Raw genomic sequence first — 51,612 nt, 5'->3', positions numbered from 1 at the left:
CGCGCGTCTGCTCGTCGACCGGCACCAGCTTGAACCGCATCCGCCGGATGTGCTCGACCAGCTCGGGCTCCGGCGCGATCTCGTGCTCGCGGAAGTAGTAGTTGACCGCGGCCGGCCAGATCCACGTGCCGTCCGTGTGGAACGCGACGGGCACCGACTGCTGGCCGTTCGGGTCCAGCCGGTCCACGTCGTAGCCGCGCGCCGGACCGACGAGCGGCGCGCCGTCCAGGTAGTCGAGCAGCTCCTGGTAGTCCATCTCGTCGACCGGCGGCCGGTTGACCGAGGGGCGCCCGTCCTCACCGGGACCGTCGAAGATCCGCGCCACGCGGAACCGCGGCGTCGGCGGCCCACCAGGACCACCAGCAGGACCACCGGGACCACCAGGCCCGCCGGCAAGACCGCCAGGCCCACCAGGACCACCAAGCCCACCCGGACCCCCGGGAGGACCAGCGGGACCGGCGCCGGGGCCACCCGCAGGACCAGCGCCAAGCCCAGGACCGGGCCCAGGGCCGCCCGGCGGCGGCCCGGCCGGCGCGGACGCGAGCCGGCGGCGCAGCCACTCCGGCACGTTGTCGTCCGAGCGCGGGAACATCCGCAGGTCGTCCGGGTACGCCTGCGGAGGCGGCTGCAGGTCCCAGCCGGGCTCCTCCCGGTCGTACTCCAGGTTGTAACTGGACGGGTGGTCGAGGCGGTAGCGGGCGTTGAACCAGGTCCCGCGCCCCTCCCGGTACATGCCGGCACGCAGGCGTGCGAACAGTCCCCTCAGGTCGGCCGGCATCTCCCACGGCTCGGACGAGCCGTCGGTGAAGGTGACCTTGCCGGTCGACTCGGCGTAGCGGCCGACAGCGCGGTAGTCGACGGTGAGCTGCTCCCAGTCCTCCGGAGCGATGCGCAGCATCGCCAGCCCGATCTGCTTGACCAGGGCGTCCTGCTCAGTCGGGGTTAGCTGGGTCGGTTGTGCCACGGTGACATCTTCCCTTGTCCTTCGGTCGGCGTCACAGCCTGCTTCTCTAGCCTGGCCCTCCTGTGCCAGTGGAGGCCACGTGAGCGAGGATGGCGAGGCGTGAGCACCGCCGTGTCAGCACATCATCCGCCGACCCGACTCCGTGTGGCGGGGTCAGCCCTCGCCGCACTCGGTGGGGTCGCGCTCGCCGTGCAGGGTCGCATCAACGGCCAGCTCGGCCACCAACTGCACGACGGCCTCCTCGCCGCGTTGATCTCCTTCTCGGTCGGGTCCGTCCTGCTCCTCGTCGCCGCACCGATCCTGCCAAACACGCGCGCCGGTTTCGGCCGTTTGCGCAAAGCCCTGCGTGATAGGGCATTGCGCCCCTGGCAGATGCTCGGCGGCGCGTGCGGTGCGTTCCTGGTTACTACCCAGGGAATCACCGTGTCGTTCCTCGGTGTGGCGGTGTTCACGGTCGCGACCGTGGCCGGTCAGGTCGTGTCCAGCCTGCCCGTCGACCGCGCCGGACTCGGGCCGGGCGGACCGCAACCCATCACACTGCCCAGAGCCATCGGTGCGTCACTCGCCGTGATCGCGGTGATTATTTCGGTCTCTGACCAGGGCGCCGTCGCCGCTTCGGGTGGACTTTGGTGGGCCGTGCTACCCGCGGTAGCGGGATGCGGCCTCGCCTGGCAGGGCGCCATGAACGGCCGGGTACGCGACGCGGCCGCCGACGTCGTGATGCCCACCGTGGTGAACTTCCTGGTCGGGACCTGTGCGCTGCTCCTCGCGGCGGTCGTGGACGTGATCATCCGCGGCTGGCCGGCAACACCACCCGGTCAGTGGTGGCTGTACGTCGGTGGACCACTGGGAATCGTCACGATCATGACGGCCGTGGCAGCCGTACGGGTGACGGGCGTGCTCCTGCTGGGCATGGCGTCCGTCGCGGGTCAGCTCGTCGGCGCGGTCCTGCTGGACGTGTTCGTGCCCGCGGCCGGCGGCCCGTCGGCCACGACCCTGGTCGGCATCGGCCTGACGATGGTCGCCGTCGGCATCGCCGCCATCCGCGTCCGCGGTCGCTGAGAGCGGTCGCTGAGAGCGGTCGCTGAGAGCGGTCGCTGAGAGCGGTCGGTGAGAGTGGCTGGCGAGACTGGTCGGAGTGCGGTCGGAGAGTGGTCGGTGGGCGCTGTCGGTGGCCGGTGAGAGGATGGGTCCGTGACCGCGACGATCCTGGACGGCAAGGCCACCCGAGCCGAGATTTTCGACGACCTGCGCCTGCGCGTGAAGGCGCTGGCCGAGCGCGGCATCGTGCCCGGGCTGGGCACGGTGCTGGTCGGCGACGACCCGGGCTCGCACTCGTACGTCCGCGGCAAGCACAACGCGTGCGCCAAGGTGGGCATCAACTCCATCCGCCGCGACCTCCCGGCCGACATCACCCAGGCCGACCTCCACGCGGTCATCGACGAGCTGAACGACGACCCGGCCTGCACGGGCTACCTCATCCAGCTCCCGCTGCCCGGCCACCTCGACGCGGGCCTGGCCCTGGAGCGCGTCGACCCCGGCAAGGACTCGGACGGCCTGCACCCCATGAACCTCGGCAGGCTCGTCCTCGGCGAGGCGGGCCCGCTGCCCTGCACGCCGCTGGGCATCGTCGAGCTGCTCCGGCGGTACGACGTGCCCATCGCCGGCGCGAGCGTGACGGTCGTCGGCCGTGGCGTGACGGTCGGCCGCCCGCTGGGCCTGCTGCTCACGCGCCGGTCGGAGAACGCCACGGTGACGCTCTGCCACACCGGCACGAAGGACCTGGCCGCGGAGGTCCGCCGCGCGGACATCGTCGTGGCGGCCGCCGGCAACCCCGCCCTGATCACCCCGGACATGGTCAAGCCGGGTGCCGCGGTCCTGGACGTCGGCATCACCCGCACCGACCAGGGCCTCGTCGGCGACGTCCACCCAGGGGTGCGTGAGGTCGCGGGCTGGCTGGCCCCGATCCCCGGCGGCGTGGGGCCGATGACGGTGGCGATGCTGCTCACCAACACGGTCACGGCGGCGGAACGGCAGGCGGCGTGACCACCCCGCACCGCCGCAGGCACCCGGTACTCGCGCACCTGCCGTTCGGCATGGTGCTGGCGGTGGTGGCGTTCGGGTTGCTGCGGATCGTGCTCTACCACTGGCGGCAGGGCACCGTGCTCATCGGCGTGGCCCTGTTCCTGGCCGCGGCGCTGAGGGCGTTGCTACGCGACGACCAGGCCGGGTTGATCATGATCCGCGGCCGGGGCGTGGACGTGTTGACCTACTCGGCGTTCGGCGCGTGCATGATCTTCGTCGCCATGACGATCGAAGGCGGCCCACTGGGCAACTGAGGGAAGGTGAGGACGGGGCCACTCGGATCCTTCGAGTCCCGCACAGCGATCGCACTACCAAGATGAGCCAACTCAACGCAGTTCTCCTGCGCGGTGAAGCTGCTCTTCTTCCAGATCAAGGTTCACTCCAAGGTTGCGGCCATCTCAGCCACGAACCTTACTGAGTCCTCCTCGCTGATCGCCATGGTGAGCAGCGTCTTCACGGCCCGATCGTAGGGAGCGACATCACTGTGGTCCTCGAGGTAAAGGCTTGAGGTCTGGTTCTCCAGGACCACCACGCTGGATCGGTCGGCGAAGCTCATCCTCATGAAGCTGCCGACGAGGCCGGGATGACCGCCGACCGAGGTCGGCACTATCTGCAGGCTCACGTTGGGCCGTTCCGATACCTCGACGAGGTAGCGAAGCTGGGCACGCAACACCTCTCTGCCGCCGATCGGGCAGCGCAAGGCTGGCTCGCCGAGGAGCGCCACCAGCCGCGGCGCATCGACTTTGCGCAGCACTCCCTGCCTCTGAATCCGCCCAATGACGCGCTGATCGAGTCCTTCTCGATCATCCAGCATGAGAGTCTTCTGCAAGCTCGCCCGCGCGTAGGGCATCGTCTGCAACAGCCCCGGAATCATCAATGGTTCGAAGCTGACGAGAGAAGTTGCCCGCGATTCGAGGATCTTCAGAGTGGCGAAGCGTGACTCGAAGGAGCCTTCCCGTTGCCAGAGGCCGGGTTGGCCCGCCCTCTTCGCCAAGGTGAGCAGGTCGAGGCGTCGCTCGCCCGTCACGCCGTAGACGACCAGCAGGGCCGCGACATCCTCGGGGTTGGGCACCCGCCTCCCGTTCTCTATCCGGGAAAGGTAGGACTCGCTGATCCCGATGCGGGCCACGACCTCCGTCAGCTTCAGGCCGCAGGCCTCCCGCAACCGGCGCAGCTCCTCGCCGAGCACTTCGATCCGAACAGTGGAATCCGGCCGCTGCAGCATCATGGTCATACTCGATCTCCCTCGCGTGTTCCGAACCTCATCATCGCGCGTTGACCAGCGAGAACCAGCCGTCCGACACCCGCGAGAACCAAGTCCACCCGAAGGGCTGCTCCCTTGACTCAATGGCAAAATCGTCGCGTGTGGACCGATGCGTTGCACAATGCGTGGAACGTTTCATACTGGGGGTTCCGAATGCGGGAGTGGACCGTCGTCCGACGCCTCGCGCCGTGGCGGCGGGTGTTCCGGCTGTTCGCCTGGGCTCTGGGCCGCTACCGGCACCGGCAGTGGCCCCGCGACCCGAGCCGCGACGGACAGTCGAGCCTCGATGCCGAGGGCGAGCTGGTCGCGTTCGTCTACAAGTCGTTGCTGGCCGTGTTGTTGCTGCCACTGACCGTCCTCGAACTGCTGGCGTGGGCGGCGGCCGGGGGTGTCCTGTCGCTGCTGCGGAAGTGGGGGCTGGTCCGCTACCGCCTGGACGTCCTCGGCTACAAGGAGGACAAGCTGTACTCGGAGACGGTCCTGCTCGTGCGGGGAAAGCGGCTCCCGTGGCTGCTCGACGCGCTCAAGGGCGACCGGCGGGTCAACGAGCACGCGTTCCGGCCGAACTGGCTGCCCGACGACATCGAGGTCCGCACGCACCGGAGCCTCTGGCAGTCGACGGGCGAGTGGGTGTAACCCAGGCCGCACTGACTCCCTGCTCACAGGCCAAGCCGCTGTCGGCGCAGCTTGATAGCCTCCGGACACCGAATTCTCTTCTCAGTCGGGAGGCTCTTCCCCGTGGCAAGCAAGGCTGCCGTCAAGGTCACCGTCACTGGTGCCGCCGGCCAGATCGGTTACGCACTGCTGTTCCGCATCGCTTCCGGGCAGCTGCTCGGGCCCGACACGCCCGTCCGGCTGTCGCTGCTGGAGATCCCGCCGGCGCTGAAGGCCGCCGAGGGCACGGCGATGGAGCTGGACGACTGCGCCTTCCCGCTGCTCAACGGCATCGACATCACCGACGACCCGAAGCGCGCCTTCGACGGCGTCAACGTGGCCCTGCTCGTCGGCGCCCGCCCGCGTACCAAGGGCATGGAGCGCGGCGACCTGCTCGAAGCGAACGGCGGCATCTTCAAGCCGCAGGGTGAGGCCATCAACGCCGGCGCGGCGGACGACGTCAAGGTCCTCGTGGTCGGCAACCCCGCCAACACCAACGCGCTGATCGCCAAGGCGCACGCGCCGGACGTGCCGGCCGACCGCTTCACCGCGATGACGCGCCTCGACCACAACCGGGCGCTCTCGCAGCTGGCGCAGAAGCTGGGCATCGCCGTGACCGACATCACGAAGTTGACCATCTGGGGCAACCACTCCGCCACGCAGTACCCCGACCTGTTCCACGCGGAGGTCGACGGGCAGTCCGCCGCCGCGGCCGTGAACGACGACGAGTGGCTGAAGGGCACGTTCATCCCGACCGTCGCCAAGCGGGGTGCCGCGATCATCGAGGCCCGCGGCGCGTCGTCGGCCGCCTCGGCCGCCAACGCCGCCATCGACCACGTCCACGACTGGGTGCACGGCACCGACTGGACGTCGATGGCGGTCGTCTCCGACGGTTCGTACGGCGTGCCGGAGGGCCTGATCTCGTCGTTCCCCGTGCGCACCGCGAACGGCACCTGGGAGATCATCCAGGGCCTGGAGATCGACGCCTTCTCCCGCGAGCGCATCGACGCGTCGGTCAAGGAGCTGGCCGAGGAGCGCGACGCCGTGCAGCAGCTCGGTCTTATCTAGATCCCCAGGTCAGCCGTTAGCCGTGTGGTAGCGGTCATACCTGATGGTATGAACCTGCCGCGCTGGTCGTCAGATCCGGCCCCCTCCCGCATCTCACCCTCGACCGACACAGTCGAGACCGAGGAGGGGGCCAGAGATGACCACCGAAGCTATTCATGCGGAGCTCGTCGCGTTGTACGACGGCACCACGCCTGTTCGTTCGCGCTGGTCCTACCGTGCTGACGAGCCGTTCACCGTGACGGCCGCGTTCCAGACGGACCGGGACCGCTGGGTTGAGTGGGTGTTCTCCCGCGAGCTGCTCGTGGCGGGGCTGAACGACCCCGCCGGCGTCGGCGACGTCCGCTTTCGTCCCATCGAGGAGCGTGGGCTGCGCATGCTGGCCTGCGAGATCGAGTCGCCGGAGGGCTACGCCCTGCTGGAGCTGGATCACGAGGCCGTCGCGGAGTTCCTGGACGCCACCGAGGAGATCATCCCGCTCGGCCGCGAGGACGAGCACTTCGACGTCGACGCACTCATCGCCGAACTCACCAGGGTCTGACCGGGCGCGGTCAGTACCGGTAGGCGGCGCGCGGTGGGGCGCCGCCTACCGTGCCGCGTCCGCTATGACGTTCCGTCCTTCACGACCACGCAGTCAGGTCCCGGGAACACGAGCCCTTCGTGACCGTCGGGGTAGCGCACCAGGTAGGGCGGCCCGCCGTCCGCACCACGCACCTCGATGATCTCGGCCAACCGGTCGGGGTTCCCCACGATGCGACCGTGGACCTGAAGGCGGTCGCCGACTGTCGCCTGCATAGTGCAACTCCCTCCCAAAGCACACCCCAGGGTAGGGCTGGATTGCCCCGCCGATTCTAGTCTGTTGGGGTGATCCCGCAGGTCCTTGCGCGTGTTGACGGTGTGTGCGGCGAACTCGTGCTGCGCCAGGCCGACGACCAGTACGAAATCATCGCCAACGGCGTCTTCCTGATGGACACCCGCAACGGCGAGTCCGAGCGGCTGATGGTCCGCGCCGCCGCCGACCGGATGCCCACCGGCCGGCTGCTCGTCGGTGGGCTCGGCGTCGGCTTCTCACTGCGGGAGGCGCTCACGCACCCGTCGGTCGACGAGGTCGTGGTGGTGGAACGCGAACCCGCGGTAGTCGAGTGGAACTCGGCGTACCTCGGCAACGCGGGCCTCCTGGCGGACCCCCGCGTCCACGTGGTGCGCGACGACCTGCTCACGTGGCTCCCCGGCGCCGGCCGGTTCTCCGCACTGTGCCTGGACATCGACAACGGTCCGGAGTGGACGGTCGACGACGGCAACGCGGCGCTGTACGGCCCGGCCGGCCTGGACATGCTCGGCCGCGCGCTCGTACCGGGCGGCGTGCTGGCGGTGTGGAGCGCGGGCACGGCCCCGGCGTTCGTGGCCGCGCTGACCGAACGCTTCGGCCCGGTGCAAACCCTGGCGATCCCCGTCCCACGCGGCGAGCCGGACCTGGTGTTCCTGGCTCAGTTGTGAGGCAAGGTGCGGTAGTGGACCGTGGAAGCGATGTTGAACTCGGTCACATGCTCTTGTCGTCGCCCAGAGTTGATCCTCAACTGGATGCCGAGCATGGTCAGGAGATCAGTGCCGCAGTTCAAAGCCTTCATCTCGTCTGAGGGGTGTTGAAACGCGCCGACCAGTTGGTCCGGGACCTGGGACGCCATGCCTGGAAGTTCCACCAGGTAGTCCGCCCGTGTTTCGAGGATCAACGACCTGGCCTGCTCAAGATGGTCTTCGGTCACGAAACCATCGCGAAAGTGTTGGGCGGCCTGTAGGCGAACGCTGAGAAGGTTTACGACATTGTCGGTCGTGAGGGGGGCGGCCACCGGCCCGACGGCGCGCTTGATCAACCTATGTTCGGGTTCGAAGACAGCCTCTGCTGCCTTGCTAAGTGCCTCCTCATCGATGCGACCGTGGTATGCGATGTCGGCGAGCACCTTCAACAGGGCGCGACGTGCCGTTGACGTGGCATCTGGATGGTCAACTCGCCCCAGGAGTTGCTGAGCTGCTTGCTTCGCCGCCTCCTTGCTGACGCGAAAGTCGCCGAGCCAGGTGTCGAAGGCACGTATCGCCTGGCGCGTTGGCACATAGTCATCGCCCCAGTAGAGCCACAGATACAGAGGAACGCGAGCAAGACTGCGCAAGTGGTTGGACGGTCGTTTCCCCAACAGAGTAATGAACAAGCGGCGCTGATTCTGCGAGTAGAGGCCCTTGTTCGAGCCGTGCCCACGGCCTTTGGGTTGTCTGGTCGGCTGATCCAGCAGGCCACGAGCCACCCAATCCGTGATCATCCGCACGGTGACTTCGTGGCCTGCTGCCCGCGCGTCGGCGATCAGATCGTCTCGGGTGCCGGAACCATCGATTGACATAGTTAGAAGTTACATCGTTTTCGTCGGCCTGTCTTGTGGAGATTTAGCTATCTACCTGCGACCCTGAGATATGGAACTGTCACAGTGTTGGAGGAGCCGATGGGTTGGATCGCAGTGGCCGTCGTGTCGATGTCGCTAGGTAGGCAGATGCTTGCGTACGCTTTTCTGTGGAAGATCTACGCCCGAGGTGGTCGTGACGACCTCAAGGTCGCTATGCAGGCTGTGCGAGTGGAAAGCAGCGCAAAGGCCCAGTCGCCGCAGAGAGGTCGAGCTGGTCCTTGGCCATGACACATTCGGGATGAATCGCGCCACGCCTGCGGCGAGCGGACCTGGTGTTCCTGGCTCAGTTGTAGAAGAGCACGCTCGACTCCCGCGCGTCCCGCAGGATTGCGGCTGGGCGGGTGGGGGCGTCCGCCGGTTTGCCCAGCAGATCCGCGCGCCGGTCGACCTCGGCCAGGTAGTCCTGGTCCAGGACGGAGCGCGAGACGGGATCGGCCAGCAGCACGTCCCGGCGGCCGACGTAGAGGTAGGCGTCGATGCCCGGCATGCCGTGCTGCCCGGGCGGGACCTCCTCCATGTCGGGGAAGTAGCTCGCGTCGAGGGCGCCCAGCCAGGTGCCCTGGAACGGCAGGAGCGACGGAACCGGCCAGGACGCCATCCGTGCCTCCAGGCGGTCGTTGTCCCGCTCGAACCGGCGGTGGTAGACCACGACGTAGGCCGCGCCCGGGTAGTCCCGCTCGATCCTCGACACGGCGTTGGAGCCCTGGCCGTGCGCGAGGTGGCGCCACCCGTACACCATCAACGCCCTGCGGTGCTTGGCGAGCACCTCGTGCTCCACCACCGCGGCGATGTGCCCGTCGCGGTCCTGTTCGAGGTCCTGCGGCCCGGTCACCGTGCGCCAGTCGAGGGGCGGTTCGCCCGCGAGCACCCGCAGCTTCTTCGCGGCCGGCAGCTTCTCGTTGATCCTGCGCACCAGGGGAAAGAGCGTCTCGTAGAAGGAGGAGAAGCCGCAGTACGGCTGGGCGGTGTCGCGCCAGACGTGGCGTACGTCGGCGATCGGCACGTCCTCGCCGGCGATGTAGCGGTCCAGAACCGGTTGGTAGAAGGCGTTGCCGCACTCCACGACGATGTCGTCGGCCTTGTCCGGGAACCGGGGACTCGCGATCAGGTCGAGGGCGAAGGTGCCGACGGAGGGGTTCCCCAACGCCACGATGCGGTGGTTGTCGAACGCGGACAGCAGGGCCCGTGTGCCGTCCCGCGGTTGGGCTCCCTGGGCGGACGCGGTGCCGGTGAACACGCCCGCGACGGCCAGTGCGACCGCGGTGACGTGGATGAATTTCCTCATGCCGCGAAGCTAGGGGCGCGGGCGGCCGAGGTCGTCACGCACGCGAGCGAACCTGGTCCCTCGCAGGAGGGATCAAGCGGACCGGCGGGCTTTCACCGCCGCGACAAGGGATTCGAGCTGGCCACGGACCGCGGCGCCGGTGACGTGGTCGAAGTAGTCGCGGGAGCTGACGATCTCCCCGTCGCGCACGCGGAGCACGAAGATGCCCGGCTGCGCGAAGGACTCGCCGGTCTCGACGACCGTTCCCCGGTACTCGAACTCGGCGACGATGACCTCGGGGTCGGTCGTCTCGTGGATGGTGATGTTGGCCGGGCGACGGTCCAGGCGCGGGCCGGTGCCGGTCGGCCTGAAGTGCTCCCGGAGCTCGGCACGGCTGCGCAGCGCGGGGCCGCGGAGCGGGTCGAACGGGTGCACGACGTCGGTCTCCGCCGCGTACAGGTCGGGCAGTTCCTCCCAGCGCCCGTCCGCGACACCGTTGACGAGCGCGAGGAAGACCTCCCGCGGGCTGAGGGGCATGGGGTTCTCCTGTCGGTGGAGTACGATCCGAAGTCCAGACTCCGAATATATGGAGTCCCGACTTCGGATGTCAAAGGGATGAGCGAGCGAGAGACCGGACGTGCCCAGCGCGTCGACGCGCGAACGAACCGTGGGCGCATCCTCGACGTCGCCGAGGAAGTCTTCGGCAGGGGCGGCAGATCCGCGTCGACCGAGGAGGTGGCGCGCCTGGCCGGGGTCGGCATCGCGACCGTCTTCCGCCACTTCCCGACCAAGGCGGCGCTGGTGGAGGCCGTCCTCGTCCGGCGGTTCGACCGCCTGCGCGAGCACGCCGAGGCGCTGCTCGACGTGGCGGACGCGGGGACGGCGTTCTTCGACTTCTTCAGCCACCTCGTCGCCGACGCGGCAACCAAGATCGCCATCGGCGAGGCACTGCAGGACCTGGCCGGGGACACCGACGGAGACGCCGCCACGGCATCCCTCGGTCTGCGCCGAGCGTTCGGCGCCCTGCTGCGGCGGGCCCAACAGACCGGCGCCGTCCGCGACGACGCCGAGCTGCCCGAGGTCTACGCCCTGCTGGTCGCCACCTCCCGTGCCGCCGCGCAGGCCCACCTCGACGAGGAGGTACGAGCGCGCATGCTCGCCATCGTCTTCGACGGCCTGACCCCGGCAGGCCGGCTGCCGATGCGCTGAAGGACGCCTTCATCGCATTCGGGTGTCCGCCGGTAATTCAGTCGGGTGTTGTTGCTAGTCCAACAGGGTGACGTTCTGCCTGGCCCACAAGGCAAAGCCCATGGTCAGTCAGGCTTCCCGACCTGCGCAGGTGCAGATGCACGCGCATTTTCAAAGATCATCGGCCGCGTTTTCCCGGCCCGTACGCCTCGCTACGCTTGACTGGTTTTCAACTCAGACTGCGTCTGTGAGGTCGTCATGACGAAGGCCGCGTCCCAGTACGAGGCGCCGAGCAGGGTCCCGGTTGGAGTGGACCCGACCCGAGCGAGTATCGCGCGGGTCTACGACGCGTTCCTCGGTGGCAAGGACAACTACGCGATCGACCGAGAGGTGTTCGAGCGCGTCAAGAAGGTCGCGCCCGAGGCGCAGGACCTGGCGTGGTCGAACCGGAACTTCCTGATCCGCGCCGTGCGGTTCCTGGTCGACCAGGGCGGCATCCGCCAGTTCCTCGACTGCGGCTCCGGCCTGCCGACGGCGGAGAACACCCACCAGGTCGCGCAACGCATCGCCCCGGAGGCGCGGGTCGTGTACGTCGACAACGACCCCGTGGTCATCGCGCACGGCAACGCGTTGCTGGAGGAGAACGACTACACGAACTTCGTCTCGGCGGATATTTTCCAGCCGCAGCAAGTGTTGCAGAACCCGGAGGTGTGCAGGCACCTCAACTTCGACGAGCCGATCGCGCTGCTGCAGGTGGGTACGTTGCACCACTACACGGCCGACAACGGCGGCGAGCTGATGCGGGAGTACATCGAGGCGCTGGCGCCCGGCAGCTTCGTCGCCATCTCGCACTTCTACAACCCGGAGACCCCGGAGCACCAGGCGCTCGCCACGCGGATGGAGGACGTGTTCATCCACAGCCCCATGGGTTCCGGCCGCTTCCGGACGAAGGCGGAGCTGATGAAGTTCATCCCCGGCCTGGAGATCATCCCGCCGGGGCCCGGCCTGGAACCGGACATCGTGCTGTCGGACCTCTGGTGGCCGGACGGCCCGCTTCTGCGCCCGTTGAGCCAGGTCGAGGAGTGCAGCGCCGCGGTGGTGGCCCGCAAGCCGATCGGATGACCGTGGCGACGGTGACTGTCGGGGCGGGAAGGTAGCGTCCCGCCCGTGCCAACCTTTCTCGACCTCCAGGACGACGCCGCGCTGCTGTCGTTCGAACACCAGCTCCACCTGTCCGAGACGATCGGCGAACACTCCTGGGAGACCGACCTGGCCGAGCCCAGGTTCTCGTTCACCGGTGAGCACCCGCTGACCTGCACCAAGGTGCACCTGCTCGGCAGCGCGGCCCCCGGCCCGAAGTCCTGGCTGTGGTCGTGGGCCAACCCGTTCGGCTACCGCGAGGACCTGCTGGAGCTGGCCAAGTTCGTCCGCGAGTTCGGCGAGCGCCACGACATCCCCGAACTGTCCAACCCGGAGGTCCCGTTCGACGCGCTGCCGGGCGCCCCGACCGACCCCGCCCACGTCACGTCGCTGATGATGGAGGCCGCGAAGGCCGTGTCCCAGCGATGGACCGGCTACCAGGGGCCCGTCGGCGGCGGGACGCGGGCCGGGTTCCTGATCGAGCACCCGGAGTTCGTCCTGCCCGCGCCGGAGGGCCCGCGGGTGACGCGCGTGCTGCAGCAGAGCCTGGTCGACCTGCGCCTGTACGACCACCGCCGCGCGTTCCACTCGTACGCCGTGAACCGGGGGCTCACCGCACAGCACCACGGACCGCAGCTGTACCTCAGCGGCCCGGGCTTCTCGGTGACGGTGCAGTTCAACGGACAGAACCTGGTCACCGCGATGACCGCCAACATGGGCGGCAGCCACCAGTGATGCTCGACTCCGTCTACACACTGGTCAGTGACACCATCAGCACGCTCGGCCCGGCCGAGCTGCAGCGGAACAGCCGCTGCGCCGGCTGGACGGTCGGGGACGTCCTCTACCACCTGCTGCTCGACGCGCGCCGGGCACTCGTGACCTTCGCGAGCCCCGCCGACGGCGAGCCGGACGTCGACGAAGTCACCTACTGGCAGGCGTTCCAGCCCGGCGGTGACGGTTACGCGCGGCACGCCCGGCACGTCCGGATCGTCGCGTCCGCCTACTCCGACGGCGCGCTCGGCCGGGAGTGGCGGGACACCGCCGGCGCGGCCGTGCGTGCCGCCCGCGCCTGCCCGTTCGACCTGGTCACGACCCAGGGCCACGTCCTGCGCACCCAGCACTTCGTGGCCACGCTGGAGTTCGAGGCGTTGGTCCACTACCTGGACATGACCGTCGACCTGCCGGGCAGCCCGGTGCCCGACCTGGCGCCGGTGCGCCACGTCCTCGACGGCCTCCTGGGCAGCACGGTCCCCTGGGACGACCTCACCTACGCGTTGAAGGGCACCGGCCGCGTTCCCCTCACCGACGACGACCGCGAGGAACTCGGCGAGCTGGCCGCCCGCTTCCCGCTGACCGGCTAGGCCTTCGCGGCCTTGGCGGCGGCCTTCATCTGCTTCTTGTAGGCGCGGACTTCCTGCAGGCTGGCCTCGTCGGTGATGTCCGCGACGGACAGGTGCGAGCCCTTCTTCGCGAACTCGCCGGCGGCCTGCCGCCAGCCCTTCGCCGTCAGGCCGCGCTGCTTGCCGAGCAGGGCGAGGAAGATCTTCGCCTTCACGTCGCCGAAGCCGGGCAGCGCCTTGAGCCGCTTGAGCACCTCGGCGCCCGACGGGTTGCCGGCCGTCCACACCGCGGCCGCGTCGGCGCCGTACTCCTCGACCAGGCCCTGGCACAGCGCCTGGACCCGCTTGGCCATCGAACCGGGGAAGCGGTGGATGGCCGGCGGCGTCGAACACAACGCGGCGAACTTCTCCGGGTCGTACTCGGCGATCGTGCGCGCGTCGAGCGAGCCGACCCGGTCGAGGATCTTGCGCGGCCCGGCGAACGCGGTCTCGATCGTGATCTGCTGGTCCAGCAGCATGCCGATGAGCAGGGCCAGCGGCTCGCGGTCGAGCAGCTCGTTGGCCTCGGAGTCCGTGGTCAGCCAGATCGCCATGGCGCCATCATGGCACGCGCTTCCCGCCGCGCGACCCACGCAGGTGGGCTAGCGTGGCGACGTGCTCCGACCTGACTATCCGATCAAGACCGACCGCCTGCTCCTCCGCCCGTTCACCGAGGCCGACCTCGACGCGGTGCACGCGTACCAGCAACTGCCCGAGGTGGCCCGCTACCTGATGTGGCCCCCGCGCGACCGCGAACAGACGAAGGCGTCGCTGAGGTACCGGATCGAGCACCCGACCCTCGAGAAGGAGGGGGACGTGCTGGTCCTGGCGGTGGAGCACCAGGAGACCGGTGCACTGCTCGGCGACGTGAACCTGGCGTGGCTGTCCCAGTGGGACAGAACGGGCGAGTTCGGCTTCGTGTTCGACCCGCGCCACCACGGCAAGGGCTACGCCCGCGAGTCCGCGACGGAGGTGCTGCGGCTGGGCTTCGAACAGCTGAACCTCCACAGGATCATCGGCCGCGCCGACGCCCGCAACGACGCCTCGACAGGCCTGATGACCCGCCTGGGCCTACGCAAGGAGGCCCACTTCGTGAAGAACGAGTTCGTGAAGGGCGAGTGGACCGACGAGGTCGTGTTCGCGATGCTGGCCGAGGAGTGGGCCGCGCGCTGAAGCCGGGCAGGCAGGCTCCGACGGTTTCGGCCCGTCCACAGGCGACCCGTCCACAACCCCGGATCTGTCGGTACCGCGTGGGACAATGGAATCGGGGGCCGGAGGCCAAACCCTGAGGCGGAACCGGGGTTCGCCCCGATGGCAGCGCACGCTCCGGCCAGCAGGCTGTGAACCATGCGAAAGACCATCACCCTGTTGACCGCCACCGTGCTCACGTTCGGCGCCGCCCCCGCCTTCGCGCCGGCCGTCGCGGAAACCCGGTCCGCGGAAACCCAGTCCGCCGCCCAGCCGCCGCCGCTCGACCCGGCCAAGCTCGCCGCCGCCATCGCCGGGTTGCCCAACGACGAGGCGAGCGGCGCGCTTCTCCAGGTCCGCGACGGAAGTAGCTGCTGGCAGGGCACTTCCGGCGTGGCGAACATCCACACGGGACAGAAGGTGCCGATCGACGGCAGGTTCCGCATCGGCAGCATGACCAAGTCGTTCACCGCCACCGCCGCACTCCAGCTCGTCGCCAAGGGCAAGCTCGACCTCCACCGGACCGTGCGGTCCTACGCGCCCGACCTCCTCCCCGCCGAGTACGCGCCGATCACCATCGACCAGCTCCTCACCTACACCTCCGGCCTCCCCTCCTCGGACATCCCCCACAAGGACCCCAGCTGGTTCCTCGTGCACCGCTTCGACACCTGGACCCCGCGCCAGCTGCTCGACGTCTCCTTCCACACCGACGACGGCACGCTCAAGCCCCTGCTGTTCCCGCCGGGCACGCGGCAGAACTACGCGAACATCGACTACCTGGTCCTCGGCGCGGTCATCGAGAAGGTCACCGGCCGGCCCTACGGCGACGTGATCCGCGACGGCATCATCCGGCCCCTGCACCTGACGGCCACCACCGTCCCGGGGACCGACACCAAGATCCACGGCCCGCACGCCCACGGGTACGAGCTGCGAGCCGACGGGTCCTATGTGGACGTCACCGACGCCAACCCGACCTACCAGTGGTCCGCCGCCGAGATGATCTCCAACGCCCCCGACCTCGACCGGTTCCTCACCGCGCTCATGTCCGGCCGCCTGCTGCCCGCGAAGGAGACGGCGCTGCTGTTCGACGTCCCGAAGGTGAACCTCTACGACCCAGACGCCAACGCCGAGCCCCAGCCCGCCTACCTCGGTCACGGCCTCGCGCGGTTCCAGGTCGCGGACCTCGAGTTCTGGGGCAAGACCGGCGACCGCCCCGGCTACAACGACGGCATGGCCGCCTCGCGCGACCTCACCCGGCGCGTCGTGTACTCGGTCAACACCCTGCACATGGGTGGCAGCGAGCAGCCGCTGGTGACCCAGAAGATCATCGCGGCGGTGTCGGGGCTCGCCTGAGCGGGACAACCCGTACGCGTGTACTGTTTGGGCGGGCTACCACAGACGCACGCGCGCAATGAAGACGCGAGAGGAGCATCCCGGCACATGGCCAAGATCAAGGTCCAGGGGACGGTCGTCGAGCTCGACGGCGACGAGATGACCCGCATCATCTGGCAGTTCATCAAGGACAAGCTGATCCACCCGTACCTGGACGTCAACCTTGAGTACTACGACCTGGGTATCGAGCACCGCGACGCGACCGACGACCAGGTGACCGTCGACGCCGCCAACGCCATCGCCAAGCACGGCGTCGGTGTGAAGTGCGCCACGATCACCCCGGACGAGGCCCGCGTGGAGGAGTTCGGCCTGAAGAAGATGTGGCGGAGCCCGAACGGCACGATCCGCAACATCCTCGGCGGCGTGATCTTCCGCGAGCCGATCGTCATCTCGAACATCCCGCGGCTCGTGCCCGGCTGGACCAAGCCGATCATCATCGGCCGTCACGCCCACGGCGACCAGTACAAGGCCACCGACTTCAAGGTGCCCGGCCCCGGCACGCTGACGATCACCTACACCCCCGCGGACGGCGGCGAGCCGATGGAGTTCGAGGTCGCCCAGTACCCGGAGGGCGGCGGCGTCGCGATGTCGATGTACAACTACCGCAAGTCCATCGAGGATTTCGCGCGCTCGTCGCTGCGGTACGGCCTGGAGCGCAAGTTCCCGGTCTACATGTCGACCAAGAACACGATTCTCAAGGCCTACGACGGCATGTTCAAGGACGTGTTCCAGGAGATCTTCGACGCGGAGTTCAAGGCCGACTTCGACGCCGCCGGCCTGACCTACGAGCACCGGCTCATCGACGACATGGTCGCCGCCGCGCTCAAGTGGGAGGGCGGCTACGTCTGGGCGTGCAAGAACTATGACGGCGACGTCCAGTCCGACACCGTCGCCCAGGGTTACGGTTCACTCGGTCTGATGACATCCGTCCTTATGACGCCGGATGGCAAGGTCGAGGCCGAGGCCGCCCACGGCACCGTGACCAGGCACTTCCGCCAGCACCAGCAGGGCAAGCCGACGTCGACCAACCCGATCGCGTCGATCTTCGCGTGGACCCGCGGCCTCGAGGCGCGGGGCAAGCAGGACGGCACACCGGAGGTCGTGGGCTTCGCGGAGACGCTCGAGCGGGTGATCATCGAAACCGTCGAGAGCGGCAAGATGACCAAGGACCTGGCCATGCTCATCGGCAAGGACCAGGAATGGCAGACCACCGAGGAGTTCCTCGCGACACTTGACGAGAACCTCCAGAACAGGATGGCATCTGCCTGATTCGAATTGACAAATGCCGCGTCCGCACGCTTATGTGGGGCGCGGCATTTTCTGTACGGAGCGTAATGTTCGCCCTCCCCTCGTTGCTACCCGAGAGTGTTTTAGGCCCAGACTCTTTCGATTCTCCATGCGCCTGAGCTATACCTGACAGGAGAAATCGTCGTGCGCTGCCTGAGGAGCGATACCGGTGAAGGTGAAGTTGACCGGCAAGCGAACGGTGGTCACGGTCGCGCTGCTCGCGGCCGTGGGGGTGCTGTACGTGCAGGGCAAGGACCAACAGGCACAGCAGAACCCGACCTCCAGTGAGACCACGACGCTGACCTGCCGCGTGGCCTCGACCGAGGACGGCGTCCGAGTCCGCTCCGCCCCGGTCGTGGACCCGGCGAACGTGGTCGACGAACTGGCGAAGGACGAGCAGTCCGACGCGAGCAAGGAGATCCAGAACGGCTTCCGCAAACTCAGCGAGGGCCACTGGGTGTCGGTGCAGTACATCCGCCCGCTGGACGCCACCAAGTGCTAGTCATCCACAGCTGACGGAGTTGTCCACAGCTGAGCGGCGGGGGCCGGAGGGGTTACGGGCGGTGCCGGGGGTGTGCGGCACGGACGCTGGCGGAGTGCCGCGACTGGTCGGCTAGTCCAGGTCGATGACCAGGCCTTCCTCCGCGGCCAGCAGTTCCCCGGCGAAGTGCTCGCCGGCCTGCCGCAGTGACACGCCACGGTCGCTGCCCGGCCAGAAGTGCGTCAACATCAACCGTCGGGCCTGGGCCTCGGTGGCCCACTGGCCGGCCTCCGCCGCCGTCAGCAGGTTCCGCGGGCCTTCCAGTGGGAGCTGCTGGAGCGTGGCGTCCATGATGTAGAGGTCCGCCCGCCGGCCCAGTGAGGCGAGTTCCGGTGACGGGCCGGTGTCACCCGTATAGGCAACGGTCCGGGACGTCGTGAGCCGGACGCCCACGTTCCGCACGTGATGCGGCAGCTCGACCCCGAGCACCTCGAACGGGCCAACCTTGTGCGTCCCCGGCAGGTCGACCACCTCGAAAAGCTCCGTCAGCCGAGGCGACGGCTCCATCGCATCGACAAGGGACACCACCTCCGGCGGGCACAGCAGCGGGATCGGTGGGAACGAACGCTCTCCGTAGTGGCGCACTCGGAGTAACCCGTTCAGGTCGACGCAGTGATCACTGTGCGCATGGGTGATCACCACGGCGTCCACGGCGCCGTTCGGGGAGTGGGTGAGCAGGCGGGGCAGAGTGGCGAAGCCCAGGTCCAGCACCAGGCGGAAGCCCGCGTGTTCCACCAGGAAACCGGCGCACGCCCGCCCCGGCTCCGGCCAGGCCGCGCAGCTGCCCAGGACGGTGATCTTCACGACCGGACAGCCTAACCGCCGCCGCCGTGTGACAGGGTCGCCCGCGTGGACGAACCTTTGCTTGTCGAGCGCCGGCCGCTGCCCATCGGGGGGCGGCTCGGGCAGCAGTTGGCGTTCCTGATCGAGGTGGATCGGCTCAAGACGGTGTTGCGGGCGTCGACGTTGGCGGCGGTCGAGCGGCGGGAGAACGACGCCGAGCACTCCTGGCACCTCGCGCTCATGGTGCCGGTCCTCGCCGAGTACGCCGACGAGCCCATCGACGTCGGGCACACGATCAAGCTCGTGGTCGTGCATGACCTGGTCGAGATCTATGCCGGGGACACGCCCCTGTACGACGACGCGCTGCGGGTCAGCCAGGCCCAGCGGGAGGCCGAGGCCGCCGAACGCCTCTTCGGGTTGCTGCCCGACGACCAGGCCCGCGAGTTCCGCTCGCTCTGGGACGAGTTCGAGGCCCGCGTCACCCCCGAGGCCCGTTTCGCCAAGGCCGTCGACCGGCTGGAGCCCAACCTGCTCAACTGGATGGCCGGCGGCGGCACGTGGCGCACGCCGGGTGTGACCGCCGACACGGTGCGTACCCGGACGGCGCACATCGGCGAGGCGTCCGCGGCGCTGGGTGGGGCGATGGCGACCCTGATCGACGACGCGACCCGGAACGGGTGGGTTGTTCCTGGTCAGCAGAGTGCCGCCGGCCCCGCGTGATCGCGGGCACAGCGGGAGGACTACTCTCCCGCCACGTACCGATTGGGCTAAGCCACCAGCACGGACGGTGGAGTTCCCCGACCGGTAGCCCTCTAAACGGGGGTCACCCGATGGTGTCGAGCGCAGGAGGCGCACCAGTGCGCAACCGAGTTGCCTTGGCGGTCGCCAGGTTATTTCGGCTGAGTGTGGTCCTGACCCTGGTGCCGGTCGCCCTGGTGGCCGGAGCAGTCGCGGCGAGTGCGAGCACGGCGGACGGTGTCGCCGCGTCGAACATGCAGTTCCCCATCGGCCCCGTTGGCGTGGCCGCGATCGTCGTCGGGCTCGGCGGGCTCGTGACCGGCCTGCTGCGGCACCACCGCCGCGGAGTCCTCGCCGCCCAGCAGGTCCAGCAGGTGCACCAGACTCAGAAGACCCAGCAGGACAAGGCCGCCGTCTGACCTCTGGCAGAATCGCCGCGTGACGGAAACGCAGGAACGTCGCCCCCGCGTCCTCTCCGGGATCCAGCCGACGGCCGACTCCTTCCACCTCGGCAACTACCTGGGCGCGGTGCGCCAGTGGGTCGCGCTGCAGGAGACGCACGAGACGTTCTACTGCGTGGTCGACCTGCACGCCATCACTGTCGAGCACGACCCCAAGCTGCTGCGCAAACGCACCAGGGTCTCCGCCGCGCAGCTGCTGGCGCTGGGCATCGACCCCGAGCGCGCCACCCTGTTCGTGCAGAGCCACGTCCCGGAGCACGCGCAGCTCGGCTGGGTGATGCAGTGCCTCACCGGCTTCGGCGAGGCCAGCCGGATGACGCAGTTCAAGGACAAGTCGGCCAAGCAGGCGCAGGACCGGATCACGCTCGGCCTGTTCGGCTACCCGTCGCTGCAGGCCGCGGACATCCTCTGCTACCAGGCCAACCACGTGCCCGTCGGCGAGGACCAGCGCCAGCACCTGGAGCTGACCCGCGACCTCGCGCAGCGCTTCAACTCCCGCTTCGGCCGCACCTTCGTGCTGCCCGAGCCGTACATCCTCAAGGACGCCGCCAAGATCTACGACCTGCAGGACCCGGGTTCGAAGATGAGCAAGTCGTCGTCCTCGCCGGCCGGCATCGTCGACCTGCTGGACGACCCGAAGGTGTCGGCCAAGAAGATCCGGTCCGCGGTCACCGACAACGAGCGGGACATCGTCTACGACCCCGAGCGCAAGCCCGGCGTGTCCAACCTGCTGGTGATCCTCTCGGCGTTCACCGACCGGACCACCACCCAGCTGCAGGAGGACTACGCGGGCAAGGGCTACGGCGACCTGAAGAAGGACGTCGCCGAGGCGCTCGTCGAGTTCCTGACGCCGGTGCAGCAGCGGGTCAGGTCCTATCTGGACGATGCGGCCGAGCTGGACAAGGTCCTGTCGCGGGGTGCGGAGCAGGCGCGCGAGGTCGCGTCGCGGACGCTGGCGCGGGCCTACGACAAGCTGGGGTTCCTCGCGCCGGCATAACGTGCGGTGCAGGTCCGGCGCGGCTAACGTTCAGCTGTGGCGGCGGACAAAAAAGAATCGTTCCTGGCGCGGCAGCGGCGGGAGCGGCCGTGGCTTGACCACCTCATGCGCGCGCAGGAGGCGTTCAGCGAGCGTTACGGCAACCATTACGCCGCCGCGATCACGTATTTCAGCGTGCTTTCCCTGTTCCCATTGTTGATGATCGCGTTCGCCGTCGCCGGGTTCGTGCTGGTCGGCAACGCCGCCCTCCTGGCGGAAATGAAAAACGGAATCACCGAGGCCGTCCCCGCCGGGCTCGCCAAGACCATCAACGACGTGGTCGACGAGGCGATCAAGTCACGCGGAACCGTGGGCATCATCGGTTTGTTGGCCGCGTTGTACTCCGGCCTCGGGTGGATGTCGAACCTGCGGGACGCGTTGACCGCGCAGTGGGGGTTGGAGCACAAACAACGCCCCTTCCTGTCCACCGCCGTCAAGGACCTGCTGGCGTTGTTCGGGCTGGGGCTCGCGCTGGCGGTCTCGTTCGGACTCTCCGCGGCCGGGAGCGGCCTCGGCGACCTGCTGCTCCGCTGGATGGGGCTCGACGACGACGCGTGGGCGCTGTTCCTGTTCCGCGTGGGCACCATCGTGCTGTCGCTGATCGCCAACTGGTTGGTCTTCCTGTGGGTGCTGTCGCGGTTGCCCCGGGAGAAGGTCAGCGCGAAGTCGGCGATCCGCGGCGCCGCCGCCGCGTCCGTCGGCTTCGAGTTGCTGAAGCAGGTCTTCGCGGTCTACCTGGCGACCGTGTCGGACTCGCCCTCCGGACAGCTCTTCGGCCCCATCATCGGTCTGCTGCTGTTCGCCAACTTCGTGTCGCGGTTCCTGCTGTTCATCACGGCCTGGACGGCCACCGCGCGGGAGAACGTCGTCGAGCTGCCCGAACCGCCGCCGCCCGCGGTGATCAGGCCGCGGATGATCGTCCGCAGGGGGCCGACCGCGAGCGGTGCGGCCGGGCTGGTCGGCGCGGGAGCCCTGCTGGGGCTGTTGTGGGGCAGGCGCAGGAAGCCCTGACGGGTCTGCCATCCCGCGGGACGGCAGACCTCAGGAGGCCGTGCGGTTGGCCCGCGCGATGCGGTCCCGGCGGCGGCGCAGCCACAGCCCGACGGCGACCGCGATCGCGATGAGCGCCAGGATGACCAGCGGCAGGCCGACGTTGCCGAAGGCCGACCGGTCCGAGGCCGCCGACGACGCCCGCGTGGACGTGCTGCCGCCCTTCACCGGCTCGCTCACCGCGTTGGTCTGCTGCTGCTTCGTGCCCTTGGGCTGGGCCTCGGGGGACTTGCTGACCAGCTCACCCACCGGCTTGGCCTTCGACTCGGCCAGGCTGAAGCCGTAGTCCAGCAGCAGCGCGCCCTGGCTGGCCAGGGGCTTGTTGTCGTTCCGCTCGCCGCGGAGCAGGACCACCGCGAGGCGCCGGCCGTTGCGCTCCGCCGCACCCACGTAGGTGTGACGGGCGTCGTCGGTGAAGCCCGTCTTGCCGCCCAGGAAGCCGTCGTACTGGCGGAGCAGCTGGTTGTCGTTGTTGACCTGGAAGCCCGGCCGGCCGGCGTAGCCGGGGAAGTCGACCTTCTGGGTCTTCGCCGCGGCCGCGAACTCCTCGTGCTTCATCGCGGCCCGGAAGATCAGGCTCTGGTCGTAGGCCGACGTCGTCATGCCCGGACCGTCCAGGCCGGACGGGGTCGCGGCGCGGGTGTCGAGGGCGCCCAGCTCCTTGGCCAGCGCGTTCATCTTGTCGACGGCCGCGTCCACGCCGCCGAGCGCGCGGGCCAGCGCGTGCGCCGCGTCGTTGCCGGAGCGCATGACCAGTACGTGCAGCAGCTGGTCCACCGTGTACTGGCCGCCCGGCCCGAGGCCGACCTTCGTGCCCTCCTGGTTCGCGTCCTCCTGCGTGCCCGTGATGACCTGGTCCGGACGCAGCTCGCGGATGACAACGATGGACAGCAGGACCTTGATCAGCGACGCCGGGCGCTCGCGGGTGTGCGGGTCCTTGGCGGCGAGCACGTCGCCGGAGTCCAGGTCGGACACGACCCATGTGGCGGCGGTCACAGCGGGCGGCGGCGCGCTGCCGTCGGGCTGGACGATGCCGCATTCACCCATCCGAGCCCCACCGACCGGGTCCTTGGGTACAGGGAGTGGTTCGGGGCTGGGACTGCCTGGTGGCGGCTCCTCCGACGTGTCGATCGGCGGCGGCGGAACCGGCTGGTGCTGGCACGCCGCCCGCGCGGAGTCCTTGTTCTCGGTGGTCGGCTGCCCGTGACGTGCGTTGCGCGCGGCAACGGCGCCCGGAGCGGCGACAATTGCGGAGATGACCAGGGCGCACAGCGTCAGGATGAAGGCCGGCACGAACCTGGTGGCTGCAAGGCGCACGATGTCAGCCTAGGACTTCTCAGTCATGTCTAAACCGTGACCCTCTCGAAACCGGGGGAAAAGGGCTTTGCTAGCGAGCGCTCGCAAACCTCCTTTCGGGTGAACTCGATCAGGCAGTCGAGACGTGGCGGCGCGCAGTCTAGGACGGGAGTACCCGTTCGAGGGTTAGATTGGACATGTGAACGCGCCGAGCACCGGCCAGCAGGTGAAGGTGTCCTCGCGGCAGCAGTCGCGGTTGCTCGCGCTGCTGCGTGACGAAGGACCGATGTCGCGCGTCGCGCTCGGGGAGCGGCTCGACCTGCCGCGCGCCAAGCTCACCGGTGAGCTGACGAGGCTCATCGACACCGGCCTGGTGGAGATCGGCGGGCCCGCCGCCAGCCGCGGTGGGCGGCGGTCGACGCTCGTGCACCTGGCCGACGACCTGCGGTTCATCGCCGCCGACGTGGGCGCGACCTCGATCAACGTGGCCGTCACCGACGGACGCTGCGAGGTGCTGGCCATCGAGAGCGTGGAATGCGAGGTCCGGCTGGGCCCCACGCCTGTCCTCGGCCGGGTCGTCGACCTGGCCGCGCGCGTGCTGGAGAAGGTGCCCGGCCGGCTGATGGGCGCCGGCATCGGCCTGCCCGGCCCGGTGAGCTTCCGCGACGGCATGCCCGTCGCGCCGCCGATCATGCCCGGCTGGGACCGGTACCCCGTGCGTGACGAGCTGGCCGGCAAGTGGGACTGCCCGGTCACCGTCGACAACGATGTCAACGTCATGGCGCTCGGCGAGCGGCACGCGGGTGTCGCGCGTTCGCTCGACGACCTCATCTTCGTGAAGGTCGGCACCGGCATCGGGTGCGGCATCGTCCTCGGCGGCAAGGTGTACCGGGGGGTCGCGGGCACGGCCGGCGACATCGGGCACATCCGCCTCGACGACTACGGCCCCGCGTGCGCGTGCGGGGAGGTCGGCTGCCTGGAGGCCTACTTCGGCGGCTCGGCGCTGGCCCGGGACGCGCTGACCCTGGCCCGTTCCGGTCGCTCCACCATGCTCGCCGAGAAACTGGCCGAGCGCGGCCGGCTGTCCGCCATGGACGTCGGCGAGGCCGCGACGGCCGGCGACTTCGCCGCGGCCAACCTCGTCCGCGAGGGCGGCCGCCGCCTCGGGCACGTGGTGGCGTCGCTGGTCAGCTTCCTGAACCCGGGCATAGTAGTCATCGGCGGCGGCGTCTCCCGCCTCGGCCACCCCTTGCTGGCCGAGGTCCGCAGCTCGGTCTACCGCCGCTCCCTGCCCCTGGCCACGGGCAACCTCCCGATAGTCCTCTCAGAACTGGGCGAGATCGCCGGCGTCACCGGCGCCGCATGGTCAGCAACCGACCGCGCCTTCACCCCCATGAACTAACCCAACCCCGCGTGTCCAACCCCCGCACCGCGCGTGTCCAACCCCCGCTCCCGCGAGTTCAACGCTCGTGCCGCGTGAGTTCAACGTGCGCACCTCGCGTGTCCAACGCTCGTGCCCCGCGTGTCCGACGCTCGTGCCGCGTGAGTTCAACGCTCGTGCCCCGCGTGTCCGACGCTCGTGCCGCGTGAGTTCAACGCTCGTGCCCCGCGTGTCCGACGCCCGCACCTCGCGAGTTCAACGTCCGTGCCGTGCGAGTTGAACAAACCCGGCCACACCGGATCAGCTGCGTGTTCGGTTTTGTTGAACTCGCGGGTCCGTTCGGTTGGACTCGCGGGTTCGGAGCGTTGGACACGCGGGTTCGGGGCGTTGGACACGCGGGGGGTGGGGGGTACTTCGTGTGGGAGTGGCAGCACTTTTGATGGTTTTCGGCGAAAGAAGTGGCTGGAGGTTGCCCCAATCGGACTATTGCGGACCTATGTACCGCTGAGACAGTCTTCTTTGTGAGTTAGAGCACCGGTCTTCGATCGGGCACTCAACGAAGTGGAGCACCGGTGGCCCAGAGTCGCCCCGCAGACCAGGCAGGTCTGCGCCGAGGGAACCTCGCGCTGCTCGTGCGCACCCTGCGGGAGCACGGGGCGCTCTCGAGGGCACAGCTCGCGGTCCGTTCCGGGCTCTCCAAGGCCACCGTCTCCAGCCTCGTCACCGACCTCGAGGCACGCGGGCTCGTGCACGACGCCGGGGTCTCCGCCGGCGGGCAGGGCCGGCCCGGTCAGCTGGTCGACCTGCGGCCGGACGCGGTGTGCGGGGTGGGTCTGGACGTGCACGTCGGGCACGCCGGCGCGCTCGTGACCGACCTCGGCGGCGAGGTCCTCTTCCGGCGGAAGGCCGTCATCGACGTGCCGAACGCCGGGCCGGAGCGGACGCTGGACGTGCTCGCCGACCTCGCGACCGACGCGATGACCGGCCTCAAGAACGCCATCGGCGTCACCGTCTCCGTCCCCGGCCTGGTCGACACGCGCGCCGGCACCGTCACGTTCTCGCCGCGGCTGCGCTGGCGGGACGTCGCGCTCGCCGACGGCCTCGCCGCCCGCACGGACCTGCCGCTGGACCAGATCGTGGTCGACAACGACGCGAACCTCGGCGCGATGGCCGAACTGGCCACCATGGACGTCGCCGACCTCGTCTACCTGACCGGCGACTTCGGCATCGGCGGCGGCGTAGTCGCCGGCGGCCGGCTGATCCGGGGCGTCGGCGGGTTCGCCGGCGAGATCGGCCACATGGCGATGGACCCGCTCGGACCGTACTGCTCGTGCGGCCGCCGCGGCTGCTGGGAGACCCAGGTCGGGCTGGGCGCGCTGCTGCACGCCTGTGCCGACCCGGAGGACCCGATCCGCGACCCCGCACTCGACCTCGACCAGCGCATGCGCATGATCCGCTCCCGGGCGGAAGCACACGACCGGCGCACGCTCGACGCGTTGCACCAGATCGCCATCGCGCTGGGTGTCGGCGTCTCGTACCTGGTGAACCTGCTCAACCCGTCCGTCGTGGTGCTCGGCGGCTACTTCGCCGCGCTGCCCGAGTGGCTGGTCGAGCCGATCCGCAACCAGGTCGTGGCCTACGTCCTCGCACCGGGCGCCGGCGGCGCCCGGGTGGTCGGCTCGCGGCTCGGCTTCACCGCGGCCACCACCGGCGGCGCGCTGGCGTCGCTGCGCCGGGTGCTGGAGGACCCCACCGTCGTCCCCGTCGTCCAGACCCAAGAAGAGGAGGCGCCCGCGTGAGTAACCCCACGGACGAAGTGCTCTTGATGATGTCGGGGATCGTCAAGACCTTTCCCGGCGTCCGGGCACTGGACGGCGTCGACCTGGAGGTCCGGGCCGGCGAGGTGCACTGCCTGCTCGGACAGAACGGCGCCGGCAAGTCCACGCTGATCAAGACCCTGTCCGGCGCGCACCAGCCGGACGAGGGCCAGATCATCTGGCGCGGCAGGCCCACCCGGCTGACCTCGCCGGACGCCGCGCTCCGGCTCGGCATCGCCACGATGTACCAGGAGCTGGACCTCGTCGAGGGCCTTTCCGTGGCGGAGAACATCTTCCTCGGCCACGAGCCGGCGACGTTCGGGTTCTCCAACCGCCGCGCGGCCCGCAACCAGACCCGCGAGCTGATGCGCCGCCTTGGCCATCCCGAGATCCCGCCGGGCCGCGAGGTCGGGCTGCTCTCGGCGGCCGGCCAGCAGCTCGTGTCCATGGCCCGCGCGCTCGCCCACGACGCCCGGCTCATCATCATGGACGAGCCGACCGCCGCGCTCGCCGCGGACGAGGTGGACAACCTGTTCCGCGTCGTCGAGGACCTGACCAACGACGGCGTCGCGGTCGTCTACATCTCCCACCGGCTGGACGAGATCCGCCGCATCGGCGACCGGGTCACGGTCCTCAAGGACGGCCGCACGGTCGCGTCGAGCCTGCCGGCGGACACCCCGACCGGCGACCTCGTCAACCTGATGTCCGGGCGCATGGTGGAGACGGTCTTCCCGCTCCGCGAAACGTCCACTGTGGACGAGAAGAACGAGGTCCTGCGCGTGGAGGGCCTGTCCCGCACGGGGGAGTTCGAGGACGTCAGCTTCTCGGTCCACGCCGGGGAGATCGTCGGCATCGCCGGGCTCGTCGGCGCGGGCCGCAGCGAGGTGCTCGAAACCGTGTACGGGGCGCGGAAGTCCGACGCGGGCAGCGTCCGGGTCAACGGGCGGCGCCTGCGGCCCGGCAGCGTCAGCGCCGCGGTCAACGCGGGGGTCGGGCTCGCGCCGGAGGAACGCAAGAGCCAGGGCCTGCTGCTCGACCAGTCCGTGGCGGACAACGTGACGCTGGCGAGCCTGCCCGAGTACAGCACGTTCGGCTTCAGCGACCGGGGCAGGGAACTGAAGGACGCGCGCGCCACGCTGGAACGGCTCGACATGCGCCCGGCCGACCCGCGGCGGCTCGTGCGCACGTTCTCCGGCGGCAACCAGCAGAAGGCCGTGGTCGCGCGCTGGCTCGTGCGGGACTGCAAGGTCCTGCTGCTCGACGAGCCGACCCGGGGTGTGGACGTCGGCGCGCGGGCCGAGCTGTACCGGCTGATCCACGAACTCGCCGCGGCCGGGGTGGCCGTGGTGCTCGTCTCCAGCGAGGTGCCCGAGGTACTTGGCCTGTCCGACCGCGTGCTCGTCATGCGGGAGGGTCGCGTGCTCACCGAGGCGCCGGCCAAGGATCTCACCGAAGCGTCGATTTTGGACATGGTGATGGAAGGTAGCGAGGTAGTGGTGTGAGCGGAACTTGCGGAGCGAACCATCAGTATCCAGGGCGGCGCGGAGCGGAGGAGGCGACGCCGTGAGTGATGTGACCGATACGTCCACTGTGGAGGAAAGGCCGCCGGCGGTGCAGACCGCGCCGGCCAAGACGACATCCGGCCTGCGCTTCGACATCCGGCTGACGATCCTCATCGGCGTGCTCGTCGCGCTGTGCGTCGTCGGCTACGCGCTCAACTCGACCTTCCTGGGCGAGAACAACATCTCCATCATGCTGCGCCTCGCCGCGGCGATCGGCGTGGTCTCCGTCGGCATGACGTTCGTGATCATCTCGGGCGGCATCGACCTGTCGGTCGGGTCGATGGTCGCGCTGTCGAGCGTGTGGATGACGACGCTGGCCACGCAGGAGTACGGCCCGTGGGTCATGGTCCTGTGCGCGCTGCTGGTGGGCCTCGGCGCGGGGCTCATCAACGGCGTGCTCATCGCCTACGGCAAGGTCGTGCCGTTCATCGCGACGCTCGCCATGTACGCGTCGGCGCGCGGGCTCGCCGAGCGCCTGTCCGAGCGGCAGACGCAGGTCGTGCGTGAGCAGGGCTTCCTCGACTTCTTCCGCGGCGACTTCCTCGGCATCCCGGCGCTGATCTGGATGCTCGCCGTCGTGTTCGCGGTCGGCTGGATCGTGTTGAACCGCACCACGTTCGGCCGCCGCACCTTCGCCATCGGCGGCAACACCGAGGCCGCGCGCCTCGCCGGCATCAACGTCAAGCTGCACACGGCGATGGTCTACGCGATCGCCGGCCTGTGCTGCGGCATCGCCGCGGTCATGGTGGTCGCCCGCACCACATCGGGCGCCTCGACCAACGGCATGTTCTACGAACTGGACGCCATCGCGGCCGTCGTGATCGGCGGCACGCTGCTGTCCGGCGGTCGCGGCACGCTGATCGGCACCCTCATCGGCGTGCTGATCTTCACCGTCGTGAACAGCATCTTCACCCAGAACAACCTCGAGACCGACATCCAGAACATCGCCAAGGGCGTGATCATCGTCGCCGCCGTGCTGCTGCAGACGCTGACCTCGCGCCGCGCCAAGACCTAGTTCTCCGCCACCACAGAAACCATCAGTTCTCAGTACAAGGGAGTACCCATGGACCCGTCCCTGGCCCGTCGTCGATTCCTCCTCGGCGCCGGCGCGCTCGGTGCGAGCGCCTTAGCAGTCGCCTGTACCTCCAACGAGTCCTCCGGCGACACGTCGGGGCAGGTCGCGCAGGGCGGTGAGGACAACGCCAAGAAGGGCAAGCAGGTCACCATCGGCTTCGCCGCGCCGGCCGCGGACCACGGCTGGATCGCCGCGATCACGAAGAACGCCAAGGCACAGGCGGACGTGTTCAAGGACGTCACGTTCAAGGCCACCGAGGGCACAAGCAACGTGGACCAGCAGATCGCGCAGGTCGAGTCGCTGGTCAACGACAAGGTCGACGTCCTCGTGATCCTGCCCCAGGACGGCAAGGCACTGACCTCCGCCGGCCAGGAGGCCATGGACGCGGGCATCCCGGTGGTCAACCTGGACCGCGTCTTCGACACCCCGACCGCGTACCGGACGTGGATCGGCGGCGACAACTACCGCATGGGTTACAACGCCGGCCTCTACATCGCCGAGCAGATGAAGGCCAAGAACATCTCGAACCCGATCGTCGGCGAGGTGGCCGGCATCGACTCGCTGCCGCTGACCCAGGACCGCAGCAAGGGCTTCAAGGACGCGCTCGCCAAGAACGGGTTCTCGGTCGGCCCGCGCGTCGCCGCGGAGTTCACGGCGGAGTCCGGCGAGAAGCAGACGGCGAACCTGCTGCAGGGCGCCAGCAAGCTCGACGCGCTGTGGAACCACGACGACGACCAGGGCATCGGCGTCATGGCGGCGATCGACTCCGCGGGCCGCAACGAGTTCATCATGGTCGGCGGCGCCGGCTCGAAGAACATGATGGACTACATCAAGGCGGACAACAAAGTCATCAAGGCGACCGTCCTCTACAGCCCGTCGATGGCCTCGTCCGCCATCTCGCTGGCCCGGCTGCTCGGCCAGTCGAAGGGCATCGCGGACATGGCGGAGCACGAGATCCCCGCGTCCATCACGACGTACTCGGCCGTGGTCACCAAGAAGAACGTCGACGACTACCTGGACATCGGCTTCGACTCGTAACTCCCGCGGGTGTGGCAGCGCGTACTTCCCTGATGACAGACGGAGGGTGAGATGACTGAGGGCAGCGGGGGACGGATCGGGGTCGGCATGGTCGGCCACGCGTTCATGGGTGCGGTGCACTCGCACGCGTGGCGGACCGCGCACCGGTTCTTCGACCTGCCGGTGACACCGGAACTCGCCGTGCTCGGTGGGCGTGACCTCGCGCGCACCAAGGCAGCCGCGGCGAAGTTCGGGTGGGCCAGTGTGCAGACCGACTGGCGGGAGCTGGTCAGCTCGCCCGACGTGCAGATCGTGGACGTCTGCACGCCGGGCGACTCGCACTGCGAGATCGCGGTGGCGGCACTCGAGGCGGGCAAGCACGTCCTGTGCGAGAAGCCGCTCGCGAACACCGTCGAGGAGGCCGAGCGGATGGTGGCCGCGGCGGAGGCGGCCACGGAGCGCGGCGTGCGCTCGATGGTGGCGTTCAACTACCGCCGCGTGCCCGCGATCGCCTTCGCGCGCAAGCTCATCCAGGACGGCCGGCTCGGCGAGGTCAGGCACGTCCGCGCGCTCTACCTGCAGGACTGGCTCTCCGACGCCGACGCGCCGATGACGTGGCGGCTGCGCAAGGACAAGGCCGGTTCCGGCGCGCTCGGCGACCTCGGCGCGCACATCATCGACGCGACGCAGTTCCTCGTCGGTGACCTGCTCACCGGTGTCTCCGCGCTCACGACCACCTTCGTCCGCGAGCGGCCGAACGAGAGCGGCGACGGGGTCGACAACGTGACCGTCGACGACGCGGCCGTCTTCTTCGGACGGTTCGGGAACGGCGCGATCGCCACGTACGAGGCCACGCGGTTCGCGCTGGGCCGCAAGAACGGCATGTCGCTGGAGATCAACGGCTCGCTCGGCTCGTTGCGGTTCGGCTTCGAGGACATGAACGAGCTGTGGTTCTACGACGGCGCGAACCCGGGTGACGAGGCGGGCTTCCGGCGGATCCTCGTGACGGAGCCCACGCACCCGTACGTCGGGGCGTGGTGGCCGCCGGGGCACATTCTCGGCTACGAACACACATTCACCCACGAGGTGGTGGATTTCCTGCGGGCGATCCACGACGGGGTGAACTCCAGTCCGTCCTTCAGGGACGGACTCCAGGTGCAGCGGGTGCTCGGCGCGGTAGAAAGGAGTGCCGAGAACGGTTCACAGTGGACGGAGATTCCTGTATGACTGATTTCACCCCTCGCCCGGAACACAAGTTCAGCTTCGGACTGTGGACCGTCGGCTGGCAGGGCGTCGACCCGTTCGGCGTCGCCACCCGCGAGCCCATGGACCCCGCCCACGCGGTGGAGAAGCTGGCCGAGCTGGGCGCGTACGGCGTGTCGTTCCACGACGACGACGTGATCCCCTTCGGGTCGGACGACGGCGCCCGGCAGGCCAGGATCGCGAGCTTCCGCAAGGCCCTGGACGCCACCGGCCTGATCGTGCCGATGGCGACCACCAACCTGTTCACCCACCCGGTGTTCAAGGAGGGCGCGCTCACCGCGAACGACCGTGACGTTCGTCGCTTCGCGCTGCGCAAGGTCCTGCGCAACCTCGATCTGGCGGCCGAGCTCGGCGCGAAGACCTACGTCCTGTGGGGCGGCCGCGAAGGCGCCGAGTCGGACGTGGCGAAGGACGCCCGAGCCGCGCTCGACCGCTACAAGGAGGCGCTCGACATCCTGTGCGCGTACGTGCGGGAGCAGGGCTACGACATCCGCTTCGCGTTGGAGCCCAAGCCGAACGAGCCGCGCGGCAACATCTTCCTGCCGACGATCGGACACGCGATCGCGTTCATCAACGAGCTGGAGGAGCCGGACCGGGTCGGCCTCAACCCCGAGGTCGGGCACGAGCAGATGGCCGGTATGTCCGTCGTGCACGGGTACGCCCAGGCGCTGTGGCAGGGCAAGCTGTTCCACATCGACCTGAACGGGCAGAACGGACCCCGCTACGACCAGGACCTGCGGTTCGGCAACGGCGACGTCAAGTCGGCGTTCCTGTTGGTCGACCTGCTGGAGAACGGTGGTTACGACGGTCCGCGACACTTCGACTTCAAACCGGGCCGGATCGAGGACGAGGCCGGCGTGTGGGAGTCGGCCAGGGGCTGCATGCGCAACTACCTGATCTTCGCGGAGAGGGCTCGGGCGTTCCGGGCCGACCCGGAGGTCGCGGCGGCGTTCGAGGCGGCCCGCGCCGGTGAGCTGACCAAGCCGACGCTCGCCGAGGGCGAGAGCCTCGCCGACCTGCGTGCGGAGGAGTTCGACCCCGAAGAGGCCGCGCTGCGTGGCGCCGGCGTCGAGAAACTGGACCAACTGGCCCTGGAGCACCTTTTCGGTACTCGCGGCTAGCTGGAAAAGAATGCGGCGTCGCCCGACCGGCACGTCAGGCGACGCCGCGAACACGGAAAGGAGCCTCAACCCCTTCTCGCGGTCCCCATTTCGGTGAGAACAAGGAGAAAATACCAGTGCATCGCCACGGCACGAGTAAGAAGGCGGTTAAACCACCAGGGGTGAGGCGAGGGCTACGGGGTGTCTCCCGTTTTGCCGTAGCGGCACTCGCACTCCTGACCGGAGCCGGCATGGCGTCGGCGGAACCGGTCTCCGTGCGGCACGACACCACTGTCCTGGTCTTTTCCAAGACCGCCGGCTTCCGGCACGACTCCATTCCCGACGGCCTCGCCGCCATCCAGACCCTGGGCGAGCAGAACGGCTTCCACGTCGAGGCGACCGAGGACGCCGGCGCGTTCACGCCGGACAACCTGTCCCGGTTCGCCGCCGTCGTCTTCCTGTCCACGACCGGTGACGTGCTGGACGCGGACCAGCAGACCGCGTTCGAGAACTACATCAACGCGGGTGGCGGGTACGCGGGTGTCCACGCGGCCGCCGACACCGAGTACGACTGGCCCTTCTACGGCCAGCTCGTCGGCGCCTGGTTCAAGTCGCACCCGGCCATCCAGCAGGCCACGGTGGACGTCGTCGACCACAGCCACCCGTCGACCGCGACGCTGCCGGACCACCTGACCCGTACCGACGAGTGGTACAACTACCGGACCAACCCCCGGGCGAACGTCCGCGTGCTGGAAACCCTGGACGAGACCAGCTACGCCCCCGGCGCGGACGCCATGGGCGACCACCCGATCACGTGGTGCCACACGCAGTCGCAGGGCCGGTCCTGGTACACGGGTCTCGGCCACACCAAGGAGTCCTACACCGAGCCCGCGTTCCTGACCTCGCTCGCGGGCGGCATCAGGTACGCGGCCGGGCTCGAGGCGGCCGACTGCTCCCCGGCCGCGGACCCGAACCAGCCGCCGGTCGACGCGGACTTCGACCAGATCACCCTCGCCAAGGGCGAGGAGGTCACCGGTGAGCCGATGGCGCTGGCCGTGCTGCCGGACCGCCGGGTCATCCACACCTCGCGCGACGGCCGCGTCTGGCTGACCACGCCGGCGGCCACGACCACGCTCGCCGGCCAGATCCCCGTCTACACCCACGACGAGGACGGCCTGCAGGGCGTCGCGCTCGACCCGAACTTCGCCGAGAACCACTGGGTCTACTTCTACTACGCGCCACCGCTTTCCACCCCGGCCGGTGACGCGCCGCCGAACGGCACGGCAGCGGACTTCGCGCCGTTCCACGGCTACAACCAGCTGTCCCGCTTCACGTTCGTCGACGAGGGCAACGGCGGCGGCAGGATCGACCTCACCAGCGAGCAGCAGATCATGCGGGTCGACACCGACCGCGGCCGCTGCTGCCACGTCGGTGGCGAGATCGACTTCGACGGCGCCGGCAACCTGCTGATGTCCACCGGCGACGACACCGACCCGTTCGAGTCCGACGGCTACACGCCGATCGACGAGCGGCCCGACCGCAACCCGGCGTTCGACGCCCAGCGCACCGCGGGCAACACCAACGACCTGCGCGGCAAGGTCCTGCGGATCCACGTCGAGGCCGACGGCTCGTACACCATCCCGGCCGGCAACCTGTTCCCGCCGGGCACCGCGAAGACCCGTCCGGAGATCTACGCGATGGGCTTCCGCAACCCGTTCCGGATGGCGGTCGACAAGCAGACCGGCTGGATCTACCTCGGCAACTACGGTCCGGACGCCGGTGGCGCCAACCCGGCGCGCGGCCCCGGCGGCACCGTCGAGTTCGACCTGCTCAAGGGTCCGGGCAACTACGGGTGGCCGTACTGCGTCGGTGCCAACCAGCCCTACGTCGACTACGACTTCGCCACCGGCCAGTCGGGTCAGGCGTTCTCCTGTGACGCGCCGAAGAACACCAGCCCGCACAACACGGGCCTCGTCGACCTGCCACCGGCGATCGCCGCGTGGATCCCGTACGACGGCGGTTCCGTGCCCGAGTTCGGTACCGGTGGCGAGTCGCCGATGGGTGGCCCGGTGTACCACTTCGACCCGAACCTCGACTCGACGACGAAGTTCCCCGAGTACTACGACGGCAAGAACTTCGCGTACGAGTGGGACCGCGGCTGGATTCACACGATCGATGTCGGTCCGAACGGTGAGCACGGCGCCATCCAGCCGTTCTTCGACTCGATGACGCTGACCCGGCCGATGAACATCGAGTTCGGCCCGGACGGCGCGCTGTACGTGCTCGACTACGGCAGCGGGTACTTCGGCGGCGCGGCGGACTCGGCGCTCTACCGGATCGACTACACCAAGGGCAACCGGACACCGCAGGTGTCGGTCACCGCGGACAGGACGTCCGGCCCGGCGCCGCTGACGGTGACCTTCACCCCGCGGGCCGCCGACGAGGACGGCGGCGACCTGTCCTACGCGTGGGACTTCGACGGTGACGGCACCACGGACTCCACCGAGGAGGGCCCGGTCTCGCACACCTACGCCGAGCCCGGCCAGTACTCGGCGAAGCTGTCGGTGACCGACCCGACCGGGTTGACCGGCGCGGCGAGCGTGGTCGTGACCGCGGGCAACACCGCGCCGACGGTGAAGCTGGAGACCCCGGCGAACGGCGGGTTCTTCGGCTTCGGTGACCGGGTGCCGTTCAAGGTCACCGTGACCGATCCCGAGGACGGCACGATCGACTGCTCGAAGGTGACCGTGGAGTACATCCTCGGCCACGACAACCACGGCCACCCGCTGTCGCGGGAGACCGGGTGCGAGGGCACGATCAGCACGCCGGCCGACGAGGGCCACGGCGCGGACGCCAACGTGTTCGGTGTCATCCACGTGAGCTACACCGACACCGGCGCGGGCAACGCGCCGCCGCTGCTCGGGCAGGACGAGGTCGTGCTGCAGCCCAAGCTGAAGCAGGCCGAGTTCTTCAACGAGCAGAACGGCATCCAGATCGTGACCGCGGACGGCGCGAGCGGTGGCCGGCGGGTCGGCTACATCGACCCGGGTGACTGGATCAAGTTCGACCCGGTGAACCTGACCGGGGTGACCGCGATCGGCTACCGGGTTAGCGCCGGCGGTCCGGGCGGCACGATCACCGTGCACAAGAACGCGGTGGACGGCCCGGTCGTGCAGACGGCGCACGTACCGCCGACCGGCAGCCCGGACAGCTACGTCGACCTCGCGCCGGCACCGATCACCGACCCGGGCGGCTCCGGGCCGCTGTACCTGGTGTTCGACGGCAACGGCGGCGGACTGTTCGACGTGGACGACATCCAGGTCGAGGGTCCCGGTGTCGTGGGCGGTGGCGGCGAGCCGCAGACGTGCCGGCCGTGGACGCCGGACAGCGGCTACACGGCCCTGTACGACGGCACCGCGGGGAGCCTGGCGAACTGGACGCACTCCGGGCCGGGCAGCGTCGAGCAGCAGGACGACTGCACGCTGCGGACCTTCGGCGGTCTGGGTCTGCTCTCCTACAAGGACGAGTTCCACGCCTACAGCCTGAAGCTGGACTGGAAGGTCGCCGGTGACGACAACTCCGGTGTCTTCGTGGGTTACCCGGACGTCGGCGACGACCCGTGGGTCGCGGTCAACCAGGGTTACGAGATCCAGATCGACGCGACCGACGAGCCGGACAAGACGACCGGGTCGATCTACTCGTTCCAGTCGGCGGACATCGCGGCCCGCGACGCGGCGCTGAAGCCGCCGGGTGAGTGGAACTCCTACGAGATCGTGGTGCAGGGCCAGACCATCAAGGTCTACCTGAACGGGTCGTTGATCAACTCGTTCGTGAACAACGACCCGGCACGCGACCTCACGCAGGGTTTCGTCGGCATCCAGAACCACGGCGACGGCGACGACGTCTGGTTCCGGCACATCCAGCTCAAGGAGATCACCGACACCGCGGCGCCGGTGACGACGGCGACGTTCGCGCCGCCGGCGGCGTCGGGCTGGCACCCGGGCACGGTCCCGGTCCAGCTGTCGGCGACCGACGAGGGCCAGGGTGTCGACCGCGTCGAGTACAAGTTGGACAGTGGGGCGTGGACCACCTACACCGGCGTCGTCGACGTGACCGGCGACGGTAGCCACACCCTGCTGTACCGGGCGGTCGACAAGGCCGGCAACGTCGAGGCCGAGAAGGCGGCGACCATCAAGATCGACGCAACGCGGCCGACGCTCCTGGTGGCCGGCGTGGCCAACGGCCGGGTGTACGGCGACGCCACCGACGTGGTGCTGTCGTGGCACGCGGAGGACGCCACGTCCGGGGTCGCCTCCGTGGTGGGTGCGGTGGACGGCGCCCTGGTGGAGTCCGGTCGGGCGGTGGCGCTGTACCAGCTGCCGCTCGGCATGCACGGTTTCGCGGTGACGGCGACCGATGTGGCGGGCAACGTCACGTCCCAGTCGCTGACGTTCGCCACGACGACGTCACTGCGGGACATCGCCCAGCTGCTGGACCGGTTCCGCGCGACGAACCGGCTGTCGCTGTCGGCGTACACCACGCTGTCGGCGCAGCTCGCCAAGGCCCGCAAGGCCGAGGCGAACGGCAACGACGCCAAGGCGGTGCGTGAGTTGGGGAAGTTCCTGACCATGGTCGGCGACGGCCGGGTCACCGACGCGGACGTGCGTGCCACGTCGGAGCGTGACAGCCGGGCGGTCATCGATTCGATCAACGGGGTTGAGGTATTGCCCCAAGCGGTGAACGCCCGTTAAGTGAGAGCGGGCACCCGGTGGGCCGGCGACGCGACGCAGCGGCCGCCGGCCCATCGGGATCACTCTCCGGAGGAGGACGAGAATGTCGGGAACGGGTCTGTGGCTGGTCGGGGCGAGGGGCTCCGTGGCCACCACGGCAGTGGTCGGCTTACTGGCGTTACGGGCGAAACTGGTCGAACCGGTCGGCTGCGTGACCGAAAGGCCGGAGTTCGCGGGCGTGCCACTGCCCGCATGGGAGGACATCGTGGTCGGCGGCCACGACATCGTCCACACCCCACTGGAGAAACGAGCCGAACAACTGGCCGAAGCCGGCCTGGTCCCGCACCGAGTGCTGTCGGCGGTATCGGCCGGCCTGCGTGCGGTCGACGCCCAGATCCGCGACGGCTACCACCCCGCCAGCCACAGCGGGCCACAGTCTTCCGCCGTCGAGCGCCTGAGTGGCGACCTGGAGGCGTTCCGCGCCGCGCATGGTCTGGACCGCGTGGTCGTGGTGAACGTGTCCTCGACCGAGCCACCGGTTCCCGCGCTGCCGGAACACACCGACCTCGCGCTGCTGGAGAAGGCCCTGGCCGACCCGTCGCGAGCCGTCCTGCCACCCAGCTCACTGATGGCGTACGCGGCCCTGCGTGCCGGCGCCGCCTTCGTGGACTTCACCCCGTCGCCGAGCGTCCGCCTGCCCGTCCTGCACGACCTGGCGTTGTCACTGGGCCTCCCGTACGCCGGCTCCGACGGCAAGACGGGCGAGACCCTCCTGCGGACGGTCCTCGCGCCGATGTTCACGTCCCGCGCGCTGCGGGTCCGGTCCTGGGCCGGCACCAACCTCCTGGGCGGCGGCGACGGCGCCAACCTGGGGGACCCGGAGCAGGCTCGCGGCAAGCTGGAGTCGAAGGCCCGCGGCCTGGCGGCCCTGCTGGGCGAGGGCGTGACGGCCCCCCTGCACATCGACAACGTGCCGGACCTCGGCGAGCAGAAGACGGCGTGGGACCACGTGTCGTTCGAGGGCTTCCTGGGCGCGCGGATGAACCTGCAGTTCACGTGGACGGGCCTGGACTCGTCGCTGGCGGCCCCCCTGATCCTGGACCTGACCCGGTTGGTCGCGGCCGCCCACGCCGCGGGCCGGTCGGGCCCACTGGCGAACCTGGCCTTCTTCTTCAAGGACCCGGTGGCCACGGACGAACACCGCTTCGCCCAACAGACGGAGATGCTGACGACGTGGGCCCAGGCCCTGACCAATCCACAACTGACGAGTAATCCACAACCCGCCGGTAACAACGCCTCACTGTCACCCCCCACCGGTAGACTGGCAAGGCGGGACGCCCCCGGGACTGGGTGGGGGCTGGCCAACGCGCGCGAGGATTTCGGCCAGCAGGCCGCGGGCGAGCGTGCTCAGGGTCGTCGGGACGGTGCCGGCGGGGAGGTTGGCCAGCAGCCTGCGGCCGGCCACGACGGCAGTGGCCGGGGTCGCGCGGACGGGGCAGTCGTGGGGGACCACGGCCGGGAGTCGCGGGCGCACGAGGGTGATCCGCGTAGTGGCTCCGCCGGTGAGAACGGGTTCGGATCCTCGGCTTCCGCGTCTGGCCACCTCGATCTCGCCGGTGAAGGTGAAGTGCTCGGCCGGCGTGGCGAGGTCTCGCCGTGAAGGCCTATCTCCAGCTGGTGCGGGCGCCCGCCGCGTTGACCGTCCTCGGTGACACCGTCGCCGGGGCCGCGGCCGCGGGCAATCCCCTGCGTGGCAGGCGCCTTCTCCTCCCCTTCTCCTCCGCTGCCTTCTACTGGGCCGGCATGGCCCTCAACGACTGGGCCGACCGCAAGCTCGACGCCGTCGAGCGGCCCGAGCGGCCCATCCCCTCGGGGCGCGTGCGCCCCGAGCAAGCGCTCGCGGTCGCCGGCGGGCTCACCGCAGCGGGCCTGGGCCTGGCCCGCGCCGCCGGCGGCCGCGAGACCCTCAGGATCGCCGTTCCGCTCGCGGCCGCCATCTGGTCCTACGACACCGTGCTCAAGAACACGCCGGCCGGGCCGGTCGCGATGGCCGCGTGCCGGGTGTTCGACGTACTCCTGGGTGCCGGCGGCGCCACCAGGAAGGCGCTGCCCAGCGCGGTCGCCGTCGGTGGCCACACCCTCGGCGTCACCGCCCTGTCCAGGGGCGAGGTGCATGGCGCGACCACCACGACCGCGGGCGCCGTACTCGCCGGCACCGGGATCACCGCGCTGGCCGCCGCCACCGGCGCGCGCGGCTGGCGCGACCGGCTCGGCGCGCTCGCCTTCACCGGCGTCTACGCCACCACCGTCGGCCGCGCCCAGTACGACGCCACCCGGGACCCGTCCGCGAAGCGGGTGCGCACGGCCACCGCGGCCGGCATCCACGGGATGGTTCCGCTCCAGGCCGCGCTCGCCGCCCGGCGCGGGTCGTTGCTCGGCGCGGCCGTGGTCGCCGCCGCCCTGCCGATCGCCCGTGCGCTCGCCAGGAAGGTGAGCCCCACATGACCTTCCACCTCGGCTACGGCACCAACGGCTTCGCCAACCACCGCCTCGACGACGCCCTCCGCGTCATCGCCGACCTCGGCTACACGGCCGTCGCGCTCACGCTCGACCACGACCACCTCGACCCGTACGCCGACGACGTGGCCCACAAGACCGACCACGTCGCGAACCTGCTCGACCGCCTCGCCCTGCGCAGCGTCGTCGAGACCGGTGCCCGCTACCTGCTCGACCCGACCCGCAAGCACTACCCGACGCTGGTCTGCGACGAACCCGACCGCCGCATCGACTTCCTCAACCGCGCGGTCCGCATCGCGAAGGAGCTCGGCGCGGACTGCGTGTCGTTCTGGTCCGGCATCAAACCGACCTCGGTGGACGACAGGACGGCATGGCGGCGGATGCTCGACGGGATCACCCGCGTGCTCGACGAGGCCGAGGTCCACGACGTCCCCCTGGGACTCGAACCCGAGCCGGGCATGTTCGTCCAGCACCTGTCCGACGCGCTGCGCCTGCGCGAGGAACTGGGCGCGCCACGGCTCTTCGGGATCACGCTCGACGTCGGCCACTGCGTCGCCGTCGAGCCGGTCGACGCCGCCACGTGCATCCGGCGGGCCGCCGACCTGCTCGTGAACGTCCAGCTCGACGACATGCGCACGGGGGTGCACGAGCATCTCGAGTTCGGCGAGGGAGAGCTCGATCTGCCCGCCACCCTCGCGGCGTTGAGCGAGGTCGGCTACACCGGCGTCGCGGCGGTCGAGCTGCCGCGGCACAGCCACGCGGCGCCGGTGGTGGCCGCTCGCGCGTTCGCCGCGCTGGGCGAGGCTCGCGGAGTGAACCATGGACACGGCACGGCGGTGCGGTCCGAGCCGGTCGTGGGTGCCGCGCCGGCACCCGATTCGGAGTGGGTGAGAGACGTGGACCATCCCTGGCTGGTCGAAGCCGAGCAGAAGGTACGCCGGGAGCCGGCGTCGATCGCGTCCCTGTTCCCGGCAGTCGGCCGCAAGGTCGGTCGCGCGCCGCTGCGACCGGAGACCGACCCGCAGGGCCTCATCCACGGCACCGTCGACGACCTCGCCCGCGTCCGGCTGCTCGCCGTGCTCGCCGAGGTCCTCGAACCCGCCCTGCTGGCCGCGGAGATCGCGCAGCTGTACCGGTACGGCGACGACGCCGAGCGGCGCGGTGTGCTCCGCGGGCTCGCCGCGCTGCCCGACGAGACCGTCCCCACCGGGCTCGAACTCGTCAGGGACGCGTTGCGCGCCAACGACATCCGGCTCGTCGCCGCCGCGATGGGCGAGTTCACCGCCCGGCACCTCGACGACCACAGCTGGCGGCACGGGGTGCTCAAGTGCCTGTTCGTGGGTGTCCCGCTGGCCGCGGTGTCCGATGTGGACAAACGGGCGGACGAGGAGCTGCTGCGGATGGTCGGCGACTACGCCGAGGAACGCAAGGCCGCCGGGCGCGAGGTGCCGGTGGACGCCGTCACACTGCTGGAGGCCAGGGCATGAGGATCTTCGACCCGCACATCCACATGACCTCGCGGACCACCGACGACTACGAGCGCATGTTCGAAGCCGGCGTCCGCGCACTCGTCGAGCCCGCCTTCTGGCTCGGGCAGCCGCGCACGAGCGTGGCGTCGTTCACCGACTACTTCGACTCGCTGATCGGCTGGGAACGGTTCCGCGCCGCGCAGTTCGGCATCCGCCACCACTGCACGATCGCGCTGAACCCGAAGGAGGCCAACGACCCCCGCTGCCGCGAGGTGCTCGACGTGCTGCCGCGCTACCTCGCGAAGGACGGCGTGGTCGCGGTCGGCGAGGTCGGGTACGACTCGATGACGCCGGAGGAGGACCACGTCTTCGCCCGGCAGTTACAGCTCGCCGTCGAGCACGAGTTACCCGCGCTCGTGCACACCCCGCACCGCGACAAGCTGGCCGGTACCCGCCGCACGCTCGACGTCGTGAAGGAGTCGGGCATCGACCCCGGCCGCGTGATCGTCGACCACCTCAACGAGCCCACGGTCGGCGTGGTCGCGGAGTCCGGTTGCTGGATGGGTTTCTCCATCTACCCGGACACGAAGATGGACGAGCGGCGGATGGTCGCGATCCTGCGCGAGTACGGCACCGACCGGATGATCGTGAACTCCGCCGCCGACTGGGGCCGCTCGGATCCGCTGAAGACGTACAAGACCGGGCTCGCGATGCTCGACGCCGGCTTCGCCGGGTCCGATGTGGACAAGGTGCTGTGGCAGAACCCGGTCGAGTTCTACGGTCAGAGCGACCGGCTGGTGCTCGACGAGCTGCCCGGCTTCGCGCCGTCCGCGGAGACGTTCGCGGGCAACTCGGTGTTGCGTGGCGGCGGGAACGCATGAGCCCGCTTTCCTACTGCACCAACGTGCACCCGGCGGAGGACCTGCCGGGTGTGCTGGCGCAGCTCGACCGCTACGCCGAGCCGGTGCGCCGGCTGGTCGGGGTGGACGTGCTGGGCCTCGGGCTGTGGCTGCCGGCCGCGCTCGCGAGTGAGCTGGCCGCCTCGCCGGAGCTGCGGGCGAAGCTGCGGGCCGAGCTGGACGCACGCGGCCTGGAGGTCTACACGCTCAACGCGTTCCCGTACGGGGGCTTCCACGACGAGGTCGTCAAGCACTCCGTCTACCGTCCGGAGTGGACGGACGACGCGCGGCTGCGGTACACCGTCGACTGCGCGGTGGTGCTGGCGGACCTGCTGCCCGACTCCGCTTCCTACGGCTCGATCTCGACGTTGCCCCTGGCCTGGCGCACGCCGTGGACCGACGCCGACGACACGACCGCCACCGCGGCGCTCACCGAGCTGACCGGGGTGCTGGACGGGATGGCCACCGCCCATGGCCGTCCCATCCGGCTGGCCGTCGAGCCGGAACCGGGCTGCGTGCTGGACACCGTCGCGGACGCCGTGGGCTGGCTGGCACCCCGCGTCGATCCTCGGTACATCGGGTTGTGCCTGGACACCTGCCACCTCGCGGTGTCCTTCGCCGACCCGGCGGCGACGGTCGCCTCGATCTACGAGGCGGGGCTTTCGGTCGTGAAGGTGCAGGCCTCCGCGGCACTGCAGGTCGAGGACCCGGGGAGTGCTGAGGCGCGGGCCGCGCTCGCCGACTTCGCCGAGCCCCGGTACCTGCACCAGGTGCGGGAGCACTCGCCGGCCGGCGTGGTGCTGGCCGCGGACGACCTGCCGGAGGCGCTGGCGGAGCTGCCGGGGCGCGACCCCTGGCGCGTGCACTTCCACGTGCCGCTGCACGCCCGCCCGGCCGCCCCGCTGTCGGCGACGACCGACGTCCTGCGGACCGCGATCGACACGGTACGGTCCACTGTGGACGAGATGCCGCACGTCGAGGTGGAGACCTACACGTGGAGCGTGTTGCCGGAAACCTCCGGCAACGGCGGCGACACGGCCCTGATCAGGGGGATCGCCGCGGAACTTCGTTGGGCCGCGGCCAACTTGTTCGAGCTTGGAGGAGTTGGATGACACCGCTCGTGGTGGTGGACGTCGTCGGCATGACGCCGAAGCTGTTGGCCCACATGCCGAACCTGTCGGCGCTCGCGCGGTCCGGCTGGCAGGCCGACCTCGGCACGGTCCTGCCCGCGGTGACGTGCAGCGTGCAGTCGACGTTCCTGACGGGCAGGATGCCGAACGAGCACGGGATCGTCGGCAACGGCTGGTACTTCCGCGAGCTGGGCGAGATCTTCCTGTGGCGCCAGCACAACAGGCTGGTCCAGGGCGAGAAGCTGTGGGAGACCGCGCGCGCCGCGAACCCGGGCTTCCAGGCGGCGAACGTGTGCTGGTGGTACGCGATGGGCGCCACCACCGACGTCACGGTGACGCCGCGACCGATCTACCACGCGGACGGCCGCAAGTCCCCGGACGCGTACGTCCGCCCGCCGGCCCTGCACGACGACCTGGTCGGCGCCCTTGGCGAGTTCCCGCTGTTCCAGTACTGGGGCCCGACGGCGTCGCTGGCGTCGAGCGAGTGGATCATCGGGGCGTCCCGCAGGATCCTCCGCGAGCACCACCCGGACCTGCTGCTGGCGTACGTCCCGCACCTGGACTACGACCTGCAGCGGTTCGGCCCGGACGGGCCGGAGGCCGCGCGCGCCGCCCGCGAGGTGGACGCGGCGCTGAAGCCGCTGCTGGACGACGCGCGGAACGCGGGCGCGACGGTCGTCGCCCTGTCGGAGTACGGCATCACGCCGGTGCGGCGTCCCGTGGACATCAACCGGTTGCTGCGCCGCGAGGGCCTGCTCGAGGTGTACACGCAGGACGGCATGGAGTACCTGGACCCGTGGGTGTCCCGCGCCTTCGCGGTGGCCGACCACCAGGTCGCGCACGTGTACGTCGCCGACCCCGCGGACATCCCACGCGTCACCGCGATGCTGAGCGAACTGGCCGGCGTGGACGAGGTGCTGGACCGCGCCGCGCAGGCCCGCTACGGCCTCGACCACGCCCGCTCCGGCGAACTGGTCGCGGTGGCCGAGCCCGACGCGTGGTTCACCTACTACTACTGGCTTTCCGACGACCACGCGCCGGACTTCGCGCGGGGCGTGGAGATCCACCGCAAGCCGGGCTACGACCCGGCGGAGCTGTTCTTCAACCCGGCCGACAAGCTGGCGAAGGCGAAGGCGGGCCTGAACCTGGTGCGCAAGAAGGTGGGCCTGCGGTACGCGATGCAGACGGTGCCACTCGAGTCGTCGTACGTGCGCGGCTCCCACGGCCGGCTGCCGTCCTCTGCCGAGGACGGCCCGGTGCTGCTGTGCTCGGTTCCCGACGCGGAGCCGGCTGGTGCCTTGAGCGCCACCGATGTTCATGGTCTGCTGCTTCAACTGCAGGGTGTTTCGGAAGGAGTTCGACGATGAGTCGACCAGTCACGTTGTTCACCGGCCAGTGGGCCGACCTCCCGTTCGAGGAGGTGTGCAAGCTCGCCGCGCAGTGGGGCTACGACGGGCTGGAGATCGCCTGTTGGGGCGATCACTTCGAGGTGGACCGCGCCCTGGCCGAGGACGACTACGTCCAGAAGAAGCTGGACCAGTTGGCCTCGCACGGCCTGAAGGTGTGGACGATCTCCAACCACCTGGTGGGCCAGGCCGTCTGCGACGACCCGATCGACCAGCGCCACAAGGACATCCTGCCGGCCCGCATCTGGGGCGACGGCGACCCGGAGGGCGTGCGGCAGCGCGCCGCCGCGGAGATGGCCGATACCGGCCGGGCGGCCGCGAAGCTGGGTGTGAACACGGTGGTGGGCTTCACCGGGTCGAAGATCTGGAAGTACGTCGCCATGTTCCCGCCGGTCGGCCAGGACGTCATCGACGACGGCTACGCCGACTTCGCCAACCGCTGGAACCCGATCCTGGACGTGTACGACGAGGTCGGCGTCCGGTTCGCGCACGAGGTCCACCCGTCGGAGATCGCGTACGACTACTGGACGACCAAGCGCACGCTGGCCGCGGTGGACAACCGCGAGGCGTTCGGACTCAACTGGGACCCGTCGCACTTCGTGTGGCAGGACCTCGACCCGGTGGGCTTCATCCTCGACTTCGCCGACCGCATCTACCACGTCGACTGCAAGGACGCGAAGAAGCGGTTCGACGGCCGCAACGGCCGCATGGGTTCGCACCTCGCGTGGGCCGACCCCCGCCGCGGCTGGGACTTCGTGTCGACGGGTCACGGTGACGTGCCGTGGGAGGAGTCCTTCCGCGCGCTGAACGCGATCGGCTACAACGGCCCGATCTCGGTCGAGTGGGAGGACGCGGGCATGGACCGCCTGCGTGGCGCCGAGGAGGCGGTGAGCTTCATCCGGGCCCACCTGTTCGACAAGCCGGAGGCGGCCTTCGACGCCGCCTTCTCCACGAAGGACTGAACACCGGTGGGCGGGCTCACCCACGGAGCCCGCCCACGCAAGGCCCTGCTCCTTTCAGGAGTTCCACTTCCCAACCCAACGGAGGGACTGTCGTGGCGATTTCCAGAAGGTCGATGCTCCGCGGTGTCGGTGGTGCGGCGCTCGCGGTGGGGGCGGCCGGCGCCCTGCCTGCCTTCGCCTCCGCGGACGAGGCGCGGCATGGCGGTCACGGGTGGCTCCGGGTGCCCAAGGACAAGATCAGCATCCAGATGTGGACGGTCCGCAACGTCGCCGAGGCCGACCTCGAGGGCACGCTCGACGCGTTGGCCGACATCGGGTACCGGAAGATCGAACTGGCCGGCACCTACGGGCGCACGGCCGCGGAGTTCCGCAAGCTGCTCGACCGGCGGCACATCCGGGCGACCTCGACGCACGTCGGCATCGACGGTGTCGACATCGACCAGGCCATCGCCGACGCGAAGGTCCTCGGCAACCGGCGCAGCAACGTGGCGTGGGCCGACTACCCGACGATCGCCGAGTGGGAGGCGTTCGCCGATCGCCTGGAGGCGGCCGGGAAGGCGTACCGGCGGGCCGGGATCGGCTTCGGGTACCACAACCACAACCAGGAGTGGCGGACCATCGACGGAGTGCGACCGTACGACGTGCTCGCCGGTCGCACCACGCGGCGCAACGTCAGCTTCGAGATCGACATCTACTGGGCGGTCACCGGTGGGGCCGACCCCGTGCGGGAGTTCTACCGGATCCCGGGCCGGGTCCGGCAGTGGCACGTGAAGGACCGCAAGCCCGACGGCGGGTTCGCCGACCTGGGTGAGGGGACCATCGACTTCCCACGAATCTTCCGCCCGACCTGGCCACTCGAGGTCGAGGAGTACATCGTGGAGAACGACGAGCCCGTCGACGCGTTGAAGTGCGCCCAGACTGGTTACAACTACCTGGCCAACGTGCGGTTCTAAGTCGTCTGGCGCGGCCTCCGCCCTAGACTCGATCTCGGAGGTGTTGACCATGCCGCTGGTGGCCGGAGTCGACTCGTCGACCCAGTCCTGCAAGGTGGTGGTGCGTGACGCCGAGTCCGGTGCCCTGGTGCGCAGCGGCTCGGCGCCCCACCCGGACGGGACAGAGGTGGACCCGGCCGCCTGGTGGGCCGCGCTGCGGTCGGCCGTCGACCAGGCCGGCGGCATCGACGACGTCGCGGCGGTGTCGGTCGCCGGCCAGCAGCACGGCATGGTGTGCCTCACCGAGACCGGCGAGGTCGTGCGGCCCGCGCTGCTGTGGAACGACACCCGCTCCGCCCAGGCCGCCGCCGACCTCGTCGACGAGCTGGGCGGCGGCGCGGCCTGGGCCGACGCGGTCGGCATGGTGCCCGTGGCGTCCATGACCGTCACCAAGCTCCGCTGGCTCCGCGACCACGAGCCGGAGTCCGTCGCCCGCACCGCGGCCGTCTGCCTGCCCCACGACTACCTGACGTGGCGCCTGTCCGGCGGCTCACTCGACCGCCTGACCACCGACCGCGGCGACGCCTCCGGCACGGCGTACTACTCGGCCGCGACCGGCACCTATCGCACGGACCTGCTCGAGCTGGCCCTGGGCACCACCCCGAGGCTGCCCCGCGTGCTCGGTCCGTCCGACGACTCCGGCCGCATCCCGGCCGGCGCACTGCTCGGCGCCGGCACCGGTGACAACATGGCGGCCGCGCTGGGCGTGGGCGCCGAACCGGGCGACGTGGTCGTGTCGATCGGCACGTCCGGCACCGCGTTCGCCGTCGCCGACAAGCCGAGCGCGGACGCCAGCGGCCTGGTGGCCGGCTTCGCCGACGCGACGGGCAGGTTCCTCCCACTGGTCTGCACCCTGAACGCGGCCCGCGTACTCGACGCGGTCGCCCGCATGCTCGGCGTGGACCACGAGCAGTTCGCGGAGCTGGCGCTGGCCGGCCCACCCGGTGCCGACGGCCTGACCCTGGTTCCCTACCTGGAAGGCGAACGCACCCCGAACCTCCCCACGGCGACCGGCGCCCTGCACGGCCTCCGCCTGGCCAACGCCACCCCAGCCCACCAGGCCCGCGCGGCGGTGGAGGGCATGCTGTGCGGCCTGGCTGACGCCCTGGACGCCCTCGTGGCACAGGGTGTCCGCACCGACCGGGTGCTGCTCGTCGGCGGGGGTGCCCGGTCCGCCGCCGTGCGCCGCATCGCCCCGACCGTGCTGGGCCGCCCGGTCCTGGTACCCGAGCCCGGCGAGTACGTCGCCGACGGCGCCGCCCGCCAGGCCGCCTGGACCCTCGCCGGCGGCGACTCCCCACCGAACTGGCGCCTCGGCGCGATGCAACGCGTGTCGGGCGACCTGACACCGGGACTACGGGAGCGCTACGCCGAGGCCCGCGACAAGATCCTCGACCGCCCGGCCTGACCGCAGCCCTGACGAAGCCCGCGCAGCCGTGTTCAATCGGGATCATGAGTACCGATGCCGGTTCGCTGACCGCCCAGGACCTCGAGTTCCTCCAGCGCCCCCTGTACGGGTTCCTCTCCGTGGCCGCGGGGCCGCTACCGCCACAGCCCAGGCCGGTGTGGTTCGAGGCCACCGCCGAGGGCACGATCCAACTGTTCACGGCTCCGGACTCACCCAAAGTGCGCCGCCTGCGCCGCGACCCGCGCGCCTCGCTCGTCGTCGCCGCGCCGGTGGGGGAACGCGAGCGCTGGTTGTCGGTCGCCGGCCGCACCACGATGGAACCCGACGGAGCACACGACCTGTGCGCCCGCCTGGCCGCTCGCTACTGGGACCTCGACGACCCGGTCCGCGCGGACGAACTCGCCGCGATCCTGGCCGCGGACCAGGTTCGTCTCGTCATCCACCCGGAGACCGTGAGTCGCTACCTGAACTGAGCTGTTTCTGGCGCTTGCCGGCCTGCTCGGGTGGTTGCGGTCAAGGGCTCGACGGGGTGGGGGTGTTGTCGGAGCCTCGGGCTGCTAGAACTGCGTGCAGCGACGGGCTGACCGGGGCCTGGCCGACCTAGGGAGATCGTTCTCGTGGAGTTCGTTCGGCTCCTTCTGGTGTTCCTGCACCTGCTCGGCATGGCGTTGCTGGTGGGGATGTTCCTGGTTCAGCGGCGGATGCCGGCTGGGGCGCCACTCAACCAGGGGTGGTTGCACATCGCCGCGCTGCAGTTGATCACCGGGCTTGCTCTGCAGTTGCTGGCCCCGGCCACGGACCAGCACTACAACGGGATGAAGCTCGGCATCAAGACGTTGGTCCTCCTGGTGATCGGGGCGTTGGCGCTCGTGTACGTGCTCCGTCGGGTGCCGGCGCCGAAGTGGCTGCCGTTCACCCTGGTCGGGTTGGTCGTGGTGAACGTGGGGATCGCGGTCTTCTGGACGTGATCGCAGGCATGACGGCGGTCATGACTCGCGCGAGTCGACACGCCGTGTGAGAGCACGCTCGCCCAGACCTCAGCGGTCACTTTCCGAAGCTCGGGCCGTCGGCGAGCGCGGTGGGTCAGTTGGTGGCGGTCAGGGTTCGCAGTTGGGCGAATGACTGGCGAACGGCGTCGCGTAGGTCGAGGTCGTCGGCGGCGTCGACCCATCGTTGGAAGGCAACCCGGTACACCGCGGCGCCGGTCTCAGCGGCCAGACTGGCCTCGGTGTCGCCGATGCCCCGCCGTCGAAGCCCGTCGGCGAGTGCGGCCGACATGTGTGCGACCTTCATCAGTTCACGTTCCCGGAGTTCGGCGTTGGCCATGATCACCGCGTGTCGCTTTCGGGCGAGCTCACGGTTGTGCCCGATGACGTCGGCCGCGGCGTCGAGCGCGGCCTCGACGAGATCCAGCGGCGACGCCGTGGCGGGCGCCGCCTCCAGCGCGGCCAGCGACTTCTCCTCCAACTCCGGCGAGGCGTCGAAGAGGACCTCGCGTTTGTCGGCGAAGTAGCGAAAGAAGGTGCGCGCGGTCACGCCGGCCCGTTCGGCGATGTCGGCCACCATGGTCTGTTCGAAGCCATGTTCGAGATACAGGGCCAGCGCGGCCTCACGGAGTCGACCACTCGCTCCCGGCTCCCAACGTCCCATACCGCGAGTCTAGTGCCGTCGCACGCCGATTCTCGCGTTCATGTCATCAGGTGACATCAGCGTGGTAGGGTGATGTCATCAGATGACATCAACGCGCGGAGGTGTGCACCATGACCACGGTGAAGCGCATCCAGTACCACCAGTACGGCGGTCCCGAGGTGATGCGGTTCGAGGATTTCCGGCCGATACGCCCCGGCCCCGGTGAGGTGATGGTCCGCGTGAAGGCAGCGGCCGCGAACCCGATGGACTGGAAGATCCGCAACGGTGAGCTGAAGATCATGACCGGCCGGAGGTTCCCACGCGGCTTGGGACACGACTTCGCGGGCGTCGTGACGGCGGTCGGCGACGGCGTCACTCGACTCGGCGTCGGCGACGACGTGCTCGGCGGGGCAAGCATGAAGGCGGCGGGAGCGTTCGCCGAGATGGTCGTCGCCCAAGAGAAGGCGGTCGTGACGAAGCCCGCGAATCTCTCCTGGGAGCAGGCCGCCGCGATCCCCGTTGTCGGGCTCACCGCCTTCCAGGCCATCGTCAACACAAGCAAACTGCAGGCGGGGCACGCCGTGTTCATCCACGGCTGCCTCGGCGGAGTCGGCCGATCTGCCGCACAGCTCGCCCTGGCACGCGGCGCCACGGTGGGAGGCAGCTGCAGCGCTACCGCCGCGCACGAGGCACATGATCTCGGTATCACCCCGATCGTCGAATTCGACTTCGACGCCACCAAACTCGCGGGACGATTCGATGTCGTCTTCGACACTGCCGGCACGCTGCCGATCAAAACGGCACAGGCGTTGCTCAAACCTGGCGGCCGCATCATCGACATCAACCCCACACCGGCGAAGTTCGTGCGAAGCGCCCTGCCGGGACCATATCGGGTACTGATCGGGAAAGCTGCCACGGCGGACCTCGACGCGGTCGCACAGGCCGCCGGGAAGGGAATACTGCGACTTCCGGTCGCCCGCACCGTGCCGCTCGGCCAGGCGATCGCGGCGCTCACGGAGCTCGAACGCAACCGCACACCCAAGGGCGGCAAGCTCATCATCACAACCGAGTGACCATCGCGTCGCTGGAATTCGACAACTCGCGCGCCCCTGGCGAACCCTGGTCATCGGCTTCTCGTTGCGGCTGCTGACCCGCATCTCGGGACTCGCCGCCCGGCGTCTCTGCCGGCCCCGCATCATGACACCACCAACCGCCATCGAAAGGACAGTCATGTCACCGACCCCGAATCCCGCCGCGGCACCGACGTTCATGGTGTTCGCAACCCTCCGCGACGACACGGACTTCACGGAGTTCGCCGCCCTGCGAGATGACGAGCAGAAACAGCTCGAGGTGCTGCGCTCAGACGGGCGGATCGGCGCCCACTACGTTTCCCCCGCCCGTCGGGCAACCTTCATCGAGATCATCGCCGCCGACGAGGAGCAAGTCGCGGAGACGCTGGCAACCCTGCCCTTCGCCCGGTTCTTCGACGTCGAGATCTATCCGACCACGCCCCCGGACGCAGCCGAGGTAGCCCACCGAGCGCGGTCATGAGCCAGCCGCCCGCTCTCCCCCGCGGCGATGGCCAATGGAGAACAGTATGACAAAGCTCAACCTCAAGAATTTCCCGTTCGGCAAGGTGCTCATCTCATTGTCCGCGGTGGGGACCATGGTCGGCGCGTACGCCGCCGACTGGAACGAGACCCACATCTACAATCCGACGTGGCCGCCCCACGCCAAGTTCCACAACGCCCAAACCATGAGCATGGGCGCCGCACTGAGCCTTTCCGCGTAACGTCCGGTGGCTGTGTGTGATCAACTTTTGTTTGGTTATGTGGTTCGGCTGTGTTCGTGGTGGAGCAGGATCAGGGCAGCGGCTGTGATGTCGCCGAGGCGCCAAGGGCAGCCGCGGTAGCGGCGGAGGTTCTTGTAGGTGGTTTTGAGTAGGGAGTTGGCGCGTTCGCCGAGGCAGCGCAGGGCGCCGTGGATGGCGTTGTAGGCCTGTTCGTCGACGGTGAGTTGTCCGTCTTTTG

The 51,612-nt window shown here is 69.6% G+C and carries 51 protein-coding genes and 2 pseudogenes; 41 read left to right on the top strand and 12 right to left on the bottom strand.

Going from position 1 to position 51,612, the window contains the following annotated elements; all coding sequences use genetic code 11:
* On the bottom strand, nt 1-964 hold a 964-nt coding region (locus ACJ73U_RS35690; RefSeq protein WP_407782168.1), incomplete at its 3' end, for a hypothetical protein.
* A gap of 144 nt (nt 965-1,108) precedes the next feature.
* Between ACJ73U_RS35690 and ACJ73U_RS35685 the strand changes: the two genes are divergently transcribed.
* From ACJ73U_RS35685 to ACJ73U_RS35675, 3 genes are all read left to right on the top strand, one after another.
* A complete protein-coding gene (locus tag ACJ73U_RS35685; protein ID WP_407782167.1) occupies nt 1,109-2,026 on the top strand; it encodes a DMT family transporter in 918 nt (305 codons plus the stop codon).
* Between the two features lie 132 nt (nt 2,027-2,158).
* Complete coding sequence (locus ACJ73U_RS35680; RefSeq protein WP_407782166.1) at nt 2,159-3,010, top strand: bifunctional methylenetetrahydrofolate dehydrogenase/methenyltetrahydrofolate cyclohydrolase; 852 nt, start codon at nt 2,159-2,161, stop codon at nt 3,008-3,010.
* Nucleotides 3,007-3,303 carry a DUF3017 domain-containing protein gene (locus tag ACJ73U_RS35675; RefSeq protein WP_407782165.1) on the top strand — a complete coding sequence of 99 codons (297 nt, stop codon included), beginning with the start codon at nt 3,007-3,009 and terminating at the stop codon, nt 3,301-3,303. Before ACJ73U_RS35680 ends, ACJ73U_RS35675 begins: the two co-directional genes overlap by 4 nt.
* Here the strand turns inward: ACJ73U_RS35675 and ACJ73U_RS35670 are convergent.
* Nucleotides 3,234-3,422, bottom strand: a complete 189-nt coding sequence (locus ACJ73U_RS35670; protein WP_407782164.1) for a DUF397 domain-containing protein — start codon at nt 3,420-3,422, stop codon at nt 3,234-3,236. The two genes, ACJ73U_RS35675 and ACJ73U_RS35670, sit on opposite strands and share 70 nt — an antisense overlap.
* A 3-nt stretch (nt 3,423-3,425) precedes the next feature.
* Nucleotides 3,426-4,283: a helix-turn-helix domain-containing protein gene (locus ACJ73U_RS35665; protein WP_407782163.1), complete on the bottom strand. Its 858-nt coding sequence runs from the start codon at nt 4,281-4,283 to the stop codon at nt 3,426-3,428.
* A gap of 183 nt (nt 4,284-4,466) precedes the next feature.
* Between ACJ73U_RS35665 and ACJ73U_RS35660 the strand changes: the two genes are divergently transcribed.
* From ACJ73U_RS35660 to ACJ73U_RS35650, 3 genes are all read left to right on the top strand, one after another.
* Nucleotides 4,467-4,949, top strand: coding sequence for a hypothetical protein (locus ACJ73U_RS35660; RefSeq protein WP_407782162.1), 483 nt, complete (start codon nt 4,467-4,469; stop codon nt 4,947-4,949).
* A gap of 102 nt (nt 4,950-5,051) precedes the next feature.
* Entirely contained in the window at nt 5,052-6,035 is a 984-nt protein-coding gene (locus ACJ73U_RS35655; RefSeq protein WP_407782161.1) for a malate dehydrogenase, read from the top strand.
* A gap of 136 nt (nt 6,036-6,171) precedes the next feature.
* The gene (locus ACJ73U_RS35650; RefSeq protein WP_407782160.1) at nt 6,172-6,573 is read left to right on the top strand and encodes an SsgA family sporulation/cell division regulator; all 402 of its coding nucleotides are present in this window, start codon (nt 6,172-6,174) and stop codon (nt 6,571-6,573) included.
* Between the two features lie 62 nt (nt 6,574-6,635).
* On the opposite strand, the gene ACJ73U_RS35645 is transcribed toward ACJ73U_RS35650, so the two are convergent.
* Nucleotides 6,636-6,827 carry a DUF1918 domain-containing protein gene (locus ACJ73U_RS35645; RefSeq protein ID WP_407782159.1) on the bottom strand — a complete coding sequence of 64 codons (192 nt, stop codon included), beginning with the start codon at nt 6,825-6,827 and terminating at the stop codon, nt 6,636-6,638.
* 69 nt (nt 6,828-6,896) lie between these two features.
* On the opposite strand from ACJ73U_RS35645, the gene ACJ73U_RS35640 reads away from it, so the two are divergent.
* Complete coding sequence (locus ACJ73U_RS35640) at nt 6,897-7,529, top strand: spermidine synthase (protein WP_407782158.1); 633 nt, start codon at nt 6,897-6,899, stop codon at nt 7,527-7,529.
* On the opposite strand, the gene ACJ73U_RS35635 is transcribed toward ACJ73U_RS35640, so the two are convergent.
* From ACJ73U_RS35635 to ACJ73U_RS35625, 3 genes are all read right to left on the bottom strand, one after another.
* A complete protein-coding gene (locus ACJ73U_RS35635) occupies nt 7,520-8,422 on the bottom strand; it encodes a hypothetical protein (RefSeq protein ID WP_407782157.1) in 903 nt (300 codons plus the stop codon). The genes ACJ73U_RS35640 and ACJ73U_RS35635 overlap by 10 nt on opposite strands.
* 343 nt (nt 8,423-8,765) lie before the next feature.
* Entirely contained in the window at nt 8,766-9,767 is a 1,002-nt protein-coding gene (locus ACJ73U_RS35630; protein ID WP_407782156.1) for a hypothetical protein, read from the bottom strand.
* Between the two features lie 72 nt (nt 9,768-9,839).
* Nucleotides 9,840-10,283 carry a nuclear transport factor 2 family protein gene (locus ACJ73U_RS35625; protein ID WP_407782155.1) on the bottom strand — a complete coding sequence of 148 codons (444 nt, stop codon included), beginning with the start codon at nt 10,281-10,283 and terminating at the stop codon, nt 9,840-9,842.
* 78 nt (nt 10,284-10,361) lie between these two features.
* Here ACJ73U_RS35625 and ACJ73U_RS35620 point away from each other — a divergent pair, with 78 nt between their 5' ends.
* From ACJ73U_RS35620 to ACJ73U_RS35605, 4 genes are all read left to right on the top strand, one after another.
* Nucleotides 10,362-10,955 carry a TetR/AcrR family transcriptional regulator gene (locus ACJ73U_RS35620; RefSeq protein WP_407782154.1) on the top strand — a complete coding sequence of 198 codons (594 nt, stop codon included), beginning with the start codon at nt 10,362-10,364 and terminating at the stop codon, nt 10,953-10,955.
* Nucleotides 10,956-11,192: 237 nt separating this feature from the next.
* The gene (locus ACJ73U_RS35615) at nt 11,193-12,056 is read left to right on the top strand and encodes an SAM-dependent methyltransferase (RefSeq protein WP_407782153.1); all 864 of its coding nucleotides are present in this window, start codon (nt 11,193-11,195) and stop codon (nt 12,054-12,056) included.
* A gap of 45 nt (nt 12,057-12,101) precedes the next feature.
* Complete coding sequence (locus ACJ73U_RS35610) at nt 12,102-12,809, top strand: DUF6882 domain-containing protein (RefSeq protein WP_407782152.1); 708 nt, start codon at nt 12,102-12,104, stop codon at nt 12,807-12,809.
* Entirely contained in the window at nt 12,809-13,435 is a 627-nt protein-coding gene (locus ACJ73U_RS35605) for a maleylpyruvate isomerase N-terminal domain-containing protein (protein WP_407782151.1), read from the top strand. Before ACJ73U_RS35610 ends, ACJ73U_RS35605 begins: the two co-directional genes overlap by 1 nt.
* Here ACJ73U_RS35605 and ACJ73U_RS35600 read toward each other — a convergent pair.
* A complete protein-coding gene (locus tag ACJ73U_RS35600; RefSeq protein WP_407782150.1) occupies nt 13,432-14,007 on the bottom strand; it encodes an HhH-GPD-type base excision DNA repair protein in 576 nt (191 codons plus the stop codon). The two genes, ACJ73U_RS35605 and ACJ73U_RS35600, sit on opposite strands and share 4 nt — an antisense overlap.
* 61 nt (nt 14,008-14,068) lie before the next feature.
* Here ACJ73U_RS35600 and ACJ73U_RS35595 point away from each other — a divergent pair, with 61 nt between their 5' ends.
* The 4 genes from ACJ73U_RS35595 (at nt 14,069) to ACJ73U_RS35580 (ending at nt 17,822) form a co-directional block, all read left to right on the top strand.
* Nucleotides 14,069-14,626 carry a GNAT family N-acetyltransferase gene (locus tag ACJ73U_RS35595; protein WP_407782149.1) on the top strand — a complete coding sequence of 186 codons (558 nt, stop codon included), beginning with the start codon at nt 14,069-14,071 and terminating at the stop codon, nt 14,624-14,626.
* Between the two features lie 174 nt (nt 14,627-14,800).
* Nucleotides 14,801-15,994, top strand: coding sequence for a serine hydrolase domain-containing protein (locus tag ACJ73U_RS35590; RefSeq protein ID WP_407782148.1), 1,194 nt, complete (start codon nt 14,801-14,803; stop codon nt 15,992-15,994).
* A gap of 87 nt (nt 15,995-16,081) precedes the next feature.
* Nucleotides 16,082-17,302 carry an NADP-dependent isocitrate dehydrogenase gene (locus tag ACJ73U_RS35585; RefSeq protein ID WP_407782147.1) on the top strand — a complete coding sequence of 407 codons (1,221 nt, stop codon included), beginning with the start codon at nt 16,082-16,084 and terminating at the stop codon, nt 17,300-17,302.
* A gap of 187 nt (nt 17,303-17,489) precedes the next feature.
* Entirely contained in the window at nt 17,490-17,822 is a 333-nt protein-coding gene (locus ACJ73U_RS35580) for a hypothetical protein (RefSeq protein WP_407782146.1), read from the top strand.
* A 111-nt stretch (nt 17,823-17,933) separates the two neighbouring features.
* Here ACJ73U_RS35580 and ACJ73U_RS35575 read toward each other — a convergent pair whose 3' ends face one another.
* Complete coding sequence (locus ACJ73U_RS35575; protein ID WP_407782145.1) at nt 17,934-18,665, bottom strand: MBL fold metallo-hydrolase; 732 nt, start codon at nt 18,663-18,665, stop codon at nt 17,934-17,936.
* Nucleotides 18,666-18,710: 45 nt separating this feature from the next.
* On the opposite strand from ACJ73U_RS35575, the gene ACJ73U_RS35570 reads away from it, so the two are divergent.
* The 4 genes from ACJ73U_RS35570 (at nt 18,711) to yhjD (ending at nt 21,890) form a co-directional block, all read left to right on the top strand.
* Nucleotides 18,711-19,364 (top strand): HD domain-containing protein, encoded by a 654-nt coding sequence (locus ACJ73U_RS35570; RefSeq protein WP_407782144.1) that lies wholly within the window; start codon nt 18,711-18,713, stop codon nt 19,362-19,364.
* A 185-nt stretch (nt 19,365-19,549) separates the two neighbouring features.
* A complete protein-coding gene (locus tag ACJ73U_RS35565; RefSeq protein ID WP_407782143.1) occupies nt 19,550-19,801 on the top strand; it encodes a hypothetical protein in 252 nt (83 codons plus the stop codon).
* A 19-nt stretch (nt 19,802-19,820) separates the two neighbouring features.
* Nucleotides 19,821-20,840, top strand: a complete 1,020-nt coding sequence (gene trpS, locus ACJ73U_RS35560) for a tryptophan--tRNA ligase (protein WP_407782142.1) — start codon at nt 19,821-19,823, stop codon at nt 20,838-20,840.
* A gap of 36 nt (nt 20,841-20,876) precedes the next feature.
* Nucleotides 20,877-21,890 (top strand): inner membrane protein YhjD, encoded by a 1,014-nt coding sequence (gene yhjD / locus ACJ73U_RS35555; protein ID WP_407782141.1) that lies wholly within the window; start codon nt 20,877-20,879, stop codon nt 21,888-21,890.
* 30 nt (nt 21,891-21,920) lie between these two features.
* Here yhjD and ACJ73U_RS35550 read toward each other — a convergent pair whose 3' ends face one another.
* Nucleotides 21,921-23,246, bottom strand: a complete 1,326-nt coding sequence (locus ACJ73U_RS35550) for a D-alanyl-D-alanine carboxypeptidase family protein (RefSeq protein ID WP_407782140.1) — start codon at nt 23,244-23,246, stop codon at nt 21,921-21,923.
* Between the two features lie 265 nt (nt 23,247-23,511).
* Here ACJ73U_RS35550 and ACJ73U_RS35545 point away from each other — a divergent pair, with 265 nt between their 5' ends.
* From ACJ73U_RS35545 to ACJ73U_RS35455, 19 genes and pseudogenes are all read left to right on the top strand, one after another.
* Nucleotides 23,512-24,627, top strand: coding sequence for an ROK family protein (locus tag ACJ73U_RS35545; protein WP_407782172.1), 1,116 nt, complete (start codon nt 23,512-23,514; stop codon nt 24,625-24,627).
* A 551-nt stretch (nt 24,628-25,178) separates the two neighbouring features.
* Nucleotides 25,179-26,405: an ROK family protein gene (locus tag ACJ73U_RS35540; RefSeq protein ID WP_407782139.1), complete on the top strand. Its 1,227-nt coding sequence runs from the start codon at nt 25,179-25,181 to the stop codon at nt 26,403-26,405.
* A gap of 29 nt (nt 26,406-26,434) precedes the next feature.
* A complete protein-coding gene (locus tag ACJ73U_RS35535) occupies nt 26,435-27,925 on the top strand; it encodes a sugar ABC transporter ATP-binding protein (protein WP_407782171.1) in 1,491 nt (496 codons plus the stop codon).
* Between the two features lie 109 nt (nt 27,926-28,034).
* Nucleotides 28,035-29,000: an ABC transporter permease gene (locus ACJ73U_RS35530; RefSeq protein WP_407782170.1), complete on the top strand. Its 966-nt coding sequence runs from the start codon at nt 28,035-28,037 to the stop codon at nt 28,998-29,000.
* A 48-nt stretch (nt 29,001-29,048) separates the two neighbouring features.
* A complete protein-coding gene (locus ACJ73U_RS35525) occupies nt 29,049-30,098 on the top strand; it encodes a substrate-binding domain-containing protein (RefSeq protein ID WP_407782138.1) in 1,050 nt (349 codons plus the stop codon).
* 51 nt (nt 30,099-30,149) lie between these two features.
* Entirely contained in the window at nt 30,150-31,304 is a 1,155-nt protein-coding gene (locus tag ACJ73U_RS35520; protein WP_407782137.1) for a Gfo/Idh/MocA family protein, read from the top strand.
* Nucleotides 31,301-32,461 (top strand): xylose isomerase, encoded by a 1,161-nt coding sequence (gene xylA / locus ACJ73U_RS35515; RefSeq protein WP_407782136.1) that lies wholly within the window; start codon nt 31,301-31,303, stop codon nt 32,459-32,461. Before ACJ73U_RS35520 ends, xylA begins: the two co-directional genes overlap by 4 nt.
* Nucleotides 32,462-32,691: 230 nt before the next feature.
* Complete coding sequence (locus tag ACJ73U_RS35510; protein WP_407782135.1) at nt 32,692-37,191, top strand: ThuA domain-containing protein; 4,500 nt, start codon at nt 32,692-32,694, stop codon at nt 37,189-37,191.
* Between the two features lie 82 nt (nt 37,192-37,273).
* Nucleotides 37,274-38,419, top strand: a pseudogene (locus ACJ73U_RS35505) (inositol-3-phosphate synthase); the annotation flags it as partial.
* A gap of 407 nt (nt 38,420-38,826) precedes the next feature.
* Nucleotides 38,827-39,675, top strand: a complete 849-nt coding sequence (locus tag ACJ73U_RS35500) for an SCO3242 family prenyltransferase (RefSeq protein ID WP_407782134.1) — start codon at nt 38,827-38,829, stop codon at nt 39,673-39,675.
* The gene (locus ACJ73U_RS35495; RefSeq protein ID WP_407782133.1) at nt 39,672-41,174 is read left to right on the top strand and encodes an EboA domain-containing protein; all 1,503 of its coding nucleotides are present in this window, start codon (nt 39,672-39,674) and stop codon (nt 41,172-41,174) included. The genes ACJ73U_RS35500 and ACJ73U_RS35495 overlap by 4 nt, the downstream gene beginning before the upstream one ends.
* On the top strand, nt 41,171-42,037 hold the full coding sequence (locus ACJ73U_RS35490; protein WP_407782132.1) for a TatD family hydrolase: 867 nt from the start codon (nt 41,171-41,173) through the stop codon (nt 42,035-42,037). The genes ACJ73U_RS35495 and ACJ73U_RS35490 overlap by 4 nt, the downstream gene beginning before the upstream one ends.
* On the top strand, nt 42,034-43,167 hold the full coding sequence (gene eboE, locus ACJ73U_RS35485; protein ID WP_407782131.1) for a metabolite traffic protein EboE: 1,134 nt from the start codon (nt 42,034-42,036) through the stop codon (nt 43,165-43,167). Before ACJ73U_RS35490 ends, eboE begins: the two co-directional genes overlap by 4 nt.
* Nucleotides 43,164-44,552: an alkaline phosphatase family protein gene (locus tag ACJ73U_RS35480; protein ID WP_407782130.1), complete on the top strand. Its 1,389-nt coding sequence runs from the start codon at nt 43,164-43,166 to the stop codon at nt 44,550-44,552. The genes eboE and ACJ73U_RS35480 overlap by 4 nt, the downstream gene beginning before the upstream one ends.
* A complete protein-coding gene (locus ACJ73U_RS35475; RefSeq protein ID WP_407782129.1) occupies nt 44,549-45,553 on the top strand; it encodes a sugar phosphate isomerase/epimerase family protein in 1,005 nt (334 codons plus the stop codon). Before ACJ73U_RS35480 ends, ACJ73U_RS35475 begins: the two co-directional genes overlap by 4 nt.
* A gap of 113 nt (nt 45,554-45,666) precedes the next feature.
* The gene (locus ACJ73U_RS35470) at nt 45,667-46,506 is read left to right on the top strand and encodes a sugar phosphate isomerase/epimerase family protein (protein WP_407782169.1); all 840 of its coding nucleotides are present in this window, start codon (nt 45,667-45,669) and stop codon (nt 46,504-46,506) included.
* Between the two features lie 49 nt (nt 46,507-46,555).
* Entirely contained in the window at nt 46,556-47,953 is a 1,398-nt protein-coding gene (gene xylB / locus ACJ73U_RS35465) for a xylulokinase (protein WP_407782128.1), read from the top strand.
* Nucleotides 47,954-47,997: 44 nt separating this feature from the next.
* Complete coding sequence (locus tag ACJ73U_RS35460) at nt 47,998-48,426, top strand: pyridoxamine 5'-phosphate oxidase family protein (protein ID WP_407782127.1); 429 nt, start codon at nt 47,998-48,000, stop codon at nt 48,424-48,426.
* 144 nt (nt 48,427-48,570) lie between these two features.
* Nucleotides 48,571-48,921 carry a hypothetical protein gene (locus ACJ73U_RS35455; protein ID WP_407782126.1) on the top strand — a complete coding sequence of 117 codons (351 nt, stop codon included), beginning with the start codon at nt 48,571-48,573 and terminating at the stop codon, nt 48,919-48,921.
* 115 nt (nt 48,922-49,036) lie between these two features.
* Here the strand turns inward: ACJ73U_RS35455 and ACJ73U_RS35450 are convergent, their stop codons facing one another.
* On the bottom strand, nt 49,037-49,603 hold the full coding sequence (locus ACJ73U_RS35450; protein ID WP_407782125.1) for a TetR/AcrR family transcriptional regulator: 567 nt from the start codon (nt 49,601-49,603) through the stop codon (nt 49,037-49,039).
* Nucleotides 49,604-49,713: 110 nt separating this feature from the next.
* Here ACJ73U_RS35450 and ACJ73U_RS35445 point away from each other — a divergent pair, with 110 nt between their 5' ends.
* The 3 genes from ACJ73U_RS35445 to ACJ73U_RS35435 all read left to right on the top strand — a co-directional run bounded on the left by ACJ73U_RS35445 (nt 49,714) and on the right by ACJ73U_RS35435 (nt 51,374).
* Complete coding sequence (locus ACJ73U_RS35445) at nt 49,714-50,655, top strand: NADP-dependent oxidoreductase (protein WP_407782124.1); 942 nt, start codon at nt 49,714-49,716, stop codon at nt 50,653-50,655.
* Nucleotides 50,656-50,719: 64 nt separating this feature from the next.
* On the top strand, nt 50,720-51,133 hold the full coding sequence (locus ACJ73U_RS35440) for a muconolactone Delta-isomerase family protein (protein ID WP_407782123.1): 414 nt from the start codon (nt 50,720-50,722) through the stop codon (nt 51,131-51,133).
* A gap of 46 nt (nt 51,134-51,179) precedes the next feature.
* Nucleotides 51,180-51,374 (top strand): DUF6640 family protein, encoded by a 195-nt coding sequence (locus ACJ73U_RS35435; RefSeq protein WP_407782122.1) that lies wholly within the window; start codon nt 51,180-51,182, stop codon nt 51,372-51,374.
* Nucleotides 51,375-51,409: 35 nt separating this feature from the next.
* On the opposite strand, the pseudogene ACJ73U_RS35430 reads toward ACJ73U_RS35435, so the two are convergent.
* A pseudogene (locus tag ACJ73U_RS35430) lies at nt 51,410-51,612 on the bottom strand (IS5/IS1182 family transposase); the annotation flags it as partial.

Origin of the sequence: Actinophytocola sp., from assembly GCF_045807065.1 — a bacterium.
In the GTDB taxonomy this organism is placed as follows: Bacteria; Actinomycetota; Actinomycetes; order Mycobacteriales; family Pseudonocardiaceae; genus Actinophytocola.
The sequence above is the reverse complement of the archived record's forward strand: the minus strand, read 5'-3'. Positions and strand labels throughout refer to the sequence as shown.

Bases quoted from the DNA above. Each gene is read 5' to 3' on its own strand.
- ACJ73U_RS35665 (WP_407782163.1), bottom strand. From the start codon at position 4,283: ATGACCATGATGCTGCAGCGGCCGGATTCCACTGTTCGGATCGAAGTG.
- ACJ73U_RS35660 (WP_407782162.1), top strand. From the start codon at position 4,467: ATGCGGGAGTGGACCGTCGTCCGACGCCTCGCGCCGTGGCGGCGGGTG.
- ACJ73U_RS35650 (WP_407782160.1), top strand. From the start codon at position 6,172: ATGACCACCGAAGCTATTCATGCGGAGCTCGTCGCGTTGTACGACGGC.
- ACJ73U_RS35645 (WP_407782159.1), bottom strand. From the start codon at position 6,827: ATGCAGGCGACAGTCGGCGACCGCCTTCAGGTCCACGGTCGCATCGTG.
- ACJ73U_RS35635 (WP_407782157.1), bottom strand. From the start codon at position 8,422: ATGTCAATCGATGGTTCCGGCACCCGAGACGATCTGATCGCCGACGCG.
- ACJ73U_RS35630 (WP_407782156.1), bottom strand. From the start codon at position 9,767: ATGAGGAAATTCATCCACGTCACCGCGGTCGCACTGGCCGTCGCGGGC.
- ACJ73U_RS35625 (WP_407782155.1), bottom strand. From the start codon at position 10,283: ATGCCCCTCAGCCCGCGGGAGGTCTTCCTCGCGCTCGTCAACGGTGTC.
- ACJ73U_RS35620 (WP_407782154.1), top strand. From the start codon at position 10,362: ATGAGCGAGCGAGAGACCGGACGTGCCCAGCGCGTCGACGCGCGAACG.
- ACJ73U_RS35615 (WP_407782153.1), top strand. From the start codon at position 11,193: ATGACGAAGGCCGCGTCCCAGTACGAGGCGCCGAGCAGGGTCCCGGTT.
- ACJ73U_RS35605 (WP_407782151.1), top strand. From the start codon at position 12,809: ATGCTCGACTCCGTCTACACACTGGTCAGTGACACCATCAGCACGCTC.
- ACJ73U_RS35600 (WP_407782150.1), bottom strand. From the start codon at position 14,007: ATGGCGATCTGGCTGACCACGGACTCCGAGGCCAACGAGCTGCTCGAC.
- ACJ73U_RS35590 (WP_407782148.1), top strand. From the start codon at position 14,801: ATGCGAAAGACCATCACCCTGTTGACCGCCACCGTGCTCACGTTCGGC.
- ACJ73U_RS35585 (WP_407782147.1), top strand. From the start codon at position 16,082: ATGGCCAAGATCAAGGTCCAGGGGACGGTCGTCGAGCTCGACGGCGAC.
- ACJ73U_RS35545 (WP_407782172.1), top strand. From the start codon at position 23,512: ATGTCGCGCGTCGCGCTCGGGGAGCGGCTCGACCTGCCGCGCGCCAAG.
- ACJ73U_RS35535 (WP_407782171.1), top strand. From the start codon at position 26,435: ATGTCGGGGATCGTCAAGACCTTTCCCGGCGTCCGGGCACTGGACGGC.
- ACJ73U_RS35525 (WP_407782138.1), top strand. From the start codon at position 29,049: ATGGACCCGTCCCTGGCCCGTCGTCGATTCCTCCTCGGCGCCGGCGCG.
- ACJ73U_RS35520 (WP_407782137.1), top strand. From the start codon at position 30,150: ATGACTGAGGGCAGCGGGGGACGGATCGGGGTCGGCATGGTCGGCCAC.
- xylA (WP_407782136.1), top strand. From the start codon at position 31,301: ATGACTGATTTCACCCCTCGCCCGGAACACAAGTTCAGCTTCGGACTG.
- ACJ73U_RS35510 (WP_407782135.1), top strand. From the start codon at position 32,692: ATGGCGTCGGCGGAACCGGTCTCCGTGCGGCACGACACCACTGTCCTG.
- ACJ73U_RS35495 (WP_407782133.1), top strand. From the start codon at position 39,672: ATGACCTTCCACCTCGGCTACGGCACCAACGGCTTCGCCAACCACCGC.
- ACJ73U_RS35490 (WP_407782132.1), top strand. From the start codon at position 41,171: ATGAGGATCTTCGACCCGCACATCCACATGACCTCGCGGACCACCGAC.
- eboE (WP_407782131.1), top strand. From the start codon at position 42,034: ATGAGCCCGCTTTCCTACTGCACCAACGTGCACCCGGCGGAGGACCTG.
- ACJ73U_RS35480 (WP_407782130.1), top strand. From the start codon at position 43,164: ATGACACCGCTCGTGGTGGTGGACGTCGTCGGCATGACGCCGAAGCTG.
- ACJ73U_RS35475 (WP_407782129.1), top strand. From the start codon at position 44,549: ATGAGTCGACCAGTCACGTTGTTCACCGGCCAGTGGGCCGACCTCCCG.
- ACJ73U_RS35470 (WP_407782169.1), top strand. From the start codon at position 45,667: ATGCTCCGCGGTGTCGGTGGTGCGGCGCTCGCGGTGGGGGCGGCCGGC.
- xylB (WP_407782128.1), top strand. From the start codon at position 46,556: ATGCCGCTGGTGGCCGGAGTCGACTCGTCGACCCAGTCCTGCAAGGTG.
- ACJ73U_RS35460 (WP_407782127.1), top strand. From the start codon at position 47,998: ATGAGTACCGATGCCGGTTCGCTGACCGCCCAGGACCTCGAGTTCCTC.
- ACJ73U_RS35450 (WP_407782125.1), bottom strand. From the start codon at position 49,603: ATGGGACGTTGGGAGCCGGGAGCGAGTGGTCGACTCCGTGAGGCCGCG.
- ACJ73U_RS35445 (WP_407782124.1), top strand. From the start codon at position 49,714: ATGACCACGGTGAAGCGCATCCAGTACCACCAGTACGGCGGTCCCGAG.
- ACJ73U_RS35435 (WP_407782122.1), top strand. From the start codon at position 51,180: ATGACAAAGCTCAACCTCAAGAATTTCCCGTTCGGCAAGGTGCTCATC.